Source organism: Nocardia crassostreae, from assembly GCF_001613405.1.
In the GTDB taxonomy this organism is placed as follows: Bacteria; Actinomycetota; Actinomycetes; order Mycobacteriales; family Mycobacteriaceae; genus Nocardia; species Nocardia crassostreae.
In genome coordinates, this window is record NZ_BDCH01000005.1 from 1 (window position 1) to 57,671 (window position 57,671).

Sequence of the window (57,671 nt, forward strand, 5' to 3'; positions counted from 1 at the left end):
GCTCTACACGCATGTGGCCAATAAGGAGGAGCTGCTCGAGCTCGTCGTGGACGCGGCTTTCGGCGAACTCCAGCTGCCCGAGCACTTCGTCGCCGAGAATTGGCGCGCGGATCTACTGATGATCAGCCGCAGCCTGCGGGAGACCATGATGCGGCACGCCTGGATGCCCGCCGTGCTGAGCACCGCCGGACTGATCTACCTCGGGCCGAATGTCATGCGCATGTCCGAGGCCATGCTCGGCATCCTGGAGACGGCCGGATTCGACGGCGCGATCGCCGACCGGGCGGCGGGCGTGATCTTCTCCTACCTCCTCGGCGCCACCACCACCGAAACGGCCATGCTCACCACTGTCGCGCGCGCCGGTATGGGGGAACAGGAGTGGATGGAGCAGATCATGGATGCCTCGGTGAAAATGGCCGAACCGTACCCGCGCCTGCACAAACGCTATCTGGCGCACCGCAATATCGATTCGGCGCAGAGCCGGGAGGACTACTTCGACGAGGAGATGAACGTGATCATGGACGGGCTGGCGGCGCGACGGGGCCGCTGATACGGCAACGGGCCCGCATCCCGAAAAGGGATGCGGGCCCGCGGTTTCCGAGGGGCTGACCCGGAAACGGGTGGGTCGCGCTCAGAGCTGGGAGCGGACCCCTTCTTCGATGCGCTTGCCGAGCTCGTTGTCGACGCTCTTCCAGTACTCGAAGACGCGGCTCAGGATGGGCTCCTGGACGCCGCCCAGAATGTGGCCGACGATATTGCCCACCAGGCGATCCCGCTCACCGTCGTCGAGGACCTCGCGGACCAGGGTGCCCGCCTGGGTGAAATCGCCGTCCTCACGGTGCTGGACGTACCCGGCGCGGACCGCCTCGGTGCCGAAGTTCCACAGGCCGTCATCGCCCGCCTTCTCCGGATCGGCGTGCGGGCCGCCGAACGAATTCGGCGCGTACACAGGCACATCCGGCGCGTTGAACTCGTAGCGCATCTGGCCCTCCTTGGAGTAGGAGTTCACCTCGGCGGCCTTGGCCCGGTTGGGCGGCAGCTGCGCGTGGTTGGCGCCGATGCGGTAGCGGTGCGCGTCGGCATAGGCGAAGACGCGGCCCAGCAGCATCTTGTCCGGCGAGAAACCAATGCCCGGAACGACATTGGAGGGCGCGAAGGCGGCCTGCTCGATCTCGACGAAGTAGTTCTGCGGGTTGCGGTTGAGGGTCCACTTGCCGACCTCGATCAGCGGGTAGTCCTTCTGCGACCACACCTTGGTCAGGTCGAACGGGTTGAACCGGTAGCCCTCGGCCTCGTGCGCGGGCATGACCTGCACCTTGAGGGTCCAGCTCGGGAAGTCACCGCGCTCGATGGAATCCCACAGGTCGCGGCGGTGGTAGTCGCCGTCCTTGCCCGCGAGCTCATCGGCCTGCGCCTGGGTCAGGAACTCATTGCCCTGATCGGTCTTGAAGTGGTACTTCACCCAGAAGCGCTCACCCTGGGCATTGACCCACTGGTAGGTGTGCGAGCCGAAACCGTCCATGTGCCGGTAGGTCTTGGGGATACCGCGGTCGCCCATCAGCCAGGTCACCTGGTGCGCGGTCTCCGGGCGCAGGGTCCAGAAGTCCCACTGCATGGTGTGATCGCGAAGTCCGTTGCCCGGCAAGCGCTTCTGCGAGCGGATGAAGTCCGGGAACTTGATCGGATCCTTGATGAAGAAGATCGGGGTGTTGTTGCCGACGATGTCGTAGTTGCCCTCGGTGGTGTAGAACTTCACCGCGAAACCGCGCGGATCGCGCCAGGTGTCGGGAGAGCCCTGCTCACCGGCCACGGTGGAGAAGCGCACCAGCGATTCGGTGCGCGCACCCGGCTGGAACAGCTTGGCCTTGGTGTAGCGGCTGACATCGCCGGTGACCACCAGTTCACCGAACGCGCCGGCGCCCTTGGCATGCACGATGCGCTCCGGGACGCGCTCCCGGTTGAACTGGGCGAGCTTCTCGATCAGGTAATGGTCGTGCAGCAGGATCGGACCCTGAGTACCTGCGGTGAGCGATTCGTCATCGCTCTGCACCGGGGTGCCGGTATTGGTGGTGGTCGCCTTGGTCATGCGAAACCTCCTTGGGGAGTTCAGGAATTACATGCCGGGCACAGGCCCCAGAACACGACTTCGGCCTCGTCGATCACGAAACCGTGGGACTGATCGGGTTCCAGACAGGGTGCTGCGCCGACGACACAGTCGACATCCACGACCGTGCCGCACTTCCTGCACACCAGATGGTGATGGTTGTCGCCGGTGCGCGCCTCGTACAGCGCCGGTGACCCGGCGGGCTCGATGCGCCGCAACAACCCGGCCCCCACACAAGCCCGCAGTACGTCGTACACGGCCTGCGTCGACACCGACCCCAGCGTCTCCCGCACCTTGGCGGTCACCCCCTCCGCATCGGTATGCGGAGAGTTAGCCAGAACATCCAGAACCGCGACCCGCGGGCCGGTGACCCGCAGGCCGACCGCACGCAATTGCTCCCGCGCGTCGTATCCGGTGTGCATGCCATACACCCTGCTACCTTTTCTAGTATAAGTCAAGAAAAGAAAGTTTTAGCTGGTAGCAGGCTTAAATCTGACTGAGAAAGGTCACCTAACCGCGCCGGGAGCGACGGTCGCGCCCGGCACCGGGGCGCGCGTGGTCAGCTGCGGACGAAGCAGGCTGGGCGGAATGGTGATCGGCCGGTATGTAGTTGCCCACGGGTCGTACACCGCGGAGGGAATCGTCGGTCGAGTGCGCTCCTGATTGTTCTTCGTGTCCGATATGGCCACTTCGACCAGGAGGCCCACCACGAATGTGCCGATGCCGACGAGGATTTTGATGATGAGGCCCCAGTCCGTGGGGTCGTATGTGTCGACGGGGGCTCGGCGGGTGGGGCGCGGGCCCGTCGGCCGGTGCACCCGGCGAGGCGGGGCCGCGGCGGCGCGGGCGCGGTCGATGCGCTCGCGCAGGTGATCGATCCGGGTGTCGCGTGGAGCCAGGGCGGCGGCCCGGTCCAAGGCGCGGAGGGCGTCGGCTTGGCCCAGCCATTGCAGCGACAGGGCCCGGACGTAGTGGTTCTCGGCATGGGCGGGCTCGAGTTCGACGGCTCGGCGCGCTGCGACCACGGCGTTCATGCGGCGCTCCTCGACCTCGACGACATCCCGGTCGACTTCACGGGCCAGTTGTAGTTCGGCCAGTGCTCGGATTCGCCACACTCGGCCGCTGTCGGGTAGGTGCGGCTCGGCTGTCGCGCACAGCTCGAGCGCCCGTTCGTACTCGCCGATTCGGACTGCGGCTTCCGCCTCGTCGAGCAGGGTGGCGGTGCCATCGATCGAGCTGTTCATCCCCCACTGACCTTTCGAGCTGATTCACGCGAAAGTCGCCGCGGCCGAATACGATTCGGCTGCCCGCCCCCGAGAACACATTGCGTAGGGGCGAATGCTATCCGGTGGGGCCGACAATGCACCATCGGATTGCGTTGCGCAGATCACAGGCGGGCGGCCGGAATAGATCCCGGGGCGGGCCGGTTGAACCCCACTGTCGGCGTCCTGGACAGCCCCGGGCCGCACCCTTTGTCGCTTCGAGCGACCACTCGCCGAGAGGCGCTTGTCGGGCGTCGGCTTTCACGTCGCGGTATTGCCGCGAGCGCGCGCCGCGAGGACCCCCCGCCTCGCGGCGTTTCGCGTATCCGGGGTCGTGGCGCGCGGATTGCGCGCGAGTCGCCGAAGATGGGCGCATGAGCGATGACCACGCGCTGCAGCGCCGCCTCGGATTGGGTGATTCCGTGGTGATCGGGCTCGGATCCATGGTGGGTGCGGGCATTTTCGCGGCCCTCGCGCCCGCGGCCGCCGCAGCCGGATCGTGGCTGCTCGCGGCATTGGGGATCGCGGCGGTGGTGGCGTATTGCAATGCGACGTCGTCGGCGCGGCTGGCGGCGCTGTATCCGGTGTCGGGCGGAACGTATGTGTACGGGCGGGAGCGGCTGGGCGAGTTCTGGGGATATCTGGCCGGATGGGGATTCGTGGTCGGGAAGACCGGCTCGTGCGCGGCAATGGCGCTGACCGTGGGGAACTACGCGTGGCCGGAGCACGCCCGGGCGGTGGCGGTGGGCGCGGTCGTGCTGATCACCGAGATCAACTACGCGGGCGTGCAGAAGTCGGCGCTGGCGACGCGGATCATTGTCGCGACCGTGCTGGTGGTGCTCGCCGTGGTGGCCGCGGTGTGCTTCGGTGGCGAACACGCCGGTGCGACGGCGCTGCCGGATCGGATCGGGGTGCGCGGGGTGCTGGAGGCGGCGGGGTTGTTGTTCTTCGCCTTCGCCGGATATGCGCGGATCGCGACGCTCGGGGAGGAGGTGCGCGAGCCGCGGCGGACTATTCCGCGGGCCATCGCGCTGGCGCTGGGTATCGCGCTCGCCGTGTACGCGGTGGTCGCGGTGGCGGTGCTGCTGGTGCTCGGATCGGCCGGGCTGGCGGCCGGGGCCGATCCGCTGGCGCGCGCCGTCACCACGGCCGGGGCGGCGGGGCTCGAACCGGTCGTCCGGGTGGGGGCGGTGCTGGCGGCGGCCGGATCGTTGCTGGCCTTGATTCTCGGCGTCTCGCGCACGACCTTGGCCATGGCGCGCGACGGGCATCTGCCACGGGGACTCGCCGCCGTGCATCCGAAGTATCAGGTGCCGCACCGGGCCGAGCTCGCGGTGGGCGTGATCGTGGCGGTGGTGGCGGCGAGTTTCGATATTCGGGCGGCCATCGGGTTCTCGTCGTTCGCGGTGCTGGTCTACTACCTGGTCGCGAATATCTCGGCGGGGACGCTGCGTGTGTCGGAAAACCGTCCGGCGCGGGCGATTCCGATAATCGGGGCGGTGGGATGCGGTGTCGTCGCCCTCTCGCTGCCCCTGAGTTCGGTCATTCCCGGGATCGTGGTGCTGGCGCTCGGCGCGGGCGCGTACTGGGCGCGGAAATTCGCCACGCGGTGATCGTTTCAGCAGGGCGGACGGCGGACCGGGCGATAGCCTGAGGCCCATGGTGCGCATGCGCAGGGGGCTGGCCAGCGCGATCGCGGCGGTCGTGACGGCGGGCAGCGTGATCTTCGGCGGCGGTCACGCGGCGGCGGACACCGGGCACGTGCGCTGCGCGCAACCCGTCGGCCGGGATTTCGAGCGGGCGGCCCCGGAGGACGCCGGGCTGGACACGGGACGGCTGGCCGATGCGTTGACCTTCGCCGCCGGTCGAAACCGGCTGAACGTGCAGGTGTTTCGCTACGGCTGCCTCATCGGCGAGGGTCCGTCCAACGAGCTGACCGGGCCGGTGGCCTGGAACGTCTGGAGCGTCACCAAGAGCATTGTGTCGCTGCTCGCCGGAATCGCCTGGGATCAGGGCACACTCGATATCGCCGCACCCATCGACGCGTATCTGCCGCCCGGCCTGGGCGATGCCGAGCATCGGGCGATCACGGTGGAGAATCTGCTCACCGAGACCTCCGGCCTGCGCATCGGCGTGGTCACCGAGGGCATCACGGGCGTGGTGCCCGTCGATCCGTTCAGCGCCGTCCAGGCGCTGACCCTGCCGTTCGACGATCCGCCGGGCACCGAGTTCACCTACAGCCAGCGCAATGTCGACCTGCTGGCGTACGCGATCGAACTGGCCACAGGGGAACCGCTGCAGGAGTTCGCACAGCGGGAACTGTTCGGGCCCATAGGCATTGCGCGCGAGGACTACTACTGGGCGCGGGACCGGTCCGGGCACACCTACGGTTACGCCCATCTCATGATCCCGCCCGACGATCTGTCGCGACTCGGCCTGCTCGTCGCCAATGGCGGCCGCTGGCACGGCCGCTCGATCGTCTCGTCCGACTATCTGACGCGGGCCACCACCCCGTCGGACACCTACGGCTGCTACGGCTATCTGTTCTGGCTCGGCGCGGACTGCGCGGAGAATCCCGCATTCCTGCCCCCGGACACCTATTCCATGTCCGGGCTGGGTCTACAGCACGTCTATTTCATCCCCAGCCTGGATCTCATGGTGGTGTGGACCGGCGTGTTCGGCGTGCACACCAGCCGGGGCGTGAGCGGAATCGTCCAGTACACGGAGGAACCCGCGTACGAGTTCTTCCGCCAGTTGTTCGCGGCCTTCCACGAGCCCCCCCGTTCCCGATCCCGGCCAGTTCGTCGAGCCGCCGCTGAGCGTGGACTACAGCAGGTTCTTCGACACCAATATCGCGCTCGCCGTCTTCGGCCTCGGCCCGTACGCGTACCCGGGCTGTAATGTGCACGCCTGCTTGAACATTCCCCTGGCGGCGCCGTTCACCGACGCGCCGCCCGGCTGCCTGCTGCTGGCATGCGTCGGCCCCGATCCGCGCACACCCCGCATTCGCGAGTGAGCGCTAGGGTGTCACCGCCGCGCGGCCCGCGAGCTCGCGCAGTTCGTCGGCCGGACGGCGGCCCGCGAACTGCAGCAGATCACGCACCACCTCTCGGACGCGATGATCGGTGCGGACCAGTTCCGGAGTCAGCCGCTCGGCGGTGAGCAAGGCCGCCAAGGCTTCCTGGGCCTGCCGCCGCTGGGCGTGCGCCCGGGCCACGTCCACCAGGAAGCGGGCCTGCCGCTCCGGGGACAGCACCGTGGCGTCCACCGTGCGCGCGGTGTCCAAAGCCTCACCGGCATCGCCCAATTCGACCGCCACCGCCACCGCGTGCACGGCCACGCTGGTCGGACCGAATTCGGTGTCGAAATCGTTGCGGCCCTCGCCGAGTCGCTCCGCGGCGGTGCGCGCCGCGGACAGGCCCGCGCGGGCCGCCGTCCGATTCCCGTCCGTCGCCGCGATCACCGCCAGCATGAGCTGCAGAGAACCGTAGAGCGACAGCACTTCCGGGCGACACAGCGTCTCGTCGCCGATCTGCGGCGCGAGGGCCGTCACCGACACCCGGGCGGCTTGTTCGGCCTGTTCGAGTCGCTGCAGACGTAGGAAAGCCTGTGCCATGCGGTAGGTTCCGGCCACCACGCTGAGCGCGTCGCCGGATTCCTCGGCCGCGGTGAGCGACCGATCGGCGGCCACCCAGGCGGCGTCGACCTCTTCCTGCCGGGTGAACGCCGTCGCCGCCACCTGATAGGCGCGTGACAGCAGGGTCAGCACCTCCGGCCGCTTGTCGGCGGTGGTCCGGGCCGCGTGCTCCAGCTCCGGAATCAGTTCCAGCAGTGCGCCGCCGACTTCCACCAGCCGCGATTCGTGTGCCAGCTGCCAGGCGGTATCCACGCGCTGTTGCAGTCCCGGCAACAGGTCGGCCGACTCGCGATCGGCCTCGTCACCGAAGAGTTGCTCCAGGGCGGGATGCCCGGTGAGCAGCAGTCGCAACTGCTCGAAGACCACGGATCCGGCGCGATGGCCGTCCCCGCGGTCGGCTGCCATGGGTTCGGCCGCCTCCGGCCGCAGATCCCGCACCGCCACGCCGAGCACATCGGCCAGTCGTTGCAGCACCGACAGTCGCTCGACGGGAAGTACATCCCGTTCGACCTGCGACACCCAGCTTTCCGAGCGCCTGATCGCCGCGCCCAGCTCCTTCTGCGATAATCCCCGCCGCCGGCGTAACTCCGCTACCCGTGCCCCTAGGGTACTTTCGGCCACCGGGTCAAACTCCTTCTGCCTGATCGGCTTTCCCGGCCGTCACCGCCCGCTGGTTTCGCCGATGTCTCCCATGCCCTTCTCCTTCTTCCCGATGGGATCTGCCGACAAGGATTCCAGAACCGGCGAGCTTACGGCGCACAGTATGGAACATGTATTTTTCTTATTGCACCGCAATTTTTCTGTGTTTACCGTGTGAAGTGGACCTGTCGAACCGAACGGACGACACGAGGTGGTCATGAGCGTGGCACCCGGAACACGCGAAGTCCATGTGCGCCTACGCTTTCCCGGTGGCATGGTGCTCGACTACCGCACCGAACGCTCAATTGCCGAACGCCTCGCAGCACACCTGCGACCACACTGCATTGAAGTCACCATTGACGGGATGGCAATAGATCATCTTCCACCCCTCCCCTGTGCCGAACTCTGGACCGAGTGATCCCGTAAACAAACTTACCGATATTTCGGAATTTCGGGTGGATTCGGGTGGAGACGAAAAAACGGGCCGTTCGATCCCCGTGGGATCGAACGGCCCGTATGCGATTCCGGCCGCGTCAGCGGTCGGCCAGCAACACCTCAGCAATCTGGATGGTATTGAGGGCCGCGCCCTTTCGCAGGTTGTCACCGGAGATGAACAGGGCCAGACCGCGGCCGTCCGGGACGCCCGGATCCGGACGGATGCGGCCGACGAGGGATTCGTCGCTACCGGCGGCGGCCAGGGGGGTCGGGACATCGGTCAGCTTGACGCCGGGAGCGGTCGCGAGCAGTTCCTGGGCGCGCGCCACCGAGAGCGGTTCGGCGAATTCGGCATTGATGGACAGCGAGTGGCCGGTGAAGACCGGCACGCGCACGCAGGTGCCGCTCACCGCGAGATCCGGCAGGCCCAGAATCTTGCGGGATTCATTGCGCAGCTTCTGATCCTCGTCCGTTTCGCCGGAATCATCGTCGACCAGCGAGCCCGCCAGCGGGATCACGTCGAAGGCGATGGGCGCGACGTACTTGTTCGGGGCCGGGAAGGCCACGGCCGAACCGTCGTGCACCAGCTTCTCGGCATCGCCGATGACGGCGCGCGCCTGGGAGGCCAGCTCTTCCACACCAGCCAGGCCGGAGCCCGAGACCGCCTGGTAGCTGGACACGATCAGACGGCGCAGCCCGGCCTCGTCGTGCAGCACCTTGAGCACCGGCATGGCGGCCATGGTGGTGCAGTTCGGGTTGGCGATAATGCCCTTGACCAGGTTGCGGGTCTGCTCCGGATTCACCTCGGAGACGACCAGCGGCACCTCGGGATCCTTGCGCCAGGCCGAGGAATTGTCGATGACGGTGACACCGGCCGCGGCGAAGCGCGGAGCCTGCACCCGGGACATGGTGGCCCCGGCCGAGAACAACGCGATATCCAGACCGGACGGATCGGCGGTCTCGGTGTCCTCGACAATGATCTCCTGGCCGCGGAAGGGCAGCTTGGTGCCCGCGGACCGCGAGGAGGCGAAGAAGCGCACCTCATCGGCCGGGAAGTTGCGCTCCTCCAGCAGCTTCCGCATGACGGCGCCGACCTGACCGGTCGCACCGACGACGCCTACGCGTACTCCCATGGTTATCGCCCCGTTCCGGCGTGCACGACCGCCACTTCGTCGCCGCCCAGATCGAAGGCCTGGTGCAGCACCTTCACGGCCTCGTCCAGATCGGTGTCCTTGACCAGCACCGAGATCCGGATCTCGGAGGTGGAGATGAGATCGATGTTGATGCCCGCCTCGGCGAGGGATTCGCAGAAGGTGGCGGTCACGCCCGGATGCGACTTCATGCCCGCGCCGACGAGGGACACCTTGCCGACGTGATCGTCGTAGACCACCTGTGAGAAGCCGATATCGCCCTGCCGCTTGGTGAGCAGCTCGACGGCGCGGGGGCCGTCCAGCTTGGGGAGAGTGAAGGTGATGTCGGTCTTACCCGTCTCCACCTTCGAGATGTTCTGCAGCACCATGTCGATATTGATCTCGGCATCGGCCACGGCCCGGAACACCTTGGCGGCGTAGCCCGGCTCGTCCGGAATGCAGACCACGGTCACCTTGGCCTCGCTGCGGTCGTGCGCGACGCCCGTGAGGATTGCTTGCTCCAAGGGGATGTCCTCCATCGATCCGGTAATCAGGGTGCCCTCCTTGTCCGAGTACGACGAGCGCGCGTGGACGGGCACGTTGTAGCGGCGCGCGTACTCGACACAGCGCAGCATGAGAACTTTCGCGCCGCAGGCGGCCAGCTCCAGCATCTCCTCGAAGGAGACGGTGTCGAGCTTCTGGGCGTCGGAGACGATGCGCGGGTCGGCGGAGAAGACGCCTTCCACATCGGTGTAGATCTCGCAGACATCGGCGTTCAGCGCGGCGGCCAGCGCCACGGCGGTGGTGTCGGAGCCGCCGCGGCCCAGCGTGGTGACGTCCTTGGAATCCTGGGACACGCCCTGGAATCCGGCGACCAGCACGATGGTGCCCTCGGCCAGCGCGTCCTGCACGCGGCCCGGGGTGACGTCGATGATCTTGGCATTGCCGTGCGTGCCGGTGGTGATCACACCCGCCTGCGAGCCGGTGAAGGAGCGGGCCTCCGCGCCGAGGGAATGAATGGCCATGGCCACCAGCGCGTTCGAGATGCGCTCACCCGAGGTGAGCAGCATGTCCATTTCGCGCGCGGGGGCGGCGGGGGCCACCTGCTGGGCCAGGTCGAGGAGTTCGTCGGTGGTATCGCCCATGGCCGAGCACACGACCACGACATCGTGGCCCTGCTTCTTGGTCTCGACGATCCGCTCGGCGACCCTGCGGATGCGCTCGGCGGTGGCGACCGAGGATCCTCCGTACTTCTGGACGACGAGAGCCACGGTGGGAATCCTCCAAGATCGACAAACTGCTGCTACCGATCCCCAAGACTACCGATCCAGGTCCAGCGGATTTGCGCTACCTCCCGGCTGTGATCCACGTTATGCCGCGGGCCGGGGGTCGTGCCGGGTGGAAAGCATTGTCAGCAACCAATTCTGCTTGGTGTTGTGGAATGCCGCGACGCGCCAGCGGTCGCCCTCCCGGAACATGACGAACAGATTGACCTTGGTGTTGAAGCGGTTGCGCCGACGCCTGCCCTTCACCACCGCGCCCTTGCCGTGCACCAGCGCCACCTCCGGCGTCAGGAAGCGCACCGCGCTGACCTCGCCGTCGAGCCGGGTGCCCCGCTGCCATTTCTCGAAGACCGGCTTATGCATGGCCTCTATATCCGCGCGGCCCCGGTAGCGCGGGCCGAAGAAGGTGACGTAGTCGGCGTCCTCGGTGAACTCGGCGGCGAAGGCCCGGGCGTCGGCCGCGGCCCACGCCTGCCCGAGCCGGTCGAAGACGGCACGGATGGCGGTTTCGTCGGTGAGCTGCTGGGTGGTCATGGCAATTCCCTCACGCCAATAGTTAATCTGCGCAGTAGATGAATCAGTAAATAGTTGACTCACTAAGATAGTGTCCGAGTAAGACTATGCTGTCAACCGATGACGAAGAAGCAGGACGAACTGGGGCTGGCGCTCACGCTCGCCGCCCAGCGCAGCGCCACCGATGCCGTGATGCTGCATCAGGCCATGGCCGATCGGCTCGGCCTGCATGTCACGGATCTGCGCTGCCTGAACATGCTGCGCCTGGACGGTCCGGCCACCGCCGGGGAACTCGCCCAGCGCACGGGGCTCACCACCGGCGCCATCACCCGCATGATCGACCGGCTGCTGCAGGCCGGTTTCGTGCGGCGGGAGAACGATGCGCGGGATCGGCGGCGGGTGATCATCACCGCCGTCGCCGAGCGCATCGACGAACTGGCACCCTACTACGAGGTGCTGGCAACAGAATTCGGGAAGGTATCCGCCGGTTACACCGTCGAGCAGCTGGAATGGCTGCTCGAGGTGTTCAACCGGCTGCACGAGACCTCGGTGCGGGTCACCGGACTACTGCGCGAACGCGCCTGAGCCGCTTGGCCTGCCGACCGCGGTCGGCCCGAATGGCCGAGTTGGCCGCCTGCCTCGGGAAGCGCCGCTGGACCGCGGCCGGGTAGGTGCTGGTCTGCTTTCGTATGGGAGTACCGCCTTGTCCGTTGAGAATCGGGATGATCGGTGCGAAGTGGTCAGGCTCGGTCGAGCCAGGTGACGGTCGTGCCATTGGCGAACTCCTTGCGCTGGGCGACCTGGAACCGCGTGGGTTTGAACGCGGCCGAGAACATCGGGATGCCGGTGCCCGCGACCACCGGATAGCTCTTGACGATCAGCTGGTCGATCTCGTCCAGGAGGGTTCCGGCCAGCCACCCGCCGCCGCAGAGCCAGATGTCCTTGCCCGCTTCCTTCTTCAGCTGCCGCACGAGCTCCACCGGATCGCCGGTGACCTGCTCGACCCCCGGTTCGTCGATGGTGCGCGAGGTCGTGACGACGTACTGCTTCAGATGGGCGTACGGGCTGGCCTGGCCGCCCACCTCGTAGGTGGCACGACCCATGAGCACGGTGTCCCATTCCTTGTTCGGCTCGTCGACGGCCATGCCGACCTGCGGGCGCAACACGGTCGGCACCGACTCCGGATACCGGGCGTTGATCCAGGCCGCCTGATCCTCGCCGTACGGATAGAAGTCGAACTCCCCCTGCGGACCAGCGATGTAGCCGTCGAGCGAGACCGCGATGTAGTAGACAAGCTTTCGCATTGTGACCGCCTAGTTTGTTGTACTTCGTTTGTAGTGATTAGGAATGTAGTACTACGTCTGGAGTGGTGTCAACGGGCGAATGTGGCCGGAACCTTGTGATGCGCGTCACGAGCGGCGAAAATTTCACTCATGCGAGCAAGCATCGGCGACCAGCTTGTCGTTCACGGACGCAATGTGGGCCTGCCCAATCACACCGCCGAGATCATCGAAGTGCGCGGCGAGGATGGCGCGCCGCCCTATGTCGTACGGTTCCCGGACGGGCACGAGAGCCTCGTCTTCCCGGGGCCGGACGCCGAGGTGCTGCCGCCGGACGGCGGCTAGGCGACCGATTTTTATCTTTTCGTACGGTTTGTTCCGATTCCCTTGGCTGCCAGCGGTATTCACAGCTCAGCCCGGCCCGCCGGGTCCCACGGGGCGGTCGACGCAGTTGACTCTCGTAGCGACGCTGGTCACAATCGGGCCTCAAAGCTGGAGGGTTTGGAATGCGTACTAAGAACGATCACCGGTTCGTCATCGACATCGATCCCGATCAGGTGATGGAGGCGTTGCTCCTGGTCGAGCAACTGCCCGACTGGTCGCCCTCCCACCAGGACGTTCGCGTCGCCACCCGCGACAAGCTGGGCCGCCCCAAGCGGGTGTACGTGTCCGCCAACATCATGGGCCGCCCGGACCGGCAGGTCGTCGAATACACCTGCACCGAGAGCAAGGTCGCCTGGAAGGTCACCGAGAGCAGCGCGGGAGCCGGTGGTCAGGGCTTCTTCGAGCTCGCCGAACTCAAGGACGGCAGCACCGAGGTCTGGTACCACACCGAGGTCTACCTGCCCATTCCCGCGCCCGGCATGCTGCTCAAGCGTGGCGCACGGCGTGAGGGCGAGGCGACCATCGCCAATTTCGTGGCCTTCGTCGAGGCGCTCACCGGCGTCGAGGGCCTGGCCGACGGGCCGGCCGATCTCGAGGAAATGCCGTACGCGGATTCTGTTGGCTACGAACCCGCTACCAACAATCCGTGGCTGCATCACGGCGGGAAGTTCGAGCCGGGCTTCGGCACCGCCTGAAAGCCGATAGCGAACACGGCATTCTTGGGGGCTGTTTTGGGGGCTTGCACACTGCAAGATGTCCCCTATGCCCGGTGCGCAACGCTCCCGTCTGACGAAGGTCGAAGAGAACGCCTCCGTCACTCAGCTGGAACTCTTCTTCGACCTGGTGATCGTCTTCGCCTTCACCATGGTCACCGATCTCGCCGCCCACGAGACCACCGCGGTCAATATGCTGCGGGCGCTGCTGATCCTCACCCTGCTGTGGTGGGCGTGGATCGCCTACTCGTGGCTCGGCAATGTGGTCAAGGCCGATGAGGGCCTGGGGCGAGTGGCCATGTTCGTGGCCATGGGCGCGGTCTTCGTCATCGCGCTGACCATTCCCGAGGCCTTCCACGATCTGCCCGGCGGCTTCTACGGCCCGCTGGTGTTCGTGATCGCCTATCTCGTGGTTCGCCTGGTTCATCTGACGATGTTCTGGCTGGCCAGCGCCGATGATGCCCAGTTGCGCGGGCAGGTGGTGCGCTGGGCGGTCGGATCGCTCAGCGTCTCCGGCATTTTCCTGATCATCGGCGCCTTCGCCGACGGCGGCTGGCAGATCGGACTGTGGTTCGTGGCGCTCGCGGGCGACATGCTGTGGACGCAGTTCGCGGGCACCGACTGGCGGCTCAACTCCGTCAAGCACTTCGCCGAACGCTACGGGCTGATCATCATTATCGCGCTGGGCGAATCCATCGTGTCCATCGGCATCGGCGTGGCCGGGCTGCCCATCGACTGGCCCATCATCGTGGGATCCATGCTGGGACTGGCCGTTTCCGGGCTGCTGTGGTGGGCCTACTTCGATGTGGCCGCGTTGACGGTGGAGCACGCCATGCACCGTGCCACCGGCGCGCGCCGCATTCAGATCGCGCGAAACTGCTACACCTACTGGCATTTCCCGATGATCGTCGGCGTCATCGCGCTCTCGCTCGGGCTCAAGAAGGTGCTCAACTACGTGGGCGACGAGACCGACCACACGCTCAGCGACGCACTGCACGGGATTCCGCTGTTCGCGCTGTACGGCGGCGTGGTGCTGTATCTGCTCGCGCTGGTTGGGTTCAAGCACTACGCGGCCGGGCAGTTCAGCATGCAGCGCGTGGCGGCGGCGGTGCTGCTATTCCGCTCGCGAACGTGCTGCCCGCACTGGCCTCGCTGGGCCTGCTGTACGCGGTGCTGGCGGCGCTGATCGGCTGGGAGACGCTGCGGTACCGAGATCCGCGCGAGCAGATCCGGCACGCCGCCTAGGCGGACGGGAGCCGGTGGTTGATGGACTCCGGCACCACCACCCCGTCGCGCACGGCGTCGCGCATCTGATTGACGTTCTCCCGCAACACATCGGCGACCAGCTCGTCGGTGCGCGGATCGGCCAGCACCTGGAAGACGATGCGGAAGCTGGCATCGGCGATACCGCGAATGATGTCCTCGTGGAAGGGGAGATAGCGGACCCGGCCCAATTGCGGGTCCTTGCGGATGAGTTCGACGATCATCTCGTCGATCTCACCGCGATTCTCCTCCAGCGCATTGGCGATATTGCGGGTGTAGTGGCCGGTGCGCAGCACATGGGCCACCTCGTCCAGGACCGCCATGGTGATCGGGCGCTTGATGGTCTCGACAATGGTGCCCACCGAACGGTTCACGATGGCGGCGGTGATCCGGTCCCCGAAGGCGCGGTCGGCCACGCGGGCCAGGCGGACCAGGATCACCACGATGCGCAGCAGCCGGAAGGCCCGGAAGAAGGGGCTGGTCACCGGGATCATGCCCAGCACCTCGTACCAGTAGACGAACGGGAAGGTCCAGCTCCAGCCCTCGCGCCGCCAGCGCCACAGGAATTCGGCCGCGAAGATCGCGCAGATGGCGTAGTCGAGAATCTGGATGGTGCGGTAGGTGCCGCCGGAGACCTCGAAGAAGGTCACCCACACCACGAGGACGACCGAGACGATCGCCAGGGCGAGCATGAGCCAGTCCGTCCACAGGGCGGGCGGTTTGCGCGGGAACTCCGGTGCACTGGCCTCGATCACGCTGACCCCTTCCACATCGAACGGTCCCGCGCCAGCGTAATCGGCTCCGCCGAGCCGATCATGAATCGCGAAAAGTCCGCGTGGCAATTTTCCCGCTAGGGCGGTTTTCCGCTCAGCAGAAGTCCACAGCGGTACAACTCTCGAAGCTCTCGGGGGCTTCGCCCCCGAACCCCCGACACCAGGGGGTGGGACTACCGGCCCGCACCGATAATGGCTTCGATATTCCGTTCAGCCACAGCGGTAATCGTCAGCGATGGGTTCACCGTGGCCGTGCTGCCGGGCAGGGCCGCGCCGTCCATGACGTAGAGACCCGGATGCCCGTGGACGCGGCCGTTGGCATCGGTGGCCCGGCCCAGCACCGCGCCGCCGAGGGGGTGGGCGGTGAAGAGGGCATTGGCGTCGTAGCCGATCAGGCTGTAGTCGACCGAGGAGCCGCCCTTGGCGGCAATGCGGTCGTCCACGGTGCGGCAGGCGGCCAGCACCTGATCCTGCGTGGCGCGCGACCAGGACAGGCCGACCAAATCGCTGCCGCGGTTGTAGCCGAAGCGGGCGCGGGTCGAATCCAGCACCATGCCCAGCGAGGCAATGGCGCCGGTCTCCACGGGAATGCCCGGGACGTACCAGTTTTCGAGCGTCAGCGGGGCGCCCGAGGAGTCGAAGATGCGGCTGGCGCTGGGCACGCCGCCGCCGGTCCCGGTCGGGGTGCTGAAGCTGCGCGCCAGCACCACATCGCCATTGGTGCCCCAGCCGTCGCCGATGTGCTCGTTGAGGCGCGGCAGCGCGCCGGTGGCCTGTGCGCGCACCAGCAGTTCGGAGGTGCCGACCGAGCCCGCGCCCAGGAACAGGCGATTACAGGTCAGGGTGCGGGTGGCCTGCACCTGGCCGGTGGGGGCCAGCTTCGTCACCGTGACGACATACTTGCCATTGGCGTCCTGGCCGATGGAATCCACCCGATGCCCCGGGTAGATCGCGGACCTGCCGGTGGCCTCCGCGTAGCGCAGATAGTTCTGGTTCAGATCGAACTTGGCGCCATTGGAATTGCCGAGATTGCTGCGCGAGGCGGTCGCCGACGCGCGCGAGCCGCCCGCCAGCTCGGCCCGGATGACATCCCAGTTGAAGATCGAATCATTGGCCTGCGGTTCATAACCCGCGGCCCGCACCTGCTGATCCCAGATCCGGGAGTGCGCGAAGGGCGCGGAGTTGTACACATCCGCGGGCATGGGGCTCAGCCGCAGCATCTGCCGCACCCGCGGGTAGTAGACCCGCTCCAGTTCGTCGTAGTTCACGACGCCGCCGAAGACGCTGTCGAACAGGTGCTTCGGCGGAGCCACCATGGCTCCGGTGAAGATGACCGAGCCGCCGCCGACGGCCGCGGCCCGCCACACATCGATGCCGGGATACTCGGTGACGTCGAGCACACCGCCGAACGAGGCGAAGGACATGGGCACCTTGGTGACGCCGGTGAAGCTGGTGCGATGCCAGAAGCCGCGGCCGTCGGGCAGATCGTCGCCGGTGAAGATCTCCCGCCACGGATCATTGGGCCAGCGCGAGCCGCGCTCCAGCACCGTATTCTGCACCCCGGCCTCGGCCAAGCGCAAGGCCGTGACGGCCGCACCGAAGCCGGAGCCGATGACGATGGCTTCCGAGTGTTCCGGCGGATTCGGCAGGGGCTCAAAGATTTCCGGCACCCAGTCCTGGAACAGCGCGTTCCAGACCGGACTGGCCGACGCGGGGCCCGCGCCGCGCACGGCGGCACCCGTCCCGACTCCCGCCAGCAGAGCCGCCACCCCGGCAGCCTTCAACACGGCGCGCCTGCGCAACCGGCCACCTCCCTCGTCACGTATGGCCGCGCGCGACACTACCGGCCGGACGGCGGCTGCTCAACACGTTCGAAAAGATTCGCTTCCCGCCCATGCCCATCGGCTATGGGTAGCCGGATCGGCTAGGCGCGCAACCGCTCCCGGCGCAGCTGCTCGACCTCCGGAAGATCCAGTGGCGGCAGCGAATCCACGCCGAGGGCGCGGGCGAGCAGCAGGTCGGCGAGCTCGGGATTGCGGGCCAGCGCCGGGCCGTGCATGTAGGTGCCGATGACCGAGCCCTGCACCACGCCCTCGAGGTTGTCGCCCACGCCATTGCCGACGCCGCGGGTGACCCGGGCCAGGCCGGTGGCCTCGCCGCCGAGTTTGGTTCCGCCCCGGTGGTTTTCGAAGCCGGTGAGGGGCTGGGAGAGGCCGGGGATCAGGGGCGTGGTGGCCACCTCGCCGATGGCGCGCTTGTCCTGTGGCGAGGTGGTGACGTCGATGAGGCCGAAGCCGTCCACGCGCTCGCCCGAGGAGGTCTCGTACCAGTGGCCGAGCACCTGGATGGCGGCGCAGATGGCGAGCGCCGGAGCGCCGCGCCCGGCGGCCTGTTGCAGGCCCGGATAGCGCTGCAGGTGGCGGGTGGCCAGGCGCTGCGCGGAATCCTCCGCGCCGCCGAGGGTGTAGATGTCGAGCGAGTCGGGAACCGGGTCGCTCAGGGAGATGTCGACGATCTCGGCGTCGTAGCCGCGCATGCGGGCGCGCTGGCGCAGTACGACGGCATTGCCGCCGTCGCCGTAGGTGCCCATGACATCGGGCAGGACGAGGCCGATTCGAAGCGTTGATTCGCTCATGCTGTGCCCTTTCGCGCATGACTGGAGCACTCCGTGGTTACGCTCCGCTGCCGCCTCCGTGCTTGACCATTCATGCGCCGGCGGCCGCCTTCTCTTCCAGGTCGCGGTTCAGATCGCGGAACGCGGTGTAGTTGGCGAGCACCTCCACCCGGCCCGGCGGGCAGGAGGCGATGGCGCGCAAGGGATCCGCGACGGTGGTGTGGTCGACCCCGGCATAGGTGAGGCGCACGGCGAGGTCGGTGGCGCGCTCACCGGCGGCGACCACCTGGGTGCCCTCGAAATGCTCGAAGCGGACGTCCCAGAGCCAGGACAGGTCCTCACCGTCGGGCACCTGGCCGTTGACCGCGATGACCAGACCCGTTGCGGCGGGATCGATCATGGACAGCGCCTCCTGCCAGCCCGCCGGATTCTTGGCCAGCAGCAGGCGGGCGGTGTGGCCGTTGATCTCGACGGTGCGGTAGCGGCCCGCGATCTCGCGCACGGTGGCCGCCGCCGCGGTGGCCTGCGCCGGATCCGCGCCTATGGCCACCGCCGCCGCGACCGCCTGGGCGGCGTTGCCGCGATTGGCGCGCCCCGGAAGGGCAAGGGCGAGCGGGATTTCCAAGCCGTCGGGCCCGTACAGGGTGTGCTCGTCGACGCGCCACTGCGGTTCGGGGCGCTTGAAGTCCGCACCGGTGCTGTACCAGTGCTCGCCCTCCCACACGATGGGCTCGCCGCTGCGCGGGCAGCTGGTGGCGTCCACCGCCCAGCCGCTGCCCGCCGACACCCACACCACATTCGGGTGGTCGTAGGCGATGGAGGTGACCAGGACGTCGTCGCAGTTGGCGATGAGGACGGCATCCGGATGCTTGGCCATACCGGCGCGCAGGCGGCGTTCGATCATATTGATCTCGCCGACCCGGTCCAGCTGATCGCGGGACAGATTGAGCAGCACCACGGCGGACGGGTTCAGCGCGTCGGCGACGTGCGGGAGGTGCAGTTCGTCGACCTCGATGGCGGCCAGCGGCGCGGTGCGATTCGCGGTCAGCGCGGCCACGATTCCGGCATCCATATTCGCGCCGTCGGCCTGGGTGGCGACCGCGCCCAGGGTCTGTAGCGCCGCGGTGGTCATGCGGGTGGTGGTCGATTTGCCATTGGTGCCGGTGACCAGCACCGTGCGGCGGCCACGGCCCAGCTGGGTCATGATCGTCGGATCGATCTTGAGCGCGATCAGGCCGCCGATCATGGAGCCTTTACCGCGCCCGGCCGCCTGCGAGGCCCACGAGGCCGCCGTCGCCGCCCGCAACGCCACTCGTCCGCGCATCGAGATGTCTGCCACGACGCGAGTTTATGGGGATGGCGAGTGTGACGTGCGATCAGGTGTTGTAGAGCAGCTTCTCGTAGGCGACGCCGTAGTGCGCCTCCAATTCCTCCAGCGTCTCGGTGATCTGCGGCTGCACTTCCTTCGCCAGCTGCGCCGGACCGGGCAGGGTGACCTCGGCCCACTCCTCGGGCTGCCACAGCTTGCTGCGCAGGAACGCCTTGGCGCAGTGGTGGAAGATGGTGTCGATATCGACCTCGATGGCCAGAATCGGGCGATGCCCGCGCACCACCATGTCGTCGAAGTACGGTGCGTCCCGGATCAGGCGGGCCCGGCCGTTGATGCGCAGGGTTTCACCGCGGCCCGGAATCAGGAAGATCACGCCCACATGCGGATTGCTCAGGATGTTGAGATAGCCGTCCGCGCGGCGATTGCCCGGACGCTCAGGAATGGCGATGGTCTTGTCATCGAGCACCCGGACGAAACCGGCGGGATCGCCCTTCGGGGAGGCATCGCAATTGCCTTCAGCGTCACTGGTGGCCAGCACCAGGAACGGGGAGGCCGCGATCCACTCCCGGTCGCGGGGATGCAGGAGGGGGCGTTCCTTCTTGACGGTACGGTCGGCGGGCGTACCCAGGAGTTCACGCAGTTCGGCAGGGTCGGTGATCTCGCTCATGATTCGATTCAACGGCGAACCGCGCTGGTTCACCAGTGATTTGTGAGAAACCCGACCGGGCCGCGCGGCGCGCTAGATCGGGGTGTCGAAGAAGTTGGGCTGCCCGGCGGCATAGCGGGCGGCATCGAGCTGGCGGAAGGGTTCGAGCTCGGCCGCGCGGTAGAGCGAGAACACCTTGCAGCGCGGGGCATCCGAACCGGCCACGTCGAGCAGTCTGTTGACCGCGGTCCGCGCCGATTCCGAGGCGCCCTCCATGGTCGCCAGATCCACCCCGGTGCGCACGTAATCGCCTGCCAGGAAGAGGTTTTCGATGGCGGGCCGATGGGACTCCGGCCGCAGCGCCCAGGACCCAGCGGTATTGATCAGCAGCGGATCGGCATTCACATTGCGGCGGTTGGCGGCATCCCAGGTAATGCCGGTGTCCAGGAACCAGGAGTGCAGATCGTCATCGCGCAGCAGATCCTCGCGATCGTTGAGGTGCGCTTGCAGCTGCGCCCAGACCTCGCGGGCGATTTCGTCGTGGGTGCATTCCTTGGCGGGTTTGCCGTACAGGATGCCGGGCGTGTTCCAGTCGGAGATGTCGACCGACAGGCGGTCCCGCACCGTGCCGTCGCCCAGGTCCGACATGGGGGTGCGGTTCCAGAACTGGTTCTGCGCAATGGAGGTCAGCGACCACGGGGAATCCACATAGGCGGCATGGCCGCGGACGATATTGGTCGGGTTCTTCAGGAAGAACTGGATGCCGGTCATCCAGTCCACGACCAGTTGGCTCATGCCCGCCAATTCCGGTCGCAGCGCCAGGATTTCGGGTGTCCACAGGGTGCGGGCGACCTCGACCGGCATGGCGGCCACGAAATGGTCGGCCTCGATCAACGTGCCGTCGGCGGTGCGGGCTGCCGAAATACGCCCGCCGTCCAGTTCCAGGCCGCGCACGTCCGCCCGCACGAATTCGACGCCCAGCTCGCGCAGCAGGGCCGTCCACGGATCGATCCAGGATTCGGTGGTGGCGCCGTTCAGCAGCCGGTCCAGCGGGCCGTCATTGGCGATCTCGAGCGGATTGCCCAGGAACTGTTCGCCCATATTGCCGATGGTGCGGGTGCTGGCCAGATCATCCTTGGCGGCCACCAGCAGGGTGGTCAGCGTGCGCGAGAGCAGCATGCGGAATTCCTTGGACCGCTGTCCCGCGCCGACGTACTCCTTCCAGGAGATGTCGTCCCACTGACCGCCGCGGCGGGCATCGCAGCTGGAGTTGAAGACCAGCAGGCGATTGGCGAAGAACAGGGCGTCGGCGGTCGGCATCTTGGCCGAGGTGGAGATGGCCGAGCCGACGGTCTCGCGGAATTGGTCCGGGGTGGCCCAGGTTGTGAAGGCCTTGCCCAGCGGCAGGATGACATCGTCGGCGTCGCGGCGGGAGAAGCGGGCCTCCGGGGCGGCGACCAGGTTGTCCCACACGCCATTGACGTTGCCCGCGAAGGGAATTCGCCGCATGGTGTCCGGGAGGTGGCGGTAGAAGCCGGGGAAGAAGCGGAAGCCGTGCTCGCCCCACAGCTCCGGGCGGCCGTCGCGGGCGCTGCCGGGCACCCGAATGCTGCGCGCCTGACCGCCCAGCGCCCGGCGCTCGTACACGGTCACCGCCAAACCGCGCTCGGCCAGTTCGTGCGCGGCGGTCAGGCCCGCCACACCGCCGCCCAGTACGGCCACCCGACGGCCCGGTGCGGCGACGGCCGAGGTGGGGCGCAGTGCGCCCGTCGTCGCCGCCCCCGCCACAGCCCCCGCCGCCACCGCGCCACGCAGCACCGTCCGCCGCGTGACGGACCTCCGCTGTCCTGCCATCCCTGCTACCTCCCACGCTGGGAGGAATCCTAAGCAGCGGGAACCGGCACCGGGTCCGGAGGGGTGATCTTTTTCGGACCGAGAATTCTGAACCGCTCCGGGATAGCTATCCGGCTGCCCGCCGAGGTGGCCGTGAACGCACCCGCGATCACGATGAGCGCGCCCAGCAGCGACAGGGCCGAGGGGGTCTCGTTCAGGAAGGCCCAGGAGGCGCCGATGCCCACCACCGGGACCAGCAGCGAGAGCGGGGCGACCGTGCCCGCCGGATAGCGGCTCATCAGATAGGTCCACAGACCCGAGCCCGCAATAGTCCCGAGCAGCACGATGTAGGCGAGCGCCGCGAAGGCGGGCCAGCCGCTCGGCGAGAAGGACGCGGCCAGATCACGCCAGCCGGTGGTGGGGCCCTCGGTCAGCGCGGAGAGCGCGAACATCGGAATGGGCGGCACCACGGCCATCCACAGTGTGAGGTGCAGCGGGTTCACGCCTTCGGCGCCCGCGACCGCCAGCCGCGACCCGATATTGCCGAAGGCCCAGACCAATCCGGCCGCGAGGGTCAGCAACAGGGGCAGCAGGGCGGCGTGGTGCGCCCGATCCCAGCCGATGACCGTCATGCCCGCCATGGCGACCGCTATGCCCAGCAATTGGATTCCACGCATGCGCTCCCTCAGGAACAGCGCGCCCAGCAGCGCCGTGAACGGCGCCGAGGACTGCAACACCAGCGAGGACAGACCGGTCGGCATGCCAGCGCGCATGGCGGTGAACAGGAATGCGAACTGCAGGATCCCGAATCCGGTGCCGTACAACAGCAACCACCGCCACGGCACATTCGGCCGCGGGATGAAGAAGAGCACCGGCACCGCAATGACCGCGAATCGCAGCCCCGCGAAGAAGAACGGCGGGAAGTGGTCCAGACCCACCCGGATGGCGAGGAAGTTCAACCCCCACAACACCACCACGGCGAGTCCGAGCAGGCGATCTCAATTGGTCATACCCAGAATCTTCCGACCACTGATAGGTAAGAACAATCGAATAATTCTGCACCAATAATGTAGTAGAACTTACCTATGCCGCAGGCCGACCCGCCCCACCCCGCGGACCCGAACCCGCCCCGCGCCGTCCCTCCACCTCGACGCATCGCGGCGTCGCCCCACCCTGCCACCGGGCAAACCGGTCAGGGGGCCGAATCGAGCGGTCCGAGCGCCTCCGGCGACAACCCCGCCTCCACCGGCCGGGCGCCACTCAAAACCATGGGGCCTTCGAGTCATCGACCGCCGACGACGCCACGCAAGATCCCCGCGATGGCCGAGGCGGTCGGGGCGGCGGATGGGACAGGCGGCATCGGCGCACAGGCGGGCGGCCCGCTCATGTCCGTCGAGCGATTGCGGGTGTTGCGGGAATTGGCGGATCGGGGGACGGTCGCCGCTGTGGCGCAGGCGCTTTCGATGACGCCGTCGGCGGTGTCGCAGCAACTGAAGGTGCTGGCGCGGGAGGCGGGGGTGGCGCTGCTGGAGCCCGACGGGCGGCGGGTGCGGCTCACCGATGCGGGGCGGGCGCTGGTCATGCGGGCCGATGAGGTGCTGGCGGCCATGGAGCGGGCCGCGGCCGAGATGGCGTCGTATCGCGGGTCGCCGCGGGGGCAGGTGCGGGTGGCGCTGTTCCCGTCCGGGGCGGCGCTGCTGTTGCCGCACGTGCTGGCGGAATTGAAGGACAGCGGGGTGGACATGGTGGCACGGGACGAGGACGTGCCGCCCATCGAAGTGCCGCGACTGCTGGCCGATTACGACGTGGTGCTGACACATCGCGACGAACGCGGGCCGTCGCCCGGTGGGCCGCGGGTGCATTCGCGGGTACTCATGCGGGAGCCGATCGATGTGCTGGTCGCGCCGGATCATCGGCTCGCGCGCAATGGGGCCGTGGTGCCCGCCGAGCTGGCCGACGAGACCTGGCTGAGCGTGCGGGGCGGGTTCCCGGTGGACGACGTGCTGCGGTCGATCGCCACGGTGACCAGCGTGCAACCGCGGATCGCCCAGCGCCTCAACGACTTCACCGTCATCGAGGCCCTGGTCGCCTCCGGCTACGGCGTCGCCCTCATGCCCCGCTACGCCAGCCGCAATCCGGATTTGGTGCTGCTGCGCCTGGCCGGGGTGCGCGCCGCCCGGCTCTACGATCTGGCCACGCGCCCGCACGCCGAGAAACGCCCGGCCGTGGCCACGGTGCTGGCGGCCTTCCGCGCCGCCGCGCAGAAGGCCACCGCCTAGGGCTCAGCGCTGAGGCGGGTAGCCCTGCTGGGCGGCGTGGTAGCCGAAGTCGTCGGCGACCATGGCGGCCAGTTCCAAAAGGGCCCGGCGGGTGGGCTTGGAGACCAGTTCCAGATCGATCTCCGCGCCCTCGGCCAGGTGGTCGTCGAAGGGGACGACCTGCACGGCGCGGGTGCGGTCCAGGAACAGCTTGCGCAGCTGATCCAGGTCGACCGTGGAGGAACCCTTACGAGAAGCGTTGACCACCACCACGGTTCGCTCCACCAGCTTGTGGTAGCCGTGGTGGTCGAGCCAGTCCAGGGTGGCCGAGGCGCTGCGCGCGCCGTCGATGGCCGGGGAGGTGACCAGCACCAGGGAGCTGGCCATATCCAGGACGCCGGACATGGCCGAGTGCATGAGTCCGGTACCGCAGTCGGTCAGGATGATGTTGTAGAACTGCTGCAGGATGCCGATGGCCTTGCGGTAGTCGGCCTCGCTGAACGCCTCCGACACCGCCGGATCCTGTTCGGACGCACGCACTTCCAGACGGCTCGGGGCCTGGGAAGTGTGTGCGCGCACATCGGAGTAGCGGGTGATGTGGGTGTCCTCCAACAGGTTTCGCACCGTGGAGCGCGTCTGCCGGGGCACCCGGTGGGCCAGCGTGCCCAGGTCCGGATTGGCGTCGATGGCGATGACGCGGTCACCGCGCAGTGAGGAGAAGGTGGAGCCGAGACCGACCGTGGTGGTGGTCTTTCCGACGCCGCCCTTGAGCGACAGGATGGCGATCCGGTAGTCGCCGCGCACCGGCTGGTTCACCCGGTCCACCAGCTGCCGGTACACCACATCCGCCGACGATTCGCCCGGATTGATCATGCCGCCGGACGCCTTGTGCACGGCGCGGCGCCATCCGCTGCGCGGCGCCTTGCGGGCCCGCTTGAGCAGGTTCAGATCATTGACCGAATGCCCCGGCTGCGGATGCTGCTGCCCGAACGCCTGCGGCGGCTGCTGCTGAAAACCCTGCGGCGGCTGCTGATTCCAGCCCGGCTGCGGAAAGCCCGACGGCTGACCGAAGCCCGGCTGCGACTGCTCGACCGGCGGTTGCGGTTGCGGCGGCGCGGGCGGCGGTGGCGACCAGCTGTAGATGGGCGCACCCGGCTGATCGGGCCCGGGCGGGAACTGCCCCTGCGACGGCCCGCCGAACTGCCCCGGCTCGGGCTGCTCACCCTGCGGCTGATCCGGGAAGACCCGGCGAACGGCCCCTCGGCCCCATTCGGGCCACCCTGGAACGGACCGCCGTACGGCCCGCCCGGGAACGGCGAAGCGCCTTCCGGCCCTCCGGCAAACGGATTCGGCCCGCTACCCGGCCCGTACGGTCCCGGCGCGAACGGATTCGGCCCGTCACCCGGCCCGGGCGGCGGGAAACCCCCGGCCCGGCCCCATCAGGCGAGAAGACCGTCGTCTGGTCGATCGAATCCGGAACCGGCGGAAAGAACCCGGACCCCTGCTGCTCCGCCTCGTCCCGGCTGTCCTGCTCGGCGGATTCGTCCTGCTCCGGCTTCCCGGAGGCGCGTTCCGCCGCCTCGAGGTCGTCGGAATCCACCGGCGACCCCAACTCGGGCTGCGAGGTCGAATTCTGATCTTTCGTGGTCACGTGTCCCCCATCTGTTCGACCGCTCGAACAGAGAGCTCGGCGCTAATGCGCACCAACGCTAGCAGTTCCGCCTCTCCGAGACATTAGCGCCCGGCTAAGAGCCGTGACCGACCCCACACGCGTGGCTGCGGTCAGGTGCCGAACCGATTTTGGACGTACCCGACGAGTTACCCGGCCCTCACGAAATCAGTTGTCACGTTTGGAGGACCGGGTATGTCGTTAGCTCAGCGGGTGCGAGCCGCCCGGTTGACAGCAGATACCACGGCGCGCAGGGAGGCGGTGGTGATGGAGGTGGCGATGCCGACGCCCCAGGTCACCTTGTCGCCCACCTGGCATTCGACATAGGACGCGGCCTGGGCGTCGTCGCCCGCCGACATGGCGTGCTCGGAGTAGTCCAGGATGCGGATGTCGTAGCCGATGGTGGACAGGGCGTCCACGAAGGCGGCCAGCGGGCCGTTGCCTTCGCCGGAGATTTCCTGTTCGGCGCCGTCCACCTTGACCACCGCGTCGATATGGTCGACGCCGCCGTCGGTTTCGGAGGCGGTGACCTTCTGGCGGATGCGCTCCAGCGGGCGGATGGGGGTCAGGTACTCGTCGGCGAAGACGTCCCACATCTCCTTCGGGGTGACCTCGCCGCCCTCGCCGTCGGTGATCTTCTGGATCGCCTGCGAGAACTCGATCTGCAGGCGGCGCGGCAGCACCAGGCCGTGATCGGTCTTCATGATGTAGGCGACGCCGCCCTTGCCGGACTGCGAGTTCACCCGGATGACGGCCTCGTAGGTGCGGCCCACGTCCTTCGGGTTGATGGGCAGGTACGGGACCTCCCAGGTGATGTCGTCGACATCGGCGCCCGCCGCGTCGGCGGCGGCCTTCATGGCGTCCAGGCCCTTGTTGATGGCGTCCTGGTGGCTGCCGGAGAAGGCGGTGTAGACCAGATCGCCGCCGTAGGGGTGGCGCTCGGCCACGGCCAGCTGGTTGCAGTACTCGACCGTGCGGCGGATCTCGTCGATATTCGAGAAGTCGATCTGCGGATCGATACCGCGGGAGAACATGTTCATGCCCAGCGTGACCAGGCAGACATTGCCCGTGCGCTCACCATTGCCGAACAGGCAGCCCTCGATGCGGTCCGCACCGGCCTGGTAGCCCAGTTCGGCGGCGGCCACGGCGGTGCCGCGGTCATTGTGCGGATGCAGCGACAGCACGATGGAATCGCGGCGGGCCAGATTGCGGCTCATCCACTCGATGGAGTCGGCGTAGACATTGGGGGTCGCCATCTCCACGGTCGCGGGCAGGTTGATGATCAGCGGCTTGTCCGGGGTCGGCGCGATGATCTCGGAGACCGCGTCGCACACCTCGCGGGCGTAATCCAGTTCGGTGCCGGTGTAGGACTCCGGCGAGTACTCGTAGCGCCAGTTGGTGTCCGGGTAGCGCTTCTCGACCTCCAGGCACAGCGTCGCGGCATCGGTGGCGATCTTCTTCACCGCATCGCGATCAGCGCGGAACACCACGCACCGCTGCAGGATCGAGGTGGAGTTGTAGAAGTGCACGATCACGTTCGGCGCGCCGTTGCACGCCTCGAAGGTGCGCTCGATCAGTTCCGAACGGCACTGCGTCAGCACCTGAATGGTGACATCCGCCGGAATCGCGCCGTCCTCGATGATCTCGCGCACGAAGTCGAAATCGGTCTGCGAGGCGGACGGGAAGCCGACCTCGATCTCCTTGTAGCCCATTCGCACCAGCAGATCGAACATGCGGCGCTTGCGGGCCGGGCTCATGGGATCGATGAGCGCCTGGTTACCGTCGCGCAGATCCACGGCACACCAGGACGGCGCCCGATCGATGATCTTGTCCGGCCAGGTGCGGTCGGGCAGCGTGATCGGCTCGACCTCCTCGGCGAAGGGCCGGTACCGGAACACCGGCATGGAGGAGTTCTTCTGCTTGTTCCAGGCGGGCTGATCGACCGGCGCCGGCTTGGACGGCGCGGTGATGGAGCGGCCGGATACGAAGGCGTCTGCGGGTGACATGGCGATTTATCTCCGAGAGTGTGGCTGGATCCCAGGGTTGGGGTAGACCGGCACGACTAACACCCGCGACGGGAGCCAGTCCGTATCAGAACCCGTCGCGGCGGCCGAGGAGAAGAAGTGCCCGCTGCATGATGATCGGAGTTTACAGGGCGGCAATACGCCCCTGGAACCCGGGGAGGCACGTGCCACACCACTGTGCCGCGCCGTATGGGCTGCTCGGCGCGTCCCCGGAAGGCTTCGCCGCGACGGCGGCCCGCATCGGAAGAATTCCACCGCACCCGCCCGGCAATCGAATTCGTCCTACCACTAGCGTCCCGCAGGGGAACCACGCTTGTACGGGCCCGGCCCGACGGGACGTCGAAGGATTGCTGCAATGACCTTGATCGAACAGCTGGCCGTGCTCGGCGCGGGCGTCGCGGCCGGCTGCATCAACACCATCGTGGGGTCGGGGACCCTGATCACCTTCCCGGTGCTGCTGGCGCTCGGCTATCCGCCGGTGACCGCGAACGTGTCGAATACGGTCGGCCTGGTGCCGGGCGGGCTGAGCGGCGTGTACGGCTATCGGCGGGAACTGGCCGGGCAGTGCGCCCGGCTCATCCGGCTCGGCACCGCGTCCCTGCTGGGCGGCGCGCTCGGCGCGGTGCTGCTGCTGACCCTGCCCGCGGGCGCGTTCAAGGCCATCGTGCCGGTGCTGATCATCATGGCGCTGGTGCTGGTGGTGGTGCAGCCGCGCGTCTCGGCATGGGTCAAGCGGCGCCAGGACGGCGCCATGCCCGAGCACGGCGGCCCGCTGCTGTTCGCCGCGGTCTTCGCCACCGGCATCTACGGCGGCTATTTCGGTGCGGCCCAAGGCGTTCTGCTGATCGGCCTGCTCGGCATCTTCGTGCACGACGAACTACAGCGCCTGAACGGCGTGAAGAACTTCCTCGCGCTGCTGGTGAACGCGCTGTCCGCGGGGATCTTCATCATCATCGCCGATATCGCCTGGCAGGCCGCGGCGTTGATCGCCGTCGGCTCCATCCTGGGCGGTCAGATCGGCGCCCGGGTGGGCCGGAAGATGCCGCCGACCATCCTGCACGGCGTCATCGTGGTGGTCGGCCTGATCGCCGTCGCCCGGTTGCTGTTCGCGTAAACGCCCGCCCGGCCGCACGATCCGGCCCGCAGAATCGGACCATGACGCACGCATATGTGGTGACCGGCGGTGGACGCGGCGTGGGTCGGACCATCGCGGAGCGGCTGCTCGACGACGGGCAGGCTGTGGTGATCATCGAATTCGAGGCGCGGATCCTGGACTGGACGCACGGTCATCGCGCCGGATCCCGGTTGCGCACGGTCGTCGGGGATGCCGCCGACGAGACGGTGACCGCCCGGGCCGCTGATCTCGCGCAGGAGGCCGGTCGGTTCGCTGGCTGGGTGAACAATGCCGCCGTATTCCGTGACGCGGCACTGGATTCCGCGCCGCCGCGGGAGGTGCTGAATCTGATCGCCCGGAATTTCGAACCGGTGGTGGTCGGCTGCGCGACCGCGGTGCGCCGGTGGCTGGAGCTCGGCCTTCCGGGCGCCATCGTGAATGTGTCCTCGCATCAAGCGCAGCGGGCGGTGCGCGGCGCACTGCCGTACGCGACGGCCAAGGCCGCCACCGAGGGCTTCACACGGGCGCTGGCCGCGGACTACGGCGCGCACGGAATCCGCGCGAATGCGGTTGCGCTCGGCTCTATTTCAACCGAACGGTACGAGGAATTCCTGGCGGCGCGGCCGCCCGCGGGCGCGGCCGCGGTCGCGGCGGATATGGCCCGGCTGCACCCGATCGAGCGGGTCGGGCAACCCGGCGAAGTCGCGTCGGCCGTCGCCTATCTGCTGTCCGATCAGGCGAGCTTCATTACCGGCGCGGTCCTGCCCGTGGACGGCGGCCGCGCCGCCACCGGCCAGGATCCGGAAGCGCGCTGAACCGTGCCGATCCGCCTCAATGCTGATCCGCCGCGGCGCAGCGGTCGTGGATGAAGCGCATCTTGTCGAGTACCGGATCGGCGAGGACGAAGGGGTAGAGATCGTGATGCCCCATGGAGCGATTCACCATGTTCAGCGCCCAGGCCAGGGGCAGCCAGAGGTCGACGATGCGGCCGAAGGCGGCCGGGCCGGACTGCGGGCGATCGAGAGTCGCACCGGCGGGTGCGAAGCCGAATGCGGCGGCGGTGTCGAGAGTGTCGCGTATGTGCAGGTAGTGGGCGAAGGTTTCGGCCCAGTCCTCGGCCGGATGCATGGTGGCGTAGGAGGAGACGTACGCCGATTCCCACTGCGGCGGAGCGCCTTCGGCGTAGTGCCGCTCCAGGGCTTGCCGGTAGTCGGCGAACGGATCGCCGAACAGGTCGCGGAAGTGCTTCAGATCGGCGTCGGCGGACACCAGGACCGGGAAGTAGTAGTGGCCGATCTCGTGGCGGAAGTGACCGAGCAGGGTGCGGTAGGGCTCGTCCATCTCGACGCGGAGCTGTTCGCGGTGCAGATCGTCGCCCTCGGCGAGATCGAGGGTGATGACGCCGTTCTCGTGGCCGGTGGTGACCTTCCGATCCGCGCTGGACAGCAGATCGAAGGCCAGGCCGTGCCCGGGATCGAGTTCGCGGCCGATCAGGGGCAGGCCGAGTTCGGCGAGTTCCAGTACCAGACGGCGCTTGGCCGACTCGGCCTCGGCGAAGGCGGGCAGCCCCGCGACGTCGGAGTCGGCCGGGCGGGTGCGGGTGAGTCGGCAGGACTGGCACAGCATCGGTCCGCCATTGCTGGGCACCAGCCAATTGCATTCCGCCACATGCTGGTTGGCGCAGAGCCGGGACCCATGATCGACGACCACGATGGCGCGCTCGGCGAGGCTGAAACCGAGCGGGCTGCCGCAGGCCAGGCACAGCGAATTCTCGAAGGCCAGTTGTTGACCGCATTGGGGACAGCTGAAATCACGCACGGCTACCCCTCGACGGGTGCGACGTCGACCGACACGGTAATGGTGCTCTTCTTGGCGTCGGTGTAGATGATGCCGCGCAGCGGCGGCACATCCGCGTAGTCCCGGCCCCAGGCGAGGGTGACATAGCGGTCTCCGGCGAATTGATCGTTGGTGGGATCGAATCCGAGCCACTGCCCGTCACCGGATCCGCCCGGCAGCCAGACCGCCGCCCAGGCATGGGTGGCGTCCGCGCCGACCACCCGTTCCTTCCCGGGCGGCGGATTGGTGGCGAGATATCCCGACACATAGCGACCGGCCAGGCCCACCGACCGCAGACAGGCGATGGCGAGCCTGGCGAAATCCTGGCAGACCCCTTCGCGGGCCTCGAAGACATCGGCGACGCTGGTGCTCACGGTGGTGGAACCGGATTCATAGGTGAAGTCGGCGTGGATGCGGGCCGTCAGCTCGGTCACCGCGTCGAGCAGGGCACGGCCGGGTTCGAAGGATTCGGCGGCGTAGGCGGCGATATCCGGCGTGATCTCGGGCGGCGTCAGATCGAGGGTGAATTCGACCGCGAGCGGACCGTTCGCGGCGGTCGGGCGGGCCTTCTCCCAGGGCAGGGTGGCGGGGACCGGGTCCGGCGGCTCGACGTCCACCACCGACTCCCCCGTCACCTCCAAACGGAGATGTTCGGCGGTGACATGGAAATACAGCGTGGTGTTGCCGTACACATCCAGCCCCACCGACCGGTCCGACGGCACCGGATCGACGCGAATCTCGTGCTCCCGCAACCGCTGTCCCGGCGACTGCCGCGGGGTCAGAAAGGCGCGTCCGTAGGAGCTGGTGACCTCGTCGGAATACACGTAGACGGTGCGATGCAGGATTCGATAACGCCGCATCGTCACCCCACCACCCGGGCCGAGCCCCACAGCGGCTGGGTCTCGCGCGGCACCGAAAGCCTGGTCGCCTCGAAGGATTCGGAGACCTTGCGCAACCGCAGATGCACGCCGTCGAGCAGGTCGACGAGTTCGGTGCGGCGGCCCCGCGCATCGGTCACCTCCAGATCGGCCGGATCGACCCGGCGCAGCATGCGCTGGGCATCGGTGAGCAGGCGTTGCGGGCGGGAGGATCCGGTGGCGGCGGGCAGGGCCAGGAAGTCCGCTTCCAGGCGTTCCAGCTGATAGGCCAGGGAGCGCGGATTGCTCGCATCGAACAGCAGCAGGCTCGCGAGCGCCACGATCCGCATCGAATCCCTTTGGCGGCGGCGGTAACTCACCGAGCAGACCGTCGCCTGCAAGACGGCGTCGGTCACCACCCGGGCCATATCGGGGGGATGGTCGTCGCTGAGCGTGGCTCCCAGCAGCGCGGACAGCGCCAGGCCGCGTTCGAGGCGGCGGCCGATGTCCTGGACGTGCCAGCCGGTATCGCGCACCGTGGATTCGGCGTCGATGCCCGTGAGCGAGAGCAGCGCCGCCAGCGCCCGGGAGTGCACCGCGGACAGCGCCGCGCCCCGATCTCCGTGTGCCGCCCGGTATTCCGAGAGCGCCCGGTCCGTGGAACTGAGCACCATCCAGGTGTCGGGCGAGAGTTGATCGCGCACCGCCCGCGCCGCCTTCCCGTATCGATCCACCGCGAATGCCAGGGATCCCCGCAATTCCCGGTCGACGGTCAGCGAAACCAGATAGTCGTGGTCGCGCCGGGACGCGCCGGGTATGGCGATCGGCATGGTCGGTTCGTCGGAGTATTCGCGCCGACACGCGGCCCGCACCTCCTCGGGCACCCGATGCTGCCGCGTCGACCCCGCGCGCTGCCGCTGCTCGCCGGGACGCTGCTGTTGTCCGAGCCGTTCGCTGGGCGGTTCCTGTTGTGCGGCCGACTGTTTGGGCGCGGGTGGCACGGTGCCGGTCATCTGGCCCAGCGCCGTCATCAGGATGGGCATGGCCTCCGCGCCCTCCATCCACGGCCGGTAGCGGTAGTCCTGATGGCGGTCGTGGATGGCGGCGAGCAGGCGCACCGTGGCCTCGGCGCGCTCACCGTAACGGCCCAGCCAGAACAGGTCGTTGAGCACGCGCGGCGAGCTGACCTGCGCCAGCGCCGGGACCAACGGCACCCGGCGTTCGCGTTCCTCGGGCACCTCGACGGCCGGGACCGGGGCCGGGGCGCCGCGCACCCAGACATCCTTGGCGGCGGCCTCGCCGATCATGCCGTTGGGTCCGCCGCGCTGATGCAATTGACCGAGCCCGCCCGCCATGACGCGATAGCCGACGCGTCCGGCCAGCGAGAACAGGCGCAGGGCGACCGGCGCCGCGGCCAGGCCGCCCGATCCGGCGACGGCGGGGGCGACGGAGAAGCGGGCGGGTTCCTGCCCCACCCATTTCCAGCCCTCGGCATCGATGCGGGCCCGCCATTCGGTGAGTTGCGCCCGGGTGAGGATGGGGCCGAACACGGTGGTGTTGTCGATGGTCGAGCGCAGGATGAGCCGGTGCAGGTTGGCGGTGAGATGGGTGCGCTCGGTGTCGTCGCCGCCCCAATACGCCTCCACCCCGGGTAATTTCAGGTCTTCGTCGAGCAGCAGGCGTGACAGTCGCGGCAGGAACGCGGCCAGCGCGGGGCTTTCGAGCAGCCCGCTGCCGAGCGTATTGACCACGGTGACCGCACCGCGGCGCAGCACCTCCACCAAACCCACCACGCCCAGCTGGGAATCCGGGCGCAGATCGAGCGGATCGGAGAATTCCGCGTCCACGCGCCGCAGCACCACGTCGACCTGTTTGAGCGTGCCCAGCGAGCGCATCCACAGCCGCCCGTCGCGCACCACCAGATCGGCGCTCTCCACCAGCGGGAATCCCAGGATCGACGCCAAATAGGCTTGATCGAAGGCGGTTTCGGAATGCACGCCAGGGCTCAGCACGACCACCACCGGTTCCTCGGCGGCGGCGCGGGGTGCGGCCTCCACCAGCATGAGCCGCATGGCGCGCACGAACGGCGTGAGCGGCAGCGGACTCGCCAGTTCGAAGGCCTCGGGTATCGCGGCCGACACCACCCGCCGGTCCGCCACCGCGTAGCCGATGCCCGAGGGCGCCTGCGCCCAATCAGCGAGCACCCGGAAACCGCCGTCGCCCCAGCGGCTGATATCGCAGGCGTGCAGGAACAGCTGCTGCCGTCCGGGCAGCGAAATACCGTGCGCGGCACGCACATAACCGCTGTGCGCGAACACCACCGCGGGCGGCACCAGACCGGCGGTGAGGGTGCGCCGGGGTCCGTAGAGATCGCCGAGCAGGGCGTCGAGCAGCCGGGAGCGTTGCACCACACCGGCTTCCAGAACCGACCAGTCCTCGGCGGAGACCAGCAGCGGGATCGGATCCAGCCGCCACGGCGACGGGGCGGCGGTCCGCTCCGGATCCGTCCGCAGTTCGGTGTAGGTGATGCCGTCGTCCTCGATGAGCCGCCGCACCCGGCCGTCGATGCGGTGCAGGCCGTCGCGGCCCTGTTCCAGGAAATCGGCGGAGAGTTCGGTCCACATGCGCCGCAGGCGGCCCTCGCCGTCGACGAGTTCGTCGTAGTAACCGCCGGTGGGCAGGCCGCAGGCGTCCATGCCGCCGGTTTCGGCCGCGGCGGCCCGATAGGTGGCGAAATCCTCGGCCACGCCGGGCCGGGCGGACGGATCGGGCCACCGGGCGGGTTCTCCGGGCGCGGGGTCCCCCGGTGGCGTCGCATCGAGCAGTGTCACCGCTACCACTTCCCCGGGTATGCCTACCGGTCGCCGGCCACGCCCCACACGGTTCGTGCCCGGCGGAGGTCGAGGATTCCGGGTGCGCCGATATCGGTGGCCTGTATGGCCATTTTGGCACGCAGGGCAGCGGTGTCGACCGGTCCCGGCGTATGTCCGAAAGGTTCGAAACGCCGGTTGCGCCGGGATTGCGCCTCGACCGCGTTCACCGGCGGCCCCGCGTAGAAGCGGCCGCCGGGATGCGAGACGTGATAGGTGCAGCCGCCCCGCGACAGACCTGACTCCAGGTCGACGACATCGAAAACCAAGGGGGCGTCCACCGTCAGCGACGGATGCAACGAGTTCGGCGGCTGCCAGGCCCGATAGCGCACACCCGCCACCTGCACATCCGCCTTACCGGTGGACAGCAGCGGAATCGGGAAACCATTGCAGGTCAGCGCGTACCGGCCGCGATCGGCGCCCACCACGCGCACCTGCAGGCGCTCCACCGAGGAATCCACATAGCGCGCGGTCCCCGACGCCGTGGTCTGCTCGCCGAGGGTGTTCCAGGGCTCGATGGCCCCGCGTAATTCGACTTCCATATCCCCTAGTACCACCGTGCCCACCCGGGGAAAACGGAACTCGGAGAACGGATCGAGCCAGCTGATATCGAATTCGATACCGTGCGCGCGCAGATCGGTTGCGACCTCGGCGATATCGGCCAGCAGGAAGTGCGGCAGCAGATACCGGCCGTGCAGATTCGCGCCGTGCCGGATGAGCGGCGCGGTGTAGCGACGCTCCCAGAACCGCAGCACCAGCGCCCGCACCAGCAGCGACTGCACCATGGCCATGCGGTGGTGCGGCGGCATCTCGAACCCGCGCAATTCCACCAGCCCCAGTCGGCCGCGCGCGGAATCCGGACTGAAGAGCTTGTCGATGCAGAACTCGGCGCGGTGCGTGTTTCCGGTGATATCGGTGAGCAGATGCCGCAGCGCCCGATCCACCACCCAGGGCGCGGCCCCGCCCGCGCCGCCGAGCCGGACGATCTCCGCGAAGGCGATCTCCAACTCGTAGAGGGCGTCGTCGCGGCCCTCGTCCACCCGCGGCGCCTGCGAGGTCGGGCCGATGAACCGCCCGGAGAACAGATACGACAGCGCCGGATGCCGCTGCCAATAGGTCAGCATGGACACCAGCAGATCCGGCCGCCGCAGCAGCGGCGACCGCGCGGGCGTGCGCCCGCCCAGCGTGATGTGATTGCCGCCGCCGGTCCCGCTGTGCGTCCCGTCCACATCGAAGGATTCGGTACCGAGCCGCGCCAGCCGCGCCTGCTCGTACAGGTTCTCCAGCAGCCCCGCCTGATCCGCGAAGGATCCGGTCGGCTGCACATTCACCTCGATCACCCCGGGATCCGGCGTGATCGACAAACTCCGCAACCGCGAATCCACCGGCGGCGCATACCCTTCCAGCACCACCGGCTGCTCCACCGCCACCACCGCGGCCTCCACCCGCCGCATCAGATCGAAGAAGGTGTCCAGATCCTCCACCGGCGGCAGGAACAGGAACAGCCTCCCGTCGCGCACCTCGGCCACCAGCGCGGTGGTCGGCGCGCGATCGGCGGACTCCACCACCGCGGCGGGCTCATCGGGCCGCAGCGGCAGCCGCGGCGCGAACGGATCCGCCTCCGGGCGCGCGGGCGGCGACTGCCAGGAGATGGCGCCGAGCGGCAATCGCAGCCCCGCGGGGGAATCCCCTTCGGCCAACATGATTCGCCCACGCCGCAATTGCCAATCCGCGCTCGCCCACCCGGATTCATCCGAGCGCCGGTGCAGCGGCAGCACATACGCGGCCGGTTCGGTCACCGCGGTATCCAGCCGCGCGAGCGCCTGTTTCCGCGCCCGCGCCGAATCCCGCTCCGGCGCGATGTCATCGCCCGCGTCCACCGGCTCCCCCTGCGGAGCACTGGCTTTCGCCGCCATCCGCAACAGCGGATCCTCATACGCGGCCCGCACCTGCGTCCCCGGCAACCCCAACCCGGCCGCGATATACGCAATCACATCTCGCGCGGCATCGCCCCCGGCCCGCCACGGCAATACCGATCCGCCCGCTCGTTCGACACCACCGCGCCACGGCGCCTCGCCACCGTGCCCTCTCGGCTCGGATGCGCGCACGTCGATTCGTCCGCCATTCGCCCTCGCCGCACGCGGGTCTCCCACCTGCGAATCATCCGACCACCGCGCACCGACCCCCCCTTCGCCCGCAATCCGCGCCGCGGCCGCACCCAGCGCGGCGTCATAACCCGACGCGGTGTTGTCGCCTGAGGCGACAGCAGCACCCGACGCGGTCGACGGCTCAAGCGGGGGGTCGCCGACCGCGCGTCCGGCCTCGTGGCGCACAGCGGCGTCGATGTCATCGGCCGGGCCCGTGCGCGACACGCTCTCCGAACCCGCTGTGTCCGGCCTGATGTCGCTCCCGCCCGCCGCGTCACCCGGCGGTTCGCCCATCGCATCGCGGTCCGGAGCGGCCTGCCGGTGCGGCTCATCGCCATTCGGTGCGCGAACTCCAGAGCGGGTACGGCCGGACTCCGCGAGCGTCGCGGGCGGCGGGAGCCAGGGGTCGATGAGCAGGTGCGGGTGGCGCCAGAGGGGGGTGCCGTCGGCGCGCCAGAGGAGGGCGATATCCCAGCGCGGGAGGGCTTCTCCGGGGTACCACTTGCCCTGGCGGTATTGGGCCAGGCCGTGGGGGGCGTAGATGCGGCGCAGGCGCTGGGCGAGGTAGGCGGCGCGTTCGCGCTTGTGCGGGCCGTCGGCGTCGGTGGTCCATTCCGGGGAGGTCTGGTCGTCGATGGAGACGAAGGTGGGTTCACCGCCGATGGTGAGGCCGATATCGGCGGCCTCGGTGCGGGCGTCGACGTCCGCGCCGACGGCGGCGATGCGATCCCATTGAATATCGCTGTAGGGCTTGGTGACTCGCGGGTCCTCGTGGATGCGGCGGACGGTATTGGAGAAGTCCAGGGTCGCCTTCACCGGATCGGTGGCGCCGGTGATGGGGGCCGAGGACATGGGGTGCGGGGTGGCGGCGAGGGGAATGTGGCCCTCCCCGGCGAACAGGCCGGAGGTGGGGTCCAGGCCCATCCAGCCCGCGCCGGGAATGTAGACCTCGGTCCAGGCGTGCAGGTCGGTGAAATCGGCGGGCGGGCCGGAGGGTCCGTCCAGGGAGAACACATCCTGGGCCAGCTGGATGAGGTAGCCGGAGACGAAACGGGCCGCCAGGCCGTACTCGCGCAGGATGGAGACCAGCAGCCAGGCCGAATCCCGGCAGGAGCCCAGGGCGGCGCGCAGCGTGTGGCCGGGCGTCTGCACACCGGGCTCCATGCGAATGGTGTAGCCGACATCGCGGTGCAGCGCCTTATTGATCGAGACCAGGAAGTCGAAGACGTGCGCGCCCGATCGCGGCGGATGCGCGCGCACCCAGTCGCGCACGGATTTCCCGAGGCCGGAACCGGATTCGCCCTCGTCCACCGGCCGCAGATACGGCTCCAGATCGGCGGTCAGCTGCGGGGGATAGTCGAACGGGAAATGCTCGGCGTACTCCTCGACGAAGAAGTCGAACGGATTGATCACGTCCATATCCGCGATCAGTCCCACCAGGACCGACATCTGGGTCGCCGGTTCGTTGAAGATTAGGCGCGCAAGGAAATTCCCGAAGGCGTCCTGCTGCCAGTTCACCCAGTGCGCGGCGGGCGTCACCCGCATGGAATACGCCTCGATACCCGTCCGGGTGTGCGGCGCCGGTCGCAGGCGCACCACATGGGGGTGTATCCGCACCGGGTGATCGAAGGTGTAGGTCGTGCGATGTTCCAGGGACACTTTGACGCCCATTCCTAAGTTCACCACGCCAGACCCCGGACACGCGGGCGGATTCCAGACAGTTCGGGCGACACGCGGTGACCTCCCACAGATGTCGCACCCGGGTGATAAGACTCCTAGTGACGATTGGAGGAGCTTCATGAGCACCTGCTCGCTCTGTGAATCGGCCCTCGATCACTGCCACGGGACGTTGATCGCCCACGCCGACGGCGCCACCGAATGCACCGACTGGCACTGTGACAGTCTCGATCGCGTGCGGCACGTCTATCTGGCCGACTGCTCCGAAGTGGCGGGCGGCTGCGAATGCCTGGAAGCCGAGATCATGCTGGACACCGGTCCGCAGAGCCTGGCCGGATAGGGCCTGGCCGGGGCGGGCGGTCCGGCTGCCACTAGCCTGACCGGGTGAGCTACGACCATGTTCTGCTGCCCTCCGGCGCCGCCGCCACCCCGGCGGCGGTCGATACGTATCTGGCGATGCAGGACGGGAAACCGGCCACACCGGCGGTGGCGGAGCTGGCCGCGGAACTCGACAAGCGCAATGGCGAACTGCCCGAGGAGGACAACTTCCTCACCGATCCGGTCGCCGAGAGCGCGGTCGGTGCGGCCCTGTTCGTGTCCAGCCCGATCGACGCCGTGGGATTCGTGCGGAACCTGCTCTTCGAGCTGGCGACGCCGCTCGGATACGCGGTGTACGACCCGCAGCTGACCTGGCTCATCGATCCGGCCGGGCACGTCCCCATAGCGGTGTCCCACGGCGGAGCGGGTGAATTCCCTTATCTCACACAAGAACTGGCGCGCCGCTGGATTCCGGAGCTGGGCGCGCCCGGACCGTATCTGATCGCGGATCGCGGCGACGAGGTCTACATCCAGACCTATCGGCACGACGACGGGCATTACGACCTGGAATACCGGGACGGCTCGGCGGACCGGCATTTCACCATTGCCGTGCGGGATGCGGAATTGGTCGCGGATCTCATCTGGGAATGGACCAGCGGGGATCGGTCGCGCTTCGACACGCTCGACTGGGAGCGGCTCACCTTCTGAATGCGCGCGGCGGAGAAATAACAGCCGCATTTCGATTCGGGCTCGAGCACCCTCGGGATAAAGCCTGCGCGGGCGCAGGAACGCTAGCCTTTCGCTTATTCCGCACGGCGCAACACGGCTTGTTCTCGTAACTCATCGCGAACGAGGAGAGAACCGATGAAGCTCCGCCCGAAGCTCAGTACCCCGAAGTTGCGTAAGAGCCTGGCCATTCTCGCCGGGGCGGCGGCCACATTCGCCGTGGCCGTCGCCCTGCACGCCACCGGTGCGGGGGCCGATATCCCCCGCAACAGCCAGCACATCCCCTGCCCGCAACCGGCGGCCATGCCCGCGCCGCCGTACTGGACCTAGAGCGCCCGGCGGCCGGAAAGGGCCCGGCCCAGCGTCAGCTCGTCGGCGAATTCGAGATCGCCGCCCATGGGCAGGCCGGAGGCCAGTCGCGTGACCGACAGGCCCGGGAAATCGCGCAGCATGCGCACCAGGTAGGTCGCCGTGGCCTCGCCCTCGGTATTCGGGTCGGTGGCGATGATGACCTCGGTGACGTCCACCCCGTCGTCCTGATTGCCGATGCGGGTCAGCAGTTCGCGTATGCGGAGCTGATCCGGGCCGATGCCCGACAGCGGGTCGAGCGCACCGCCGAGCACGTGATAGCGGCCGCGGAATTCCAGGGTGCGCTCGATGGCCTGCACATCCTTGGGCTCCTCGACCACGCAGATCATGGTGCGGTCGCGGCGCGGATCGGCGCAGATGCGGCAGAGTTCACCATCGGAGACGGTGCCACAGACCGCGCAGAAGCGCACGCCGTCGCGCACCTTCTGTAGCGCCGCCTGCAGGCGGTCGATCTCCGGCGGCTCGACGCCCAGCAGATGAAAGGCAATGCGCTGCGCGCTCTTCGGGCCGACACCCGGCAGTTTGCCCAGCTCGTCGATGAGATCCTGAACGGGACCTTCGTACACCTCGCGCCGGTCCGATCAGAAGCCGGGCAGCATGCCGCCGCCACCGCCGAGCCCGCCGGCCAGCGGGCCCAGCCGTTCCGCGGCCAGGTTCTGCGCATTGTTCATGGCGTCGTTGAGCGCGCCGATGACCAGATCCTGCAGGGTGTCGACATCCTCCGGATCGACGATCTTGGGATCGATGGTCAGCGCCAGCACCTCGCCGGTGGCGCGAATCTTGGCGCGCACCAGGCCGCCGCCCGCCTCGCCCTCCACCTCGGACTCCGCGATCTCCTGCTGCGCGGCCATGACGGCCTGCTGCATCTGCTGGGCCTGGGCCATCAACTGCTGGATATCGAACTCTCCACCGGGCTGCACGGGGTGTCCTCTCTGCGGGGAACTTTTCGTCCCCCAGCCTAGTCGCGGACCCGGCGTACTCGACCCGCCCCCGGCGATAGGGGTTTGGGGGCCAGGCCCCCAAACCCCCTTAGCTTGACTCTCCCCCGGGAGGAGAGTGTTCGCTGTGAGCATGACAGCAACGGTTCCGATCGGTGAGTTCTCCCGGCTCAGCCACCTCAGTGTGAAGGCGCTGCGCTACTACCACGAGATCGACCTGCTGGAACCCGCCGATATCGATCCCAGCTCCGGCTATCGGTTCTATTCGACCGATCAGGTGGAGCAGGCGCATCTCATTCGCCGGTTGCGCGATCTGAACATGCCCGTGCCCGAGATTCGGGAGGTCCTGGCCGCACCGGATCGGGAATCGCGCGATGCCGCGCTGCGGGCGCACCTCGAACGCATGGAGGCCGAACTCATACGCACCCGTGATGTGGTGGCCTCGCTGCGCACGCTGCTGCTGCCGCCGAGCCGGATCGCCGTCGAGGTCGAATACCGTTCCATTCCAAGCCATCCCACGCTGGCTGTGGCCGAGACGGTGGCGCGGGACCGTATCGACGACTGGTGCGACAGCTCGTTCGGCGCGCTGTACGGGACGCTGGAGAGCGCGGGCATCCAGCCGGACGGGCCCGGCGGAGCCACCTATTCGCTGGAGTTCTTCGAGGAGGACAAGGGCGAGGTGGTGGCCCTCGTCCCCATCGCACCGGCCGACCGGGACCGCGCCGCGGCGCACGGGACCGTGCTGGAACTGCCCGCCCGCCGATTCGCCATTGCCGTGCACCACGGACCGTTCACCGATTTCGACCTCACCTACGGGGCCCTCGGCTCCCATGTGGCCGAACACGACGCCGCGCTCGCCGAACCCATTCGCGAACGCTATCTGGCCGGACCCGGCGAGGTCGAGCCGGCCGAGTACATCACCGAAATCTGCTGGCCCATTGGTCGGCTCTGAAAGGACAGCACCATGACAGTGCAGATCGCCAACATCACCTTCGACTGCGAGAACGCCGCCGAACTGGCCGGATTCTGGGCCCAATTGCTCGAATTGCCGGTGGACTCGGAGGCCACTGCCGACTTCACCACCGTCGGCCGGAGCGCGGGCGCGTCACCGCTGCTCATGTTCATCCGCGTTCCGGACAAGACGCCCGGCAAGAACGTCGTCCACCTGGACCTGACCGCCGACGATCTGCCCGCCCGGATCGACCGCGCGATCGCCCTCGGCGCCAAGCACATCGCCGATTTCGACGAGTACGGCGGCCAATGGACCACCATGGCCGACCCGGAGGGCAACCTCTTCGATATCGCCGCGAGTTAGGCGAGTTCCTTCTTCAGGTTCTCGAGCACCTCGGCCTGGATCTTCTTCAAGCCGAGCGGGGCGAAGATGCCCTCGAAGATGCCGCCGATGCCGCCCGCGCCCTTCCAGCTGGTGCGCACGGTGACCAGCGAGCCCGCGCCGGACGGTGTCACGGTCCAGGTGGTGACCATGGAGGAGTTCGAATCCCGTTCCGTCACCATGGAATCCGAGACCGAGACGGCGGCGCGCACATTGCGCACCCGCTTCTCGGTGGCCTGCAGGGTCCACTCGGCCACGGTGCCGGCGCCCTTGCCGCCCTCGACCACCTTGTAATCGCGGTAGTGCGGCGAGAGGATGCGCGGGCGCACCGACTCGTAGTCCGCGATCGCGTCGAGGGCCCGCTTCGGATCGGCCGTCACGACGATCGAACTGGAGGCGCTGACCTGTCCCACCATGTGCTCCTTATTGATTCCCCGGCTCTGGTGCCGCCCGGTTATGCTACGCCGCAACCCAGCGCGACTGGATTTCGTCTGTAGTACCCGGGGTACAGGTACCCGGTTTCATCGAGGGGAATCGTTCCAACCATGCACACCGTGCGCCGCGTCAAGAACGTGGTGTCGTATCTCGCTGCCGTCGTCATCGGATGCGCGCTCCTCGTCGGCGGTGTCGTCACGCTCGGCGACTCCGGGAGCGGAAAGGTCATGTGCGGCAACCGGGAGATGCATCCCGGTGACACCTGCACCACCACCCGCAAGGGGAAGACCACCGAACGCAGCTATGACGAACAGAAGGAGAGCAACGGCTGGACGCCCTGGATCCTGTTCGGCATCGGCGGACTGCTCGCCGTGGGCGGCGCGGTCATGCTGATCGGCGAGTTCAAGCGTTCCCCGGGCGGCGGGGGCGGCGGGAGCAATGGCCCGGGACCCGGCATGCCGCCGCAGTTCCCGCCGAACCAGCCCTATCCGCAGCCGGGCCCGCAGTACGGGTACGCCCCGAATTACGTTGCACCGCAAGGCTATGCCGCTCCGCAGGGTTATCCCGCACCGCCGCAGTACGGCCCGCCGCCCGGTTACGGCGCTCCGCCGCAGGGTTATCCCCAGCCGGGTTGTGCCCCGCCGGGTTATCCGCCGCAGCAGCGTTACTGATCCCGATCCGATAGCCGAATGGCCGCGCGCCCATCACATAGGGCGCGCGGTCATTCGTTTTCAAATCGTTAGCCGAAGTAAGAATGATCACCACGGGACCGGGAATAGCCTCGGATATGGCAGGTAGTTCCGCACGCGCACATGCAAACTGTGCGTGAAAAACCGCCCCGCCGGTGTTCTCCTACTGGCCGCACCCGGCGGTGCACGATAGCGTTCCGAGGGTGGCAGTGAGTCTGTTGGGGAAGGTCGGCCGCGCACCGGCCGCACAGGAATCAGGTTTTGCCGCGCACCGCGCCGGGGTCGATCGACTGCTGGCGTCCTATCGTGCGATACCGCCCGACGCCAATGTCCGGCTGGCCAAGAAGACATCCAATCTGTTCCGCGCGCGGGCCAAGAATACCGCCCCCGGCCTGGACGTTTCCGGTCTGGACCGGGTCATCGCGGTGGACCCGCAGGCGCGCACCGCCGAAGTGGCGGGCATGACCACCTACGAGGATCTGGTCGCCACCACCCTGCGATACGGGCTGGCGCCGCTGGTGGTGCCGCAGCTGAAGACCATCACCCTGGGCGGAGCGGTCACCGGACTCGGCATCGAATCGTCCTCGTTCCGCAATGGCCTCCCGCACGAATCGGTGCTGGAGATGGACGTGCTGACCGGATCCGACGAGATCGTCACCGCCACCCCGGACGGAGCGAACGCCGAGCTGTTCCGGGGTTTCCCGAACTCCTACGGGACCCTCGGGTACTCCACCCGCCTGAAGATCGAGCTGGAAACGGTGAAACCGTTTGTGGCGCTGCGGCACTTGCGGTTTCATGAACTGCGGGAGCTGGAGGCGGCCATGGCGCAGATCATCGCGGACCGCTCGTACGCCGGTGAGCAGGTCGACTATCTCGACGGCGTGGTGTTCACCGCCGACGAGAGCTATCTGGTGCTCGGCCGCCAGACCGATGAACCGGGCCCGGTCAGCGATTACACCGGGATGGACATCTTCTACCGGTCGATCCAGCACGACGGCAAGGAACCGAAACGCGATCGGCTGACCATCGGCGACTACCTGTGGCGCTGGGACACCGACTGGTTCTGGTGCTCGCGGGCCTTCGGCGCGCAGAATCCGCGCATCCGCCGGTTCTGGCCCAAGCAGTACCGGCGCAGCAGCTTCTACTGGAAGCTCATCGCGCTCGATCACAAGTTCCATATCGGCGACAGGCTGGAGGCCCGCCAGGGCAATCTGCCGCGGGAGCGGGTGGTGCAGGACATCGAGGTGCCCATCGAGCGCACCGCCGACTTCCTGGACTGGTTCCTGCGGGACATACCGATCGAGCCGATCTGGTTGTGCCCATTGCGATTGCGCGATACCGGCGACGGTGAGCGGCCGTGGCCGCTGTGCCCGCTGGAACCGAATCGCACCTATGTGAACGTCGGCTTCTGGTCGGCGGTGCCGACCGTGGCCGGTCAGATCGAGGGCGCGGCCAATCGCGCCATCGAACGCGAGGTGTCCGCCCTCGACGGGCACAAATCGCTGTACTCGGATTCCTACTACGACAAAGACGAGTTCGCCGACCTGTATTACGGCGGCGACACGTATTCCAAACTCAAGCAGCACTACGACCCGGATCATCGTTTACTGGATCTGTATTCGAAGGCGGTGCAACGCAAGTGACCACGTTCAAGGACCGTTCCGACGTTTTCGCCGAGCTCGGGAGCAAGCTCAGCATTGCCGAGATCTTCGAGACCCTCATCGACGGGCCGATGCCGATTCGCTTCACGGCGTACGACGGCAGTACCACCGGCCCGGCCGACTCGAAATTCGGCCTGGAGATCAAGAACCCGCGCGGGGTCAACTACATCGCCACCGCGCCGGGCGATCTGGGCGTGGCCCGCGCCTATATCGCGGGCGATATGGAGGCCACGGGCGTCCATCCCGGTGACCCGTACGACCTGCTGAGGGCCCTGGGCAACTTGAAGTTCCACCGCCCCACCGCCCTGCAGCTGGTCGTCATCGCGCGCTCGCTGGGCTGGGAACTGCTCAAGCCCATCGCGCCGCCGCCGCAGGAGACGCTGCCGCGCTGGCGGCGCATCGCGCTGGAAGGCTTGCGGCACTCCAAGACTCGCGATGCCGAGGCCATCCACCACCACTACGACGTCTCCAATACCTTCTACGAGTACGTGCTGGGCCCGTCCATGACCTACACCTGCGCGGTGTACGGGGACGAGGACTGGACCCTCGAGCAGGCGCAGGAGAACAAGTACCGGCTGGTCTTCGAGAAGCTGAATCTGAAGGCCGGTGACCGGCTGCTCGATATCGGCTGCGGCTGGGGCGGCATGGTGCGCTACGCCGCCAAGCGGGGCGTCAAGGTCATCGGCGCGACCCTGTCGGCCGAACAGGCCGAATGGGCGCAGGCCAAGATTGCCGAGGAGGGCCTGTCCGACCTGGCCGAGGTGCGCCACTCCGATTACCGCGATGTCACCGAGAGCGGTTTCGACGCCGTCTCCTCCATCGGCCTCACCGAGCACATCGGCGTGCACAACTATCCGGCCTACTTCGAGTTCATGAAGTCCAAGCTGCGTGAGGGCGGCCTGTTCCTCAATCACTCGATCACCCGCCCCGACAACACCCGCACCACCAAGGCGGGCGATTTCATCGACCGCTACGTCTTCCCCGACGGCGAACTGGCGGGCTCGGGCCGCATCATCTCCGAGATCCAGAACGTGGGCCTGGAGGTCCTGCACGAAGAGGACCTGCGCCGCCACTACGCGCTGACCCTCGCCGAATGGTGCGACAACCTGGTCCGGAACTGGGACGCCGCCGTCGCCGAGGTCGGCGAGGGCACCGCCAAGGTCTGGGGCCTCTATATGGCGGGCTGCCAGCTCGGCTTCGAAACCAATGTCGTCCAGCTACACCAGGTGCTGGGCGTCAAACTGGGCGCGGACAAGGCCTGGACGGTCCCGCTGCGCCCGTGGTGGAACGCCTGACCGGAACCCTCGGCGCCTTCCTCACAGGGAATCCAGGAAGGCGCGGGGCAGTTCCACCCCGTCGGTATTGCCCAGGGGCATCTCGGTGCGCAGCGTGCGCAGCACATTCTGCACACCGGGCCCCGCGTCCTGGATGGGACGCGGCCAGCCGAGGTCGGCACAGCGGAGGACGACCGGGGTGAGGACCGCTATGGCCTCACCCATCCAACCGGCGGCCGAGAGGGATTCGGCGAGGAGCAGGGCGGAGTCGAGTTCGGCTCGGGGACGGCGCTTTTCGCGGATGCGGCCGTGCAGGGCGCGGGCGCGTTTGACGAGGGTGTCGTCGGTGCCGAGCGGGGCCAGATCATCGGCGTAGGCGCGGTCGACCCCGGCGTAGTGCCGGGCGAGCAGGGCGCGGATGGTGGCGATCTCCTCGGCCTCCGCGGCCAGCACGGCCGCGCCGGGTGAGATGGCGGACCGGGCGGATAGGCGGATCGGTGACCAGCCCGGCGGTGAGCTGATCGGCGGGCAGGCCCAGGCGCAGCCGTTCGGCGCGAATATGCGCCGCCAGGCGGGTGAGCTTGCGGTCCATGGCGATTCGGGCGCCCTCGTCGAGCCGGGCGGCGGCGGTGTCCAGATCGCCACGGCGATAGGCGACCTCGCCCAGCAGCGCGCCCGCCACCCGGACCGGGTGTGAGCGCGGACCGGAGCGGTCCCGCGCGGTCTGCCAGGCTTGTTCGAAAAACTGTGTGGCCGTGGTGATATCGAGCTGCTCATAGGCGGCATCACCCTGGCCGCAGAGACCGAAGACCACGCCGAGCGGATCGGCGGAGCGCGCGTGATACGGGGCGGCCCACTCCTGCATGGTGTTCGCACCCTCGAAATCGAACTCACACAGGCGCACGAAGGACACGAGATTCGCCGCGGTGGACACCGTCCAGGCGGGCAGATCCTCGGCCAGGGCCAGGCAGTCGGTGAGGCGGTCCATGACGCCGTCGGTGCGATCGCGCGCCACCTGATCGGCGGCCGCCAGGACCGCCGCCTGACATCGCTGGTTGATCGCCTCCGCATCGGTGGGCGCGCTACGGGCCAGCATATTGGACAGCCGCCCCAGCGCGGTACGGGCCGCGCCCGACTGCTGCAGCGTCACATTGGCCCGCGCCAGCGCCATGAGCAGCTTGGACCGCGAAGCCACCTGCTGCACCGGCAGTTTCGACACCGTGGCGAACAAGGTCGCAAGCCGGGACCGGTCGATCAGATCCATGCCGCCGCTCTCGACCAGATCCAGCGCGAACTTGAAATCGGTGGCGGCCAGCGCGTGATCCACCGACTGCCGCAGCATCTGATGTTCGGCGAACCAGCGAGATGCCTTGCGGTGCAGGGCCTTCACCTGCCCCGGCTGAGCGCGCTCCAGCCGGGCGCGCAGCTGCTCGGCCACCATGGGCTGCATCCGGTACACGCCGGAATCCTCGGAGATCCGATGTATGAACAACTCTCTCTGCTCGGCCTGCTCCAGCAGTTCGGCGGCATCGGTGGCGCCGGTGAGCGCCTCGGCCAGCGAAGCGCTCACCCGCTCCGGCACCGCGATGGCGGTCAGAAAGTCGAGCATGCGCGGATCCAGCGAATCCAGCACGTTCTCGGCCAGATAGTCGCGAATGGCCTTGTTGTCCCCGGACAGCCGGGCAATGAGCTGATCCGGATCCTGATCGCCCGCGCGCAGCGACAGACTCGCGAACTGGATGGCCGCGGGCCAGCCGTCGGTGGCGGCGTGAATCTGCTCGACCTGCCGATCGGTGAGCTCGATACCGGTGCGATCGACCAGGATCTGCCGCGTCTCGTCTCCGGTGAGACGCAGCTGCCCGGACCCGATCTCGACCAGTTCGTCGGCCACCTGCATGCGGTTCAGCGGCAGCCCGGCGCGCTCCCGGCTGGTGACCACGAAACGCAAATGGTGACAGCCACTGTCGAGCAGCGCCTCCAGCACCCGGTGCGCTCCCGCATCGGTGACCTGGTGCCAGTCGTCCACGATCACCACAATGGGCGCGCCACCGGCGTGCACCTCGTCGATGAGCGCGGTCACCGCATACGACACGGCGTCGGCGGGCCGCTCCTCGAGCACCTGCTCCAGTCCGGCCCCGAGCTCCGGGCGCGCCCTGCGAATGGCGGCGATGATGTGCGCGAGCAGCCACACCTCGTTGTCGTCATCGCGATCCACGCCGATCCAGGCCACCGGAATACCGCGGTCGGTGAGCTCGGCGCACCACTGCGCGGCCAGCGTGCTCTTACCGAATCCCGCCGGACCATGGATGACCGCCAGCCGCCGCCGTCCCCCCGCGCGCAGCGGTTCCAGCAGCCGCGGGCGCAGCACCGGTTCCCGGGCCGGGCGCGGCGGCCGGAATTTGGTGACGGCCGTGGGCGGCAGGGTCGTTCCGGTACCGCCCGGCGCCGGGAACACACCGCTGGACGCGGGCTCCGGCGGCCGCAGGCTCAGCGAGCGATTGCGCGGCGCGGTCACCACCGTGCCGGTGCGCTGGCGCGAATACTGCTGGGTGGCATCGGAATCCCCATCGGGCCCGCCGTTCGTCGAACCGTCCAGCAGCGCCATCTCATCGGGCACCTGGCCGTGCTCGGATTGGATGCCGCGCAGCATATCCCCGAATTCCACCGCCGAGCCCGGCCGGTTCACCGGATCCGGGGACATGGCGGCCTCGATGGCCGCGGCCACATCGGCCGGTATCTCCAGCGCCCGCAGATCCGGCAGCGGCTGGCTCGTGATGCGCAGGAACTGGGCGACGATCTTCTCCCCCGCCTGCCGTTCGTAGGCGGCGTGACCGGTCAGCAAGGCGAACAGGGTGGATCCGAGACCGTATACATCGGAGCGGACAGTCGGCTCCTCCCCCTTCAGCACCTCCGGGGCGGTGAATGCCGGGGATCCGGTGATCATGCTCGTCGAGGTGCGGAAACCCCCTGGGATGCGGGCGATTCCGAAGTCGGTGAGCTGGGGTTCGCCATAGCGGCTCAGCAGCACGTTCGCCGGTTTCACATCCCGGTGCAGCACCTGGGCGCGATGCGCGGTCTCGATGGCCCCCGCCAGCTTCACCCCGACGCGCAGGGAATCCGACCACGTCAAGGGCCCGTTCTCGCGGACCAGCCGCTCCAGCGACCCGTGCGTGGCGTACTGCATGACAATGAACGGCCGCCCGGTCGGCGTCACGTCCACCTGCAGGATGTCCACGATATTCGGATGCCCGGACAGCCGCCCCATGGCCTGTTCCTCGCGCAGGAACCGCTCCCGGCTCTCCTCGTCGATCTCCGAGGACAGCACCTTCACCGCCACCACGCGGTCCAGCGCCCTTTGCGCACAACGGAATACGATCCCGAACCCACCCCGGCCGATCTCCTCGGCCTCACCCAGCCCCATGGCCTCGAGCTCGTCGGTGATGCTCATGGTCACGAACCCCTGGGTGGCGGACTCGGCTCGCGTCGAGTCGCCCCCGGAGCCCCCCGGGTGCGCCTGTGGATTCATCTGGCCACCTCGAACCTGGAAGTGCACGTACCGAGCTTACGGGTGGAGTCGGCATCACCCGCACTCATCCAAACGTAGCGCGGCACGCACATGTCTGGTCGGAATTCGGGTTTACCTCCAAATACCCGGCCGGGACGTCGGGGCTCCGGAAACACACCGGCCCGGGTCGCGGCGATCGCGACCCGGGCCGGGTGATTCAGCGCAGCAGCGCCGATGGTTACTTCCGCAGCGAGGCGGGCACCTGGAAGCGGTCGCCGAACTTGGCGGCCAGCTCGTCGGCGCGCGCGACGAAGCCTTCCTGTCCACCCGGGTAGCCGACGATGAACTGGTGGGTGCCACCGGTCCAGGCCGGGTAGCCGATGCCGAAGATGGAGCCGATATTGGCGTCGGCGGTGGTGGTCAGCACGTTCTCATCGAAGCACTTCTGGGTCTCGATGGCCTCGGCGAAGAGCATGCGGTCCTTCAGGTCCTGCAGGGTGACGCCTTCCGGCAGCTCCCGCGAGGTCTTGAACAGGGTGCGCAGCTCGGGCCACAGGTTGGTGGCCTTGCCGTCGACGTAGTCGTAGAAGCCCGCGCCGCCCGCCTTGCCCTTGCGGTCGAACTCGCCGACCAGCTTGTCCAGGATTCCGGCGGTCGCGCCCGAAGCGGCGTCGATCTCGCCACCGGCGGCCACGATGGCCTCGGCGGTCTCCTTGTAGATCTTCTGCATGGTGGTGAAGTTCAGCTCGTCCGACAGCTTCAGCGGCGCCGCCGGGTAGCCCGCCTGCAGACCGGCCTGCTCGATGGTCTGCGGGTCGATGCCCTCGTCGAGCATCTTGATGGCCTCGTTGATGAACTTGCCGATGACGCGCGAGGTGTAGAAGCCACGCGAGTCGTTCACCACGATCGGGGTCTTGCGGATGGCGAGGGTGTAGTCGTACACCCGGGCCAGGGCCTCGCCGGAGGTCTTCTCGCCCTTGATGATCTCGACCAGCGGCATCTTGTCGACCGGCGAGAAGAAGTGGATGCCGATGAAGTCCTCGGCCCGCTTCACGCCATTGGCCAGCAGGGTGATGGGCAGGGTCGAGGTGTTGGAGCCGAGCAGCGCGTCGGCGTCGACGATGTCCTCGATCTCGCCGAAGACCTTGGCCTTGAGCTCCGGGTTCTCGAACACGGCCTCGATGACGAAGTCCACACCGGCGAAGTCGGCGGCGTCGGCGGTCGCGGTAATGCGATCCAGCAGCGCCTTGGACTTCTCCTCGGTGGTCTTGCCACGCGAGAGGGCCTTCTCCTCGAGCTTGACCGAGTAGTCCTTGCCCTTGTTGGCGGCCTCGATGGTGACGTCCTTGAGGACGACGTCGATACCGGCCTTGGCGGTGACGTACGCGATGCCCGCGCCCATCATGCCCGCGCCGATCACGCCGACCTTCTTGATCTCACGCTTGGGCACGTCCTTGGGACGCGAACCGCCGTTGTTGATCGACTGCAGGTCGAAGAAGAACGCCTGGATCATGTTCTTCGCGACCGGGCCGGTCAGCAGCGAGACGAAGTAGCGGGACTCGATGAGCGAGGCATTGTCGAAATCGACCTGCGCGCCCTCGATCGAGGCGGCCATGATGGCCTGCGGGGCGGGCATGTTCTGGCCCTTGAGCTGCTTGCGCAGGTTGGCCGGGAAGGCCGGGAGGTTGGCGGCCAGCGACGGGGTGGTCGGGGTGCCGCCCGGGATCTTGAAGCCCTTGACGTCCCAGGGCTGCACGCCCTTGTCCGGGTTGGCCTTGATCCACGCCTTGGCGGCCGGGACCAGCTCCTCGACGGTGCCGACGACCTCGTTGATCAGGCCGGTGGCCTTGGCCTTGGCGGCATTGAACTCGGTGCCCTGCAGCAGCACGCCCATGAGGCCGTTGGCAATGCCCAGCATGCGGGTGATGCGGGTGACGCCGCCACCGGCGGGCAGCAGGCCCAGCTTCACCTCGGGCAGGCCCAGCTTCAGGCCCTTCACATCGGCGGCGATGCGGTAGTGGGTGGCCAGGGTGATCTCCAGGCCGCCGCCGAGGGCAGCGCCGTTGATGGCCGATACGACCGGCTTGCCGAGCTGCTCGAGACGACGCAGGTCGCTCTTGATGAAGGTCAGCTCCTCCATGATGGCGGCCGCGTCGCCCGGGCCGGTCTGCATCATGTTCTTGAGGTCACCGCCGGCGAAGAAGGTCTTCTTCGCGGAGGTGATGACGACACCGGTGATGTCGTCCTTCTCGGCGACCAGGCGGTCCACGGTGGCCCGCATGGAGTCCTTGTAGAGCTGGTTCATGGTGTTGGCGCCCTGGTTCGGGTCGTCCATGGTCAGCACGACGATGCCGTCGGCGTCCTTTTCCCAGCCGATCATGTTCTGGGTCACAGTCTTTCGTTCTCCCTTGAAGAAATGTCGGTGGGCGTCAGACGCGCTCGATGATGGTGGCGACACCCATGCCGCCGCCGATGCACAGGGTGATCAGGCCGTAACGCGCGTTGCGACGGTGCAGCTCGTCGATCACAGTGCCGGTGATCATCGCGCCGGTGGCGCCCAGCGGGTGACCCATGGCGATGGCGCCGCCGTTGACGTTCAGCTTCTCGTCCGGGATCTGCAGGTCCTTCTGGAACTTCAGGACGACGGAGGCGAAGGCCTCGTTGATCTCGTAGATGTCGATGTCTTCACGCTTCAGGCCGGCCTTGGCCAGCGCCTTCTCCGCGGCCGGGGTCGGGCCGGTCAGCATGATGGTGGCGTCGGCGCCGGAGATGCCGGTGGCCACAACGCGGGCGCGCGGGGTCAGACCGGAAGCCTTACCGGCCTCCTCGGAGCCGACCAGCACCAGCGCGGCGCCGTCCACGATGCCCGAGCTGTTGCCGCCGTGGTGCACGTGGTCGATCTTCTCCACGTAGGTGTAGCGCTGCATGGCGACGGCGTCGAAGCCGCCCATATCGCCGATGCCCGCGAAGGCCGGATTCAGCTTGGCCAGATCCTGCGCGGTGGTGCCGGGGCGCATGTGCTCGTCGTTGTCCAGCACGGTCAGGCCGTTCATATCCTTGACCGGGACGACCGAGTTCTTGAAGTAGCCGTTCTTCCAGGCATTGGCGGCCAGGTCCTGCGAGCGCACGGCGTAGGCGTCCACGTCATCGCGGGTGAAGCCCTCGATGGTGGCAATGAGGTCGGCCGAGATACCCTGCGGGACGATGTAGTTCGGGTACGCAGTGGCCGGGTCCATGAACATGGCGCCGCCGTCGGAGCCCATCGGCACGCGGGACATGGACTCCACGCCGCCGGCGAGGACCAGGTCCTCGAAGCCGGAGCGCACCTTCTGGGCGGCCAGGTTCACGGCCTCCAGGCCGGAGGCGCAGAAGCGGTTGATCTGCACGCCGCCGACGGTGTCGGGCAGACCGGCGGCCAGCACCGTGGTGCGGGCGATATCGGCGCCCTGGTCGGCCACGGGGGAGACGACACCCAGGATGATGTCCGAAATCCGATCCTCGTCCAGGTTCGGGTAACGGTTCCGCAGCTCCTCGACCAGACCGGTGGTCAGATCGATCGGCTTGACCGAGTGCAGCGACCCCTTCTTGTTGCGGCCGCGCGGGGTGCGGATGGCCTCGTAAATGTAGGCCTCTGTGGTCATATCGGAGTTTTCCTTCCTCAAGGTGCGCCGACACCGCGTTGTGCGGGCGGCCGCGGGTAACCCTGGCCGATCGGCCTCGTCGACCGACCGTCCTGACGCTGTACAAACAGCCCCACGAACCGGCCGACGTGCGCTCTGGCAGCCCGTACGCCTGGGCATACCTTAGAACCCTCGCCAACCGATACTCACGGCCACCCGATCATAGTACCGCCGAGTGCGAACTCCGGTTAACTTAATGTGCCTCACAGGGGAACTGTCAACCCTCGAGCGGAGTGGCCCCCAATTCCGACCGCAGCAGTTCCAAGGCCACCTCATCCGGGTCGCGGCGCTCCTCGGCCGGGACCGGCCGGGCCGCGTCCGCCAACATCTCCCGCTCCTCTTCCTCCGTAGTAGCAGGTGGGACGCCGTCATAACCTACCGACGAGTAGTACGACGGTCCCGGATCGTCCGGAAGGTCCGGCCCGTCAGGCAGCGGAATATCGTCCTCCGGCGGCGCGAAACCGGTCCCGCCGCCCGCCGGATTCGCACCCGCCGAACGGTTGTCCGCACCCCCGCCGGTAGGGGTCGCGGCACTGCCCCACCCACCCGCATTCCCGGCGGCCGCGGGCGCGGTGGCCGCCCCACTCGCCGCCTTGGCCTGACTCGGCCGCGAGAACCGCGGCGCTTCCTTCTTCGGAGCACCCTTGCCCGCCCCGGGCCCGGTCCCCGCCCCGCGCCCCGCGGCGGCCTGCCCGGATCCCCCGACCTCCCATTTGATGTCGTGCGCACGCCCCAGCACGGCCTGCACGGCCGACCGCACGGCATCGAGGTTCTGCGGCTGCGACAACCGCTGCGCCAGCGGCGCATGCTGATGCCCGAAGACGATCGTCTGCCCTTCGACCCGCAGCACCGTCCCGCCCGACAACAGCGCCTGCAAAGCGGCGGAACCGAACTCCCGCACCTTCGTACGGATATCCGCCCAGGCCCCCTCGATCTCCCGCAGCACATCCGCCCCGGACAGCTCGGCCATCCCCGTGGAATCCCCCGCCGTGGGCGCGATGCCCTCCGCAGGCGTGGCCTCCGCAGGCGTGGCCGCGAGCTCGGCGGCCGGCGATGTTTCCATGGCCTCGGACACGGCTGCAGCCCCAGCGACACTTCCGGGCCCGACCGCTTCCGGCGCAGCCGCAGTCGCAGAGGCGGCGGGAACCCCGGACACGGCCGTGCCAGCAGTGGCAGCGGGAGCACTCGGCGCAGCGGCGGCAGCATGCTCATGCACAGTGGGAGCGCCTTGCGCAGTAGCACTTTCCGGTGCGCTGGTGAGCGGGTGCCCCGCGGCGGAGTCCGCATCCACCGACGGCGCGGCGGACTCGGGAGTCCCGGATGCCTCGGCCGACTGCGGCGAGAACGCCATCTTGTTCGGAGCCACCGCCGCGCCCTGCGAGATGGGCGACTGGCCCATGGGCTGCGCAGCGGCCTCGGCTGCTGACGGCGCGGTCGAACCGGGGGCCGTCGCGGAATCCGGCTGCGGTCCTGTCGGCTGAGCCGGGGCCGAGGTGGCGCTTGCCGCTGGCGAGGAAACCGGTTGCGGCGCAGCGGCGGGTGGCGCGGTTTCGGCGGAAACGCTACCCACCGCGTTCATCTCCGGTGGGCGGACTGCGGCAGGCCGGGCGGGCTCCGGCGAATTCCCTTGCGGCGCCGCTGTTGTGGCCGCACCCGCCGACTGCGCGGATTCACCGCCGCTGGCGGCTGCACCAGCAGACGCCTGCGGCTGCTGAGCGGGAGCATGCGGCGCGGCGACCTGGCCGGGCTGATCGTGGTTCCCGGCGACGGCCGGATCGGACACCGGCTGGGACGGCTGAACCGGCGTGGTCGCGGTCGGGGCAACGCCCTTTCCGGAGCGGCTTTCCCGCAGGGCGGCAAGAGCTTCCGCGCCGCGGCGGCGGGGCTCGCCGGAGGCGGCGGGAGCCGCCGGGGCGGCGGATGACGGCGCGGCGGCGGGAGCGGCGGATTGGGCGGTGGCGGGGAGGGGGCCGCTCGCTACCCGGCGTTCCAGGGTTTCCAGGCGTTGCAGGGTGGCGGTTTCGGCGTCGGAGACGGCGGGGAGGAGCATGCGGGCGGCGATGACCTCGAGGAGGAGGCGGGGGGCGGTGGCGCCGCGCATATCGCCGAGGCCCTCGTGGAGGAGTTCGGCGTAGCGGGTGAGGGTGGCGGGGCCGATGCGGGTGGCCTGGTCGCGCATGCGGTCGAGGACGTCGCCGGGGCCGGTCACCAGGTTGCGGTCGGCGGCGTCGGGGACGGCGCGCAGCAGGATGAGGTCGCGGAGGCGTTCGAGGAGGTCGGTGGCGAAGCGGCGGGGGTCGTGGCCCGCCTCGACGACGTGGTCGATGGTGGAGAACAGGGCCGCGCCGTCGGCGGCGGCCAGGGCCTCGACCGCGGTGTCGATCAGGGCGACGTCGGTGACGCCGAGGAGGGCGACGGCGCGGGGGTAGGTGACGCCCTCGGGGCCCGCGCCCGCGAGCAGCTGGTCCAGGACGCTGAGGCTGTCGCGGGGGGAGCCGCCGCCCGCCCGGATGACCAAGGGGTACACCGACTCTTCGACCTGCACATTCTCCTGATCGCAGATCTTGCCGAGCAGGCCGCGCATGGTGGCGGGCGGGAGCAGGCGGAAGGGGTAGTGGTGGGTGCGGGACCGGATGGTCGGCAGCACCTTGTCCGGTTCCGTGGTGGCGAAGACGAAGATGAGGTGGGCCGGGGGCTCTTCGACAATCTTGAGCAGCGCGTTGAAGCCCGCGGTGGTGACCATGTGCGCCTCGTCCACGATGAAGACGCGGTAGCGGGATTCGGCGGGCGCGTAGAAGGCGCGGTCGCGCAGTTCGCGGGTGTCGTCGACGCCGCCGTGGCTCGCGGCGTCGAGTTCGATGACATCGAGATTGCCCGCACCGCCCGGGCCCAGAGCCACACACGAGGAGCAGACGCCGCACGGTGTGGAGGTCGGTCCCTCCACACAGTTCAGCGAGCGCGCGAGGATGCGCGCGGAGGAGGTCTTGCCGCAGCCGCGCGGGCCGGAGAACAAATAGGCATGACTGATCCGGCCGGTGTCGAGCGCGGTGCTCAGGGGATCGGTGACGTGCTCCTGCCCCACCACTTCAGCGAACGTTGCCGGTCGGTACTTCCGGTACAGAGCCACGGCCCGAGGGTACCGAGTAGGGGCGACATCGAGCGATTCGCTGCCCGCGCGGCTTCCGATCGGCTCGCCGGTTGTCCGGATTTCAGCGTTCATCCATGCTGGACATCCATTCCCGTGACTCAAATCACATGCATTCCGGTCGCCCGTTCAAAACACTTCAGACCGACCGCAAAGTTTGCGATGCGGGCGAGCAAATTCTCAGCGCAATTTCAGAATGGGCTAGCCGGACGTCACTTCCACCCAAGATCACCATTTACTGATGTGCGTTAGGTTTCAACTCCACCTAGCCGACATAACGATCCCATCAACCGATGCAGCAAGATCGCAATCGTTTGGCTACCGTGGACATCGGCAACTTCGGTAGCCAAACCTTCATCAGGTTGGTGGCCCCGGCCGGTCCCTCATCCCGACCGGGGCACAACCAAATCTCCCGGAGGAATCGCCCAAGTGCCGCAGCACGACGTCATCGCCGCAGCCTGGCTCTCCAGCACCGACTTCGCGGGTAACACCGCCGCCGTCGATCTGCTCAGCCGAGCCATCGCCCCGCAGGACTACGACCTCAAGCGTGATTCGCTACCGGTCTCCGCAGCCGCCGATCCCGCCACCGCCAATGCCATTCTGGAGCTGCTCGAACGCGGCCAGGTGCCGACCATGGCGGCCATCAACACCCTCATCGTGCAGAACGACATTCGCGCCGAGGCCGAGCGCATCGAACGCCTGGGCCGCCGCGCCCAGCGCAGCATCGACGATTTCGGCCGGGTGCTCGCCAAGCTGACCGACGAATATTGGACCGCGCACGGAACCGGTCCCACCCGTCGCGACATTCTGCTTTTCGAGCCGGTTTTCAATCTCATTCGCGATCAGGTCGGCAGTATTCCGCCGACGTCGGTCAAACATTTGTGGTTGATCGAGCGCGCGCAGCGCACCGGGTGGATCGCCTATAACGCCACACCCCGATCCCTGTGCGCGGGAAGGCGTTTCCACGCCGCGCGTTATGGCAATCGGGTTTCGCTGCGCCCGGTGAATACCATCGGCACCTTGGTCGCGGCCTATCTGCGCGATCAGGTGACCGAGAACGGCCGCCCGCCGCGCTGGTCGGTCCTCGCCTACGAACTGCGTGACGATCGCGGCCGCCGCGTGTTCAACGACACTGCCGACGCCCGCGCCCAGCAGCAGTGGCTCACCACCGCCGAGTGGATGGCCCTCGACGACGGCCTGCCGCTGCCCGGACCTCGCGGATTGCGGGCCCTGACCTGGAAGAGCCGGGATCGCCGCAGCTAGACCTGTTACAGACACGTATCCAAGTCCTCATTTTCGTAACAGCG

At 68.1% G+C, this 57,671-nt stretch carries 45 protein-coding genes and 4 pseudogenes; 19 read left to right on the plus strand and 30 right to left on the minus strand.

What is annotated here, in order from left to right:
* Window positions 1–550: TetR/AcrR family transcriptional regulator C-terminal domain-containing protein (locus NC4_RS02465; RefSeq protein WP_067531753.1), on the plus strand; the 550-nt coding region annotated here is incomplete at its 5' end.
* 81 nt (window positions 551–631) lie between these two features.
* Here NC4_RS02465 and NC4_RS02470 read toward each other — a convergent pair.
* The 3 genes from NC4_RS02470 to NC4_RS02480 all read right to left on the minus strand — a co-directional run bounded on the left by NC4_RS02470 (window position 632) and on the right by NC4_RS02480 (window position 3,348).
* On the minus strand, window positions 632–2,086 hold the full coding sequence (locus NC4_RS02470; RefSeq protein ID WP_067531755.1) for a catalase: 1,455 nt from the start codon (window positions 2,084–2,086) through the stop codon (window positions 632–634).
* Between the two features lie 20 nt (window positions 2,087–2,106).
* Window positions 2,107–2,526 (minus strand): Fur family transcriptional regulator, encoded by a 420-nt coding sequence (locus NC4_RS02475; protein ID WP_067531758.1) that lies wholly within the window; start codon window positions 2,524–2,526, stop codon window positions 2,107–2,109.
* An 84-nt stretch (window positions 2,527–2,610) separates the two neighbouring features.
* Complete coding sequence (locus NC4_RS02480; RefSeq protein ID WP_067531760.1) at window positions 2,611–3,348, minus strand: tetratricopeptide repeat protein; 738 nt, start codon at window positions 3,346–3,348, stop codon at window positions 2,611–2,613.
* Between the two features lie 392 nt (window positions 3,349–3,740).
* On the opposite strand from NC4_RS02480, the gene NC4_RS02485 reads away from it, so the two are divergent.
* Together NC4_RS02485 and NC4_RS02490 are read left to right on the plus strand one after the other, a co-directional pair.
* On the plus strand, window positions 3,741–4,979 hold the full coding sequence (locus tag NC4_RS02485) for an APC family permease (RefSeq protein ID WP_067531761.1): 1,239 nt from the start codon (window positions 3,741–3,743) through the stop codon (window positions 4,977–4,979).
* Between the two features lie 46 nt (window positions 4,980–5,025).
* Window positions 5,026–6,267: a serine hydrolase domain-containing protein gene (locus NC4_RS02490; protein WP_245721449.1), complete on the plus strand. Its 1,242-nt coding sequence runs from the start codon at window positions 5,026–5,028 to the stop codon at window positions 6,265–6,267.
* A 118-nt stretch (window positions 6,268–6,385) separates the two neighbouring features.
* On the opposite strand, the gene NC4_RS02495 is transcribed toward NC4_RS02490, so the two are convergent.
* The 4 genes from NC4_RS02495 to NC4_RS02510 form a co-directional block, all read right to left on the minus strand.
* Window positions 6,386–7,624: a helix-turn-helix domain-containing protein gene (locus tag NC4_RS02495; RefSeq protein WP_067531762.1), complete on the minus strand. Its 1,239-nt coding sequence runs from the start codon at window positions 7,622–7,624 to the stop codon at window positions 6,386–6,388.
* 551 nt (window positions 7,625–8,175) lie between these two features.
* Complete coding sequence (locus NC4_RS02500) at window positions 8,176–9,210, minus strand: aspartate-semialdehyde dehydrogenase (RefSeq protein ID WP_067531764.1); 1,035 nt, start codon at window positions 9,208–9,210, stop codon at window positions 8,176–8,178.
* Window positions 9,211–9,212: 2 nt separating this feature from the next.
* Window positions 9,213–10,478 (minus strand): aspartate kinase, encoded by a 1,266-nt coding sequence (locus tag NC4_RS02505; protein ID WP_067531765.1) that lies wholly within the window; start codon window positions 10,476–10,478, stop codon window positions 9,213–9,215.
* Window positions 10,479–10,577: 99 nt separating this feature from the next.
* Window positions 10,578–11,024, minus strand: a complete 447-nt coding sequence (locus NC4_RS02510) for an SgcJ/EcaC family oxidoreductase (RefSeq protein ID WP_067531766.1) — start codon at window positions 11,022–11,024, stop codon at window positions 10,578–10,580.
* A gap of 99 nt (window positions 11,025–11,123) precedes the next feature.
* Between NC4_RS02510 and NC4_RS02515 the strand changes: the two genes are divergently transcribed.
* A complete protein-coding gene (locus NC4_RS02515; RefSeq protein WP_067531767.1) occupies window positions 11,124–11,588 on the plus strand; it encodes a MarR family winged helix-turn-helix transcriptional regulator in 465 nt (154 codons plus the stop codon).
* Window positions 11,589–11,743: 155 nt separating this feature from the next.
* Here NC4_RS02515 and NC4_RS02520 read toward each other — a convergent pair whose 3' ends face one another.
* Window positions 11,744–12,307: a dihydrofolate reductase family protein gene (locus NC4_RS02520; RefSeq protein ID WP_067531768.1), complete on the minus strand. Its 564-nt coding sequence runs from the start codon at window positions 12,305–12,307 to the stop codon at window positions 11,744–11,746.
* 129 nt (window positions 12,308–12,436) lie between these two features.
* On the opposite strand from NC4_RS02520, the gene NC4_RS02525 reads away from it, so the two are divergent.
* The 3 genes and pseudogenes from NC4_RS02525 (at window position 12,437) to NC4_RS02535 (ending at window position 14,625) form a co-directional block, all read left to right on the plus strand.
* The gene (locus tag NC4_RS02525) at window positions 12,437–12,628 is read left to right on the plus strand and encodes a DUF1918 domain-containing protein (RefSeq protein ID WP_067531770.1); all 192 of its coding nucleotides are present in this window, start codon (window positions 12,437–12,439) and stop codon (window positions 12,626–12,628) included.
* Window positions 12,629–12,789: 161 nt separating this feature from the next.
* Window positions 12,790–13,362: an SRPBCC family protein gene (locus tag NC4_RS02530; RefSeq protein WP_067531772.1), complete on the plus strand. Its 573-nt coding sequence runs from the start codon at window positions 12,790–12,792 to the stop codon at window positions 13,360–13,362.
* A 67-nt stretch (window positions 13,363–13,429) separates the two neighbouring features.
* A pseudogene (locus tag NC4_RS02535) lies at window positions 13,430–14,625 on the plus strand (low temperature requirement protein A).
* Here the strand turns inward: NC4_RS02535 and NC4_RS02540 are convergent.
* The 7 genes from NC4_RS02540 to NC4_RS02570 all read right to left on the minus strand — a co-directional run bounded on the left by NC4_RS02540 (window position 14,622) and on the right by NC4_RS02570 (window position 22,831).
* Window positions 14,622–15,398, minus strand: coding sequence for an ion transporter (locus tag NC4_RS02540; RefSeq protein WP_245721450.1), 777 nt, complete (start codon window positions 15,396–15,398; stop codon window positions 14,622–14,624). The pseudogene NC4_RS02535 and the gene NC4_RS02540 overlap by 4 nt on opposite strands.
* A 191-nt stretch (window positions 15,399–15,589) precedes the next feature.
* On the minus strand, window positions 15,590–17,218 hold the full coding sequence (locus tag NC4_RS02545; RefSeq protein WP_067531899.1) for a GMC oxidoreductase: 1,629 nt from the start codon (window positions 17,216–17,218) through the stop codon (window positions 15,590–15,592).
* Between the two features lie 122 nt (window positions 17,219–17,340).
* Window positions 17,341–18,051: a type 1 glutamine amidotransferase gene (locus NC4_RS02550; RefSeq protein ID WP_067531776.1), complete on the minus strand. Its 711-nt coding sequence runs from the start codon at window positions 18,049–18,051 to the stop codon at window positions 17,341–17,343.
* 70 nt (window positions 18,052–18,121) lie between these two features.
* Window positions 18,122–19,354, minus strand: a complete 1,233-nt coding sequence (locus tag NC4_RS02555; RefSeq protein ID WP_067531901.1) for a Mur ligase family protein — start codon at window positions 19,352–19,354, stop codon at window positions 18,122–18,124.
* 52 nt (window positions 19,355–19,406) lie between these two features.
* Window positions 19,407–20,027 carry a pyridoxamine 5'-phosphate oxidase family protein gene (locus tag NC4_RS02560; protein WP_067531778.1) on the minus strand — a complete coding sequence of 207 codons (621 nt, stop codon included), beginning with the start codon at window positions 20,025–20,027 and terminating at the stop codon, window positions 19,407–19,409.
* A 72-nt stretch (window positions 20,028–20,099) separates the two neighbouring features.
* Complete coding sequence (locus NC4_RS02565; RefSeq protein WP_067531780.1) at window positions 20,100–21,860, minus strand: hydroxysqualene dehydroxylase; 1,761 nt, start codon at window positions 21,858–21,860, stop codon at window positions 20,100–20,102.
* 29 nt (window positions 21,861–21,889) lie between these two features.
* The gene (locus NC4_RS02570; RefSeq protein ID WP_245721457.1) at window positions 21,890–22,831 is read right to left on the minus strand and encodes an EamA family transporter; all 942 of its coding nucleotides are present in this window, start codon (window positions 22,829–22,831) and stop codon (window positions 21,890–21,892) included.
* Between the two features lie 393 nt (window positions 22,832–23,224).
* Between NC4_RS02570 and NC4_RS02575 the strand changes: the two genes are divergently transcribed.
* Window positions 23,225–24,118 carry a LysR family transcriptional regulator gene (locus NC4_RS02575; protein ID WP_067531903.1) on the plus strand — a complete coding sequence of 298 codons (894 nt, stop codon included), beginning with the start codon at window positions 23,225–23,227 and terminating at the stop codon, window positions 24,116–24,118.
* Between the two features lie 3 nt (window positions 24,119–24,121).
* Here NC4_RS02575 and NC4_RS39890 read toward each other — a convergent pair.
* Window positions 24,122–25,697 (minus strand): annotated as a pseudogene (locus tag NC4_RS39890) (MinD/ParA family ATP-binding protein).
* Between the two features lie 275 nt (window positions 25,698–25,972).
* On the minus strand, window positions 25,973–27,772 hold the full coding sequence (gene leuA / locus NC4_RS02590; protein ID WP_067531786.1) for a 2-isopropylmalate synthase: 1,800 nt from the start codon (window positions 27,770–27,772) through the stop codon (window positions 25,973–25,975).
* A gap of 373 nt (window positions 27,773–28,145) precedes the next feature.
* On the opposite strand from leuA, the gene NC4_RS02595 reads away from it, so the two are divergent.
* Together NC4_RS02595 and NC4_RS02600 are read left to right on the plus strand one after the other, a co-directional pair.
* The gene (locus tag NC4_RS02595; RefSeq protein WP_067531787.1) at window positions 28,146–28,904 is read left to right on the plus strand and encodes a sulfite exporter TauE/SafE family protein; all 759 of its coding nucleotides are present in this window, start codon (window positions 28,146–28,148) and stop codon (window positions 28,902–28,904) included.
* Between the two features lie 41 nt (window positions 28,905–28,945).
* Window positions 28,946–29,719: an SDR family NAD(P)-dependent oxidoreductase gene (locus tag NC4_RS02600; protein ID WP_067531788.1), complete on the plus strand. Its 774-nt coding sequence runs from the start codon at window positions 28,946–28,948 to the stop codon at window positions 29,717–29,719.
* A gap of 16 nt (window positions 29,720–29,735) precedes the next feature.
* On the opposite strand, the gene NC4_RS02605 is transcribed toward NC4_RS02600, so the two are convergent.
* The 5 genes and pseudogenes from NC4_RS02605 to NC4_RS44360 form a co-directional block, all read right to left on the minus strand.
* Entirely contained in the window at window positions 29,736–30,722 is a 987-nt protein-coding gene (locus NC4_RS02605) for a zinc-binding metallopeptidase family protein (protein ID WP_067531790.1), read from the minus strand.
* A gap of 2 nt (window positions 30,723–30,724) precedes the next feature.
* On the minus strand, window positions 30,725–31,600 hold the full coding sequence (locus NC4_RS02610) for a transglutaminase family protein (protein WP_067531905.1): 876 nt from the start codon (window positions 31,598–31,600) through the stop codon (window positions 30,725–30,727).
* 2 nt (window positions 31,601–31,602) lie between these two features.
* A complete protein-coding gene (locus tag NC4_RS02615) occupies window positions 31,603–34,293 on the minus strand; it encodes a circularly permuted type 2 ATP-grasp protein (RefSeq protein WP_067531907.1) in 2,691 nt (896 codons plus the stop codon).
* 158 nt (window positions 34,294–34,451) lie between these two features.
* Window positions 34,452–36,848: pseudogene (locus NC4_RS44355) on the minus strand (transglutaminase family protein); the annotation flags it as partial.
* A 165-nt stretch (window positions 36,849–37,013) separates the two neighbouring features.
* Window positions 37,014–38,285 (minus strand): annotated as a pseudogene (locus tag NC4_RS44360) (transglutaminase family protein); the annotation flags it as partial.
* A gap of 127 nt (window positions 38,286–38,412) precedes the next feature.
* On the opposite strand from NC4_RS44360, the gene NC4_RS02625 reads away from it, so the two are divergent.
* The 3 genes from NC4_RS02625 to NC4_RS02635 all read left to right on the plus strand — a co-directional run bounded on the left by NC4_RS02625 (window position 38,413) and on the right by NC4_RS02635 (window position 39,665).
* Window positions 38,413–38,631, plus strand: a complete 219-nt coding sequence (locus NC4_RS02625) for a hypothetical protein (protein ID WP_067531794.1) — start codon at window positions 38,413–38,415, stop codon at window positions 38,629–38,631.
* 44 nt (window positions 38,632–38,675) lie between these two features.
* Window positions 38,676–39,317 carry a hypothetical protein gene (locus tag NC4_RS02630; RefSeq protein WP_067531795.1) on the plus strand — a complete coding sequence of 214 codons (642 nt, stop codon included), beginning with the start codon at window positions 38,676–38,678 and terminating at the stop codon, window positions 39,315–39,317.
* A gap of 156 nt (window positions 39,318–39,473) precedes the next feature.
* A complete protein-coding gene (locus NC4_RS02635) occupies window positions 39,474–39,665 on the plus strand; it encodes a hypothetical protein (protein WP_067531797.1) in 192 nt (63 codons plus the stop codon).
* On the opposite strand, the gene recR is transcribed toward NC4_RS02635, so the two are convergent.
* Window positions 39,662–40,270 carry a recombination mediator RecR gene (gene recR / locus NC4_RS02640; RefSeq protein WP_067531799.1) on the minus strand — a complete coding sequence of 203 codons (609 nt, stop codon included), beginning with the start codon at window positions 40,268–40,270 and terminating at the stop codon, window positions 39,662–39,664. The two genes, NC4_RS02635 and recR, sit on opposite strands and share 4 nt — an antisense overlap.
* Window positions 40,271–40,285: 15 nt before the next feature.
* Window positions 40,286–40,624, minus strand: a complete 339-nt coding sequence (locus NC4_RS02645; protein ID WP_067531801.1) for a YbaB/EbfC family nucleoid-associated protein — start codon at window positions 40,622–40,624, stop codon at window positions 40,286–40,288.
* A gap of 151 nt (window positions 40,625–40,775) precedes the next feature.
* Here NC4_RS02645 and NC4_RS02650 point away from each other — a divergent pair, with 151 nt between their 5' ends.
* Together NC4_RS02650 and NC4_RS02655 are read left to right on the plus strand one after the other, a co-directional pair.
* A complete protein-coding gene (locus tag NC4_RS02650; RefSeq protein WP_067531803.1) occupies window positions 40,776–41,594 on the plus strand; it encodes a MerR family transcriptional regulator in 819 nt (272 codons plus the stop codon).
* Between the two features lie 12 nt (window positions 41,595–41,606).
* Entirely contained in the window at window positions 41,607–41,957 is a 351-nt protein-coding gene (locus tag NC4_RS02655; protein ID WP_067531805.1) for a VOC family protein, read from the plus strand.
* On the opposite strand, the gene NC4_RS02660 is transcribed toward NC4_RS02655, so the two are convergent.
* Window positions 41,954–42,388 (minus strand): SRPBCC family protein, encoded by a 435-nt coding sequence (locus tag NC4_RS02660; RefSeq protein ID WP_067531909.1) that lies wholly within the window; start codon window positions 42,386–42,388, stop codon window positions 41,954–41,956. The two genes, NC4_RS02655 and NC4_RS02660, sit on opposite strands and share 4 nt — an antisense overlap.
* A gap of 132 nt (window positions 42,389–42,520) precedes the next feature.
* On the opposite strand from NC4_RS02660, the gene NC4_RS02665 reads away from it, so the two are divergent.
* The 3 genes from NC4_RS02665 to NC4_RS02675 all read left to right on the plus strand — a co-directional run bounded on the left by NC4_RS02665 (window position 42,521) and on the right by NC4_RS02675 (window position 46,055).
* Window positions 42,521–43,081 carry a hypothetical protein gene (locus NC4_RS02665; protein WP_067531807.1) on the plus strand — a complete coding sequence of 187 codons (561 nt, stop codon included), beginning with the start codon at window positions 42,521–42,523 and terminating at the stop codon, window positions 43,079–43,081.
* 227 nt (window positions 43,082–43,308) lie between these two features.
* Window positions 43,309–44,742 (plus strand): FAD-binding oxidoreductase, encoded by a 1,434-nt coding sequence (locus NC4_RS02670; protein WP_067531809.1) that lies wholly within the window; start codon window positions 43,309–43,311, stop codon window positions 44,740–44,742.
* A complete protein-coding gene (locus NC4_RS02675; RefSeq protein WP_067531810.1) occupies window positions 44,739–46,055 on the plus strand; it encodes a class I SAM-dependent methyltransferase in 1,317 nt (438 codons plus the stop codon). The genes NC4_RS02670 and NC4_RS02675 overlap by 4 nt, the downstream gene beginning before the upstream one ends.
* Window positions 46,056–46,076: 21 nt before the next feature.
* On the opposite strand, the gene NC4_RS42095 is transcribed toward NC4_RS02675, so the two are convergent.
* The 5 genes from NC4_RS42095 to NC4_RS02695 all read right to left on the minus strand — a co-directional run bounded on the left by NC4_RS42095 (window position 46,077) and on the right by NC4_RS02695 (window position 56,346).
* A complete protein-coding gene (locus tag NC4_RS42095) occupies window positions 46,077–46,487 on the minus strand; it encodes a hypothetical protein (RefSeq protein WP_245721452.1) in 411 nt (136 codons plus the stop codon).
* Window positions 46,399–49,560: a protein kinase domain-containing protein gene (locus NC4_RS02680; RefSeq protein WP_439957471.1), complete on the minus strand. Its 3,162-nt coding sequence runs from the start codon at window positions 49,558–49,560 to the stop codon at window positions 46,399–46,401. Before NC4_RS02680 ends, NC4_RS42095 begins: the two co-directional genes overlap by 89 nt.
* Before the next feature lie 217 nt (window positions 49,561–49,777).
* Window positions 49,778–51,919 carry a 3-hydroxyacyl-CoA dehydrogenase NAD-binding domain-containing protein gene (locus NC4_RS02685; protein WP_067531911.1) on the minus strand — a complete coding sequence of 714 codons (2,142 nt, stop codon included), beginning with the start codon at window positions 51,917–51,919 and terminating at the stop codon, window positions 49,778–49,780.
* Window positions 51,920–51,968: 49 nt separating this feature from the next.
* Entirely contained in the window at window positions 51,969–53,180 is a 1,212-nt protein-coding gene (locus NC4_RS02690) for an acetyl-CoA C-acetyltransferase (RefSeq protein WP_067531812.1), read from the minus strand.
* 256 nt (window positions 53,181–53,436) lie between these two features.
* Window positions 53,437–56,346, minus strand: a complete 2,910-nt coding sequence (locus NC4_RS02695) for a DNA polymerase III subunit gamma and tau (RefSeq protein WP_067531814.1) — start codon at window positions 56,344–56,346, stop codon at window positions 53,437–53,439.
* 447 nt (window positions 56,347–56,793) lie between these two features.
* On the opposite strand from NC4_RS02695, the gene NC4_RS02700 reads away from it, so the two are divergent.
* Window positions 56,794–57,627 carry a hypothetical protein gene (locus NC4_RS02700; RefSeq protein ID WP_067531816.1) on the plus strand — a complete coding sequence of 278 codons (834 nt, stop codon included), beginning with the start codon at window positions 56,794–56,796 and terminating at the stop codon, window positions 57,625–57,627.
* The last annotated feature ends 44 nt before the right edge of the window (window positions 57,628–57,671 follow it).

Bases quoted from the DNA above. Each gene is read 5' to 3' on its own strand.
- NC4_RS02470 (WP_067531755.1), bottom strand. From the start codon at position 2,086: ATGACCAAGGCGACCACCACCAATACCGGCACCCCGGTGCAGAGCGAT.
- NC4_RS02475 (WP_067531758.1), bottom strand. From the start codon at position 2,526: ATGCACACCGGATACGACGCGCGGGAGCAATTGCGTGCGGTCGGCCTG.
- NC4_RS02480 (WP_067531760.1), bottom strand. From the start codon at position 3,348: ATGAACAGCTCGATCGATGGCACCGCCACCCTGCTCGACGAGGCGGAA.
- NC4_RS02485 (WP_067531761.1), top strand. From the start codon at position 3,741: ATGAGCGATGACCACGCGCTGCAGCGCCGCCTCGGATTGGGTGATTCC.
- NC4_RS02490 (WP_245721449.1), top strand. From the start codon at position 5,026: ATGGTGCGCATGCGCAGGGGGCTGGCCAGCGCGATCGCGGCGGTCGTG.
- NC4_RS02500 (WP_067531764.1), bottom strand. From the start codon at position 9,210: ATGGGAGTACGCGTAGGCGTCGTCGGTGCGACCGGTCAGGTCGGCGCC.
- NC4_RS02510 (WP_067531766.1), bottom strand. From the start codon at position 11,024: ATGACCACCCAGCAGCTCACCGACGAAACCGCCATCCGTGCCGTCTTC.
- NC4_RS02515 (WP_067531767.1), top strand. From the start codon at position 11,124: ATGACGAAGAAGCAGGACGAACTGGGGCTGGCGCTCACGCTCGCCGCC.
- NC4_RS02520 (WP_067531768.1), bottom strand. From the start codon at position 12,307: ATGCGAAAGCTTGTCTACTACATCGCGGTCTCGCTCGACGGCTACATC.
- NC4_RS02525 (WP_067531770.1), top strand. From the start codon at position 12,437: ATGCGAGCAAGCATCGGCGACCAGCTTGTCGTTCACGGACGCAATGTG.
- NC4_RS02530 (WP_067531772.1), top strand. From the start codon at position 12,790: ATGCGTACTAAGAACGATCACCGGTTCGTCATCGACATCGATCCCGAT.
- NC4_RS02550 (WP_067531776.1), bottom strand. From the start codon at position 18,051: ATGAGCGAATCAACGCTTCGAATCGGCCTCGTCCTGCCCGATGTCATG.
- NC4_RS02555 (WP_067531901.1), bottom strand. From the start codon at position 19,354: ATGCGCGGACGAGTGGCGTTGCGGGCGGCGACGGCGGCCTCGTGGGCC.
- NC4_RS02560 (WP_067531778.1), bottom strand. From the start codon at position 20,027: ATGAGCGAGATCACCGACCCTGCCGAACTGCGTGAACTCCTGGGTACG.
- NC4_RS02565 (WP_067531780.1), bottom strand. From the start codon at position 21,860: ATGGCAGGACAGCGGAGGTCCGTCACGCGGCGGACGGTGCTGCGTGGC.
- NC4_RS02575 (WP_067531903.1), top strand. From the start codon at position 23,225: ATGTCCGTCGAGCGATTGCGGGTGTTGCGGGAATTGGCGGATCGGGGG.
- leuA (WP_067531786.1), bottom strand. From the start codon at position 27,772: ATGTCACCCGCAGACGCCTTCGTATCCGGCCGCTCCATCACCGCGCCG.
- NC4_RS02595 (WP_067531787.1), top strand. From the start codon at position 28,146: ATGACCTTGATCGAACAGCTGGCCGTGCTCGGCGCGGGCGTCGCGGCC.
- NC4_RS02600 (WP_067531788.1), top strand. From the start codon at position 28,946: ATGACGCACGCATATGTGGTGACCGGCGGTGGACGCGGCGTGGGTCGG.
- NC4_RS02610 (WP_067531905.1), bottom strand. From the start codon at position 31,600: ATGCGGCGTTATCGAATCCTGCATCGCACCGTCTACGTGTATTCCGAC.
- NC4_RS02615 (WP_067531907.1), bottom strand. From the start codon at position 34,293: ATGGACGCCTGCGGCCTGCCCACCGGCGGTTACTACGACGAACTCGTC.
- NC4_RS02625 (WP_067531794.1), top strand. From the start codon at position 38,413: ATGAGCACCTGCTCGCTCTGTGAATCGGCCCTCGATCACTGCCACGGG.
- NC4_RS02635 (WP_067531797.1), top strand. From the start codon at position 39,474: ATGAAGCTCCGCCCGAAGCTCAGTACCCCGAAGTTGCGTAAGAGCCTG.
- NC4_RS02650 (WP_067531803.1), top strand. From the start codon at position 40,776: ATGACAGCAACGGTTCCGATCGGTGAGTTCTCCCGGCTCAGCCACCTC.
- NC4_RS02655 (WP_067531805.1), top strand. From the start codon at position 41,607: ATGACAGTGCAGATCGCCAACATCACCTTCGACTGCGAGAACGCCGCC.
- NC4_RS02665 (WP_067531807.1), top strand. From the start codon at position 42,521: ATGCACACCGTGCGCCGCGTCAAGAACGTGGTGTCGTATCTCGCTGCC.
- NC4_RS02680 (WP_439957471.1), bottom strand. From the start codon at position 49,560: ATGAATCCACAGGCGCACCCGGGGGGCTCCGGGGGCGACTCGACGCGA.
- NC4_RS02685 (WP_067531911.1), bottom strand. From the start codon at position 51,919: ATGATCGGCTGGGAAAAGGACGCCGACGGCATCGTCGTGCTGACCATG.
- NC4_RS02690 (WP_067531812.1), bottom strand. From the start codon at position 53,180: ATGACCACAGAGGCCTACATTTACGAGGCCATCCGCACCCCGCGCGGC.